This window comes from Moorella mulderi DSM 14980, assembly GCF_001594015.1.
GTDB lineage: Bacteria > Bacillota > DSM-521 > Neomoorellales > Neomoorellaceae > Neomoorella > Neomoorella mulderi.
In genome coordinates this window covers 1-57671 of sequence record NZ_LTBC01000004.1, presented here as the reverse complement: position 1 = coordinate 57671, position 57671 = coordinate 1, and the positions used below count along the sequence as shown (strand labels likewise).

The window sequence follows — 57671 nt, the reverse complement described above, 5'->3', positions numbered from 1 at the left end:
TAGCCAATTTTTAAAGGCGGTGAGGCCGTCCCCGCCAGCTACATAAATATCCTGGTAACCTAAGCGGCAGAGATCCAGGGTAAAGGACAGGCGGTAGTAGGAGTAGTGTTCTTCTTTTTGAAAGGGATTGGGATTGGCGTTGTCTCCCTGCGCATTTGCCCGCCGGACCAGGTCGTGATTGGCGTAGAAGGCCATGTCGGCCTGCCAGGGCTCGAGGGAGATCGCTTTGGTAATACCGAGGGGGGCTTTTCTTACAATACTACTTCCTTCTTTTTCTTTTCCCTCTTCATTGCTATTCTCTTTAGTATTTCTTTTATTTCTTTTATTAGATGACATGGTGTTCATAAAACCGAAAAAATCCATTTCCGCATAACTAATAATATTAGCATCTGGAAATTTAAACTGAAGTACTTCTTGTTTTCCTTGACTGTATGTTACAGGCGCTTCCTCCCAGCCATATAGCTTCATAAAGGTGGCAAACATGTGGTGGCGGATAAAAGCCCGGCTCATAAAGGAATAAGTGCCGTCATAACGCGATAACTTTTTTATAGAAGTGATATTGCCCCCCAATTTCTCGTCGCGGTTGACGGCCGAACTCTCAAAGATAACCGTCGCTGTTATTCCTTTAACCTCCATCACGTAAACAACCCCTTTCTTTAAGCCGTTTAATCGTTTTCTCCTTGTGGTTCGTCGTTTTCGTTTGCCTTCAACCCGGCGATAAAGGTATAAATACCGGTTTTAAACAGCTCGCTGTCGCTGGTGGCAAACAGGCTGGCCAGGGAGGCAGGAAATTGTTTATTGTCGCCGCTGGTAAGGTAAAGCCTTAAAAGCAGGTGATAAACTTCAGTCTTCTTGTTCAACCTGGTCAATTCCAGCAAACGGTAAACCAAATTCTTGTCAAGATTGCTGTTGAGGTCTACCGGCGCCTCAGCGGCTGCCGCCTGGATTGCTTTTAAGTTAAGATAACCCATGCTTGTCCCCCCTTCGTTCCTGGCTAATTGCTGCCGGATCGTATAATAAAGGTGGATAAGATTAATCACCGGCGCGACGTTAGTTACATCCTTGTAGACAACTTCCGGATCTTTCTCGTTGTTGCCCCCTTTGAGCAGAGCCCGCAGGGACTTGTAAATCACAGTGGGCAGGTAATCAAAACGCTCCCGGAGGATAATCTCCCATATCCTGTCATTAGCAATTTGCCCTATTAAGGAGGATACCCGGGGTATCAGGAGCAGGTGGGCCAGCTGGGCCGAAATAGGATAATATTCCACGCTGTCCTGCGTAAAGATCAGCAATTCCATGTTTTGCAGGCCCCAGCTGCCCACTGCCCGTCTTAATTGCCGGTCGTATTGCATGGCGCTTAAGAGGGTTTTATGGCCGATTCTCCCTGTTCTCCCGGTAAGGAGCCGGTTCAAGTGCCAGTTTACCAGGAGGGAATCGGAATTAATAAAAAATTTGTTCTTGCTTACTAGATGAAAACATAGGAAATAGGATCGACATTGCTTGCACATAATTAAATCAGGCCTGGTGTCCCAAAAAAGGTTGGGAAAAACGGCCGGGCTATTACCCAGATGGATTGAAAGGGAACGGGTAAAGGAGGTTTCGTAAACACTTCCATCCAAATCCGGGTTACATTGTCGACCACAAAAACTGCAGCTAAGGGAAGGATCTCTTGCTTCTTCAAGGGCAAACCAGTTATTAATAAAGCTCAGTTTCTTGGTTAAATCCCATGTTAGCTGGGCCAGGTTAGGGTAATTAGCGTTCTTATGGAAAAGGCTCCGGGCTACCGTCTCAATTTTTTCTACTTCATTTAAAGACTTACCCCTGTCTTCTTTGCGCATAAAACCCATATCATAGCTCTTCTCCACCCACCACCAGCCGATTCTTTTCAATGCCGGTAATTCCCCCGGTACTTCGCGAAAGACGTAGCCGTCGGGGAAAGGAGTACCCCGGGGCTTAAAGGCTGCATCCATGAGGTTGCCGGGGATAACAGCCCGGCCGTCCTCCCGGAGGATTTTGCCGGCTACAATTTCCTCTCCCTTTTCGCCAAGGCCGTAAGCCAGCACTTCGAGGAAACCTTGAACACAGGCATTGTAGTACCAGGAAGCCGGGTAAATCTCTATGTCCTGCATGGCTTAATCGCCCACCTCCAGAAGCCCGAAGCCCTGCCCCGTTCTAATCCCCAGACCGAAATCGTAGAGAAATTGCAGCGTTTCCGGGGTGCTCTTTAAATGGATACGGCCCTGAAGGGTTGTTAACTGCCCTCCGTAATGGAAGCATACTCCCTTGTGATAGCCTGGAGGGCCTAAGACTTTAACCGGGCTAACACGGGGGTGATAATCCAGGTGATATTGCTGAATTAAAAAACTATACCGCTTATAAAGGTGGGTGTTAATTGCTTCCTCCAATTCCCCCACATCAGAACCGTCGACATAATGCCGCACTCCTCTAAAGACAGCGTGGCCGGCAATCCGGAACTCCTGCTCGCCGGTTTGAATCTTCTTTAACGGCAGGAGATAGATGTCCTTGAGATACAACCCCAGCACCGTTTCCCGGCCTTTCATAGCAATGGCGCCGTTGCTAAATATGGTCATGACGTCAAAAAGGCCGGTAGAAATGGTCACGAGGATGGGCGGCCTGGCCGTTATTTCCCTTTGCCGGGTATCAATGTTGATAATTTTGCTGAATTCTACTGAAAAGACATACGGGCTGTACCCTGGTTTCTCGACGGTAAAACGTGCGGCCAGGGCAGAGGTACCGGCCAGGGTTTTAATTAATGAAATAAAGTAGCGACGAAAGTCGAGGGGAAGGACCATTGGTCGCCCCCTCCCCTCTTCGCCTGGTTGAAGGACGATGCGTAAACGCAGCCTGATCACCACCTGCAGGATGTTCTCTCTTCAGAGCCTCCCAAGCCATACGCAATTTTTTTATGAACCGGTTTCTATAAGGAATTCTGCAGAAAAAAGGAATTTCCTGCCGATATATAAAAATTATTCCTTGCAATGGCCATAGCAACCGGCACCCAAAGGCTGGGCCGTTTATCTCCACCCATGATAAAACCCCCTGCCCTGAAGGACGGGGGTTAAAGCGCCGGATGGGGGTAGCGGCACTAGAAATACAAATCCCTTTCGCCGCCGGCGATGCGCTCCAGGCGGCGTTCGGTTTCAGCCCGGATGGCCGGGCTGGGTATCTGGGCCAGGTGTTCCCTGATAGCAGCTTCCCCTGCTTCCCGGGTAGCCGGTCCGGCGTAGTCCAGCAGGTATTCTTTAAAGGTCAGGATGGCGTTGGGCTGGCATACATGCTGGATCTCGCCGGTTTTGGCCAGGGCCATGAAGCGGTCACCGGTACGCCCGCGGCGGTAACAGGCCGTGCAGTAGCTGGGGAGATACCCCCGCTGGCACAGATCACGGATTACTTCATCTGGGTGGCGGTGGTCGCCGATTTCAAACTGGGGCACGTCGTCGCTGTTTTCAGTATAATAGCGACCGTAACCGCCGACACCGGTGCAGGAGCCGGCGCTGAGCTGGGAAATCCCCAGGGCCAGGAGTTCAGCCCGGAGCTCCGGCGTCTCGCGCGTGGAAACGATCATGCCGGTATAGGGCACGGCCAGGCGGATGATGGCTACCAGCTTCTTGAAATCGTCGTCGTTAACTAGATATGGGAAATTCTCCAGGTTAATGCCATACGCCGGCCGCAGGCGTGGTACGGAGATGGTATGAGGCCCGACGCCGAAGGTTTGCTCCAGGTGGCGGGCATGGTAGAGCAGGCCCATCACCTCAAATTTATAATCGTAAAGGCCGAAGAGGACCCCCAGGCCAACGTCGTCGATGCCACCTTCCATGGCCCGGTCCATAGCCGTGGTGTGCCAGTCATAATCAGCTTTGGGACCGCTGGGATGCATGTAGGCGTAAGTCGGCCGGTGGTAGGTTTCCTGGAAAAGAATATAGGTGCCGATGCCGGCTTCTTTGAGCCGGCGGTAAGCATCCACAGTGGTGGCGGCAATGTTGACGTTCACCCGGCGGATATTACCATTGGCCTCGGTAATGTGATAGACGCGGTTGATAACATCCAGAACGTAGTCCAGGGGGCAATGGACCGGGTCTTCCCCGGCTTCCAGGGCCAGGCGTTTATGCCCCAGGGACTCTAAAATGCGTACCTCCCGCTCCAGTTCCGCCGGTTCCAGGCGGCGGCGTTCAAATTTGTTTTCCCGCCGGTAGCCGCAGTAGCGGCAGTTATTAACACAGTAGTCGCTGAAGTAGAGGGGGGCAAAGAGGACCATGCGCCGGCCGTAGATCTTTTCTTTTATTTCCCGGGCGGCGGCAAATATCTGCCGGCGCACGCCCGCGTCGTCATTCTGGAGCAAAACGGCCACCTCGTAGGGCTCCAGGCCCTTTGCTTCCCGGGCCTTTTCGACGATGCGGGCAGCCTCATCCCTGGTGGCCCGTTTGGCTTCTTCCAGGTAACCTTCTATCTCTTCATGCTTGATAAAATCGGCATGATAACCGTGCTGCATGGACATTTCCTCCATTCATATTTAATAATACTTAAGCCTTTATCCGGGTTCTCCCCCGCTTTCTCTCCGCTTTCACTCCGTTTTATGGGCTGGAAAGGAGAAACCGGTGGAAGAGCTCAGGGGGAAAGGTTAATAAAATAGCCCTGAGATGTTCATACCATTCACTGGACCGGTAACGGCTTCAACGTGTGTCCCGGTCCCCGCCCCAGCCGCCGCCCTAAAGCGCGTACCATGCCCTCCAGGCAGTGGCGGCAATCTTCCGGGCCTTCGTTGACGCAAATCTTATTGGGGTATATCTGGTAATCAGCCCGGTAGCGGGTCGGGGTCAGGTTAGGCATGATGACGTTCGCCCCCCGCTGCAGGGCCAGCTGGCGCCCGTTGGGGGCCAGGGTGCCCACCGCGGTGGTAGCCGGCAGGTGGGCATAGGGGATAACCAGCCGGGCGGTAGCCACCACCCGGTAGGTCAGGTCTAAGCTCCCCGCCGGTTCCCCGCCCAGGGGCGTTGCCGGGTGGGGGATAAAGGGGCCCAAACCTGCCATTTCCACGTCCAGCTGCCGCAGGAGAATTAAATCATCGGCCAGGTCGGCCAGGGTCTGGCCCGGCAGGCCGATGATGTTGCCGGAACCCACCTGGTAACCCAGTTCCCGCAGCCACTGGAGGCACCGGAGGCGTTCCTGCCAGCTCATACCGGGGTGGAGGCGGGCGTAGAGATCGGCGTTGGCCGTCTCATGCTTTAAAAGGTAGCGGTCGGCCCCGGCCTCCCGCCACATGGCGTATTCATCCCTGGTCCTCTCCCCGACGCATAAGGTTACGGCTACTCCCAGCTTTTTTATTTCCCTTATTATCTCAGCCAGCATCGGGCCTGTATACCAGGGGTCTTCCCCCGACTGGAGGACGATGGTGCCATAACCCAGTTCCGCCCCCCGCCTGGCCGCAGCGATGATTTCTTCCGGCATCAGGCGGTATCGCTGTAACTTCGCGTTATCAGCCCGCAGGCCGCAGTAATAACAGTGACGGCGGCAGTAATTGGAAAACTCAATGACGCCGCGCAGGTGGACCTCGTCCCCGGCCACCCGGGCGCGAACGCTATCAGCCAGCCGGTAGAGGGCCTCTTCTTCGGCGCCGGGAGCTGCGGCCAGCAAATTTATAATGTCTTCCCTGGTGAGTTCTTCCCCGGCAGCCGCTCTTTCTAAACTGGCGGCAAATTCCGTTCGCACAGCCTACCTCTCCTCCACCGTCATTGATACGGAACCCATTCTCAAAGCCGCAGGTCCGGCTAAAACCTGCTTGATAAACCCGGCGCGCCCCTTCCTCCTCTTTAACCGTCAGAGGCAGACAGCATGCCGCCTAAGCCGGATACCCGGGCGCACCCGTTACTTCTCTTTCCCCGTCAGGGCCGCCCGTACTTTAACCCCCGGAAGGCTGCCCAGCTTTCCCGTCAGGGCGCCGATGGTATCGGTGGTGCCGTCGACAATCAAAGCTATAACGGCCACGCCCCGCTCCCGGTAGGGAATACCCATGCGGCCGACGATACAGTGACCGTAATCGCTTAAAATAGCATTGACCCTGGCAGCAATATGTTCGCGATTTTCAATTACTATGCCCACAACTCCCAGGCGGTTTTCCACCGTCATACTCCTTCCCCAAACAAGGCTGCACCGGAAAGTTCCCAATGCATCTAAACCAAAAAACGCCTGCCAGCCTGAATAATCAGCCGGCAAGCGTTAAAAATTAACCCTCATGCCAATTCCCCCTCCCTTGAGGTTCAGGTTGCCCCTTGCCGCAGGATTAGCTTTTACACCCTCCCGCACCGGCGTTTTAAACCCGTACGGTCAGGTTTGTTCTAGATCTATTTTGCACGATTAGCAACAAAATTGCAAGTTAATTTTTCAGCCCGGACCTGGAAGGAATTTTTTACCCGGCGGAGAAATTATATCCTTTAAAAGATAACCCTGAGAAAGGAAAGTGAATTATATGGAAGAAATCTTAAAACAGCTCCTTCAGGGACAGGAAGAAATCAAAAAGACATTACAACAGCATACCGAAACTCTGCAGCAGCATACTGAAATTCTGCAGCAGCATACAGAAATTCTGCAGCAGCATACTGAAATTCTACAGCAGCATACCGAAACTCTGCAGCAGCACAGCAAACAGTTAGACTATCTGGAACAAAGAATGATTAAAATCGAAAACCGCCTGGATAACGAACTGCTGCCGAAAATCAACGTCCTGTTTGACGCTTTTGAGCTGCGGGGGGATGAGATTGCCAAACTCCAAAAACACCTGGATGAACGGCTCGATATAATCGCCCTGGATGTTAATTACCTGCTGGGCAAAACCGCCCGCCAGGAAACTGCTATCATGGAATTAAGACGGGCTAAGTAAAGGAAATAACCGGAACAGAAAAAAGAAGACCGGGTTGTCAACGAAAATGCCGCTAATCATCTCCAAAGCTGATTCCTATAGCCCGGGCGGTGGCCAGGAGCTCGTGATCTAAAGGTATGATCCGGGGTTTGCCGACAGCTTCTTCCAGGGTAACATAAGAAATGGTGTTGCCCTGCAGGCAGACCATGACCCCGTGGATACCTTTGACGGCCAGCTCTGCTGCCGCCACGCCGAAGCGGGTGGCCAGTACCCGGTCGTAGGACGACGGCGAACCGCCCCGCTGGATATGGCCCAGGACGGTCACCCGGGTTTCAATGCCGCTCTTTTCTTCGATTAACTTCCCTACCAGCTGGCCGATGCCGCCCAGGCGCACCCTCTCCACGCTGCCTTCCACCCGGCGCTGGACCACCAGTTCGCCCTCCGGCGACTTGACCCCCTCAGCGACAACGACGATGCTGAAAGGTTTACCTTCCGCCCGGCGGGCTTCTATTTTTTTCAGCACCCCTTCTATACGCCAGGGTATTTCCGGTATCAGGATAACATCGGCCCCGCCGGCCAGGCCGCTGTACAAGGCAATCCAGCCGGCATAGCGGCCCATAAGTTCCAGGACCATGACCCGGTGATGGGATTCGGCCGTGGTATGCAGCTTATCCAGGGCCTCGGTTGCCGTCCTGACCGCCGTGTCGAAGCCGAAGGTCTGATCGGTGGCCGCCAGGTCGTTGTCGATGGTTTTGGGAATGCCGATCACCCGCGCCCCCTTGGCCTTGAAATCCCTGGCCCCGGCCAGGGTGCCGTCGCCGCCCACTACCAGCAGCACTTCGATGCCCATTTGCTCCAGGCGCGCCACGGCCTTATCCGACATATCACGGTAAGTAACCTCACCGTTTTCTTTGACGGGAAAATAAAAGGGATTGCTGCGGTTATTGGTCCCCAGGATGGTGCCGCCCCGGTGGAGGAGACCCGAAATGACCGGCGGCTCCAGTTTGATATAACGCCCTTCTACCACCCCGGTATAGCCGTCCAGGAAACCAATCATTTCGTAACCATGGCTACAGGCAGTCTTCGTAGCCGCCCGGATGACGGCATTGAGGCCGGGGCAGTCGCCGCCCCCGGTAAGGATGCCTAAACGCTTGGGCAAGGTTATTGCTCCCTTCGTTTTTTTATCATGTTAGCAATTCAGCGGCCTGGATGCAAGGGACAGGTATAAGTCCTTAAAGAAACTGCAGGGATATGGCCGCATGTTTTATCTGTTTCGCTTCAGCCTGGCCAGCAACCGTTCCAGTTCCCAGGTGTTGACTACATTCTCCGGTTCCAGCCAGCCGCGCCGGGCGGTGAGGACGCCGTATTCCATGTCTGCCAGGCGGTTAGGGTCATGGGCGTCGGTATTAATGGCTATGGGCACGCCGTATTCTCTGGCCAGGCGAACGGCCGTATCATTTAAATCCAGCCGGTCGGGGCTGGCATTGATCTCCAGGATAGTACCCGTGGCAGCGGCCAGTTCAATAATCCTGCCCACATCTACCAGATAGGGCCGGCGCCGGCCCAGCATGCGCCCGGTGGGGTGCCCCAGGATGTCCACGTAGGGGTGGCGCAGGGCCGCCTCCAGCCTGGCCATCACCTGCTCTTCTTCCTGGCGGAAGCCGGAATGGATCGAGGCGATGACCAGGTCAAATTCCTTTAAAACGTCGTCTTCATAATCCAGGCGGCCGTCGGCCAGGATGTCGACTTCGATGCCGGCCAGGATGGTGATGCCTTCCAGTTCTTCATTCAGCCGGGCAATCTCCTCGCGCTGGGCCTTTAACTGCTCGACGCTCAGGCCCCTGGCCACCACCAGGGAGCGGGAGTGATCGGTAATGGCAATATACTGGTACCCCCTGGCCTGCGCCGCTGCGGCCATGGCAGCAATGGTTGCCACCCCGTCGCTGTAGCGGGTGTGCATATGGAGGTCGCCGCGAATGTCCGCCAGGGTAATTAACCGCGGCAGCTCACCCCTCAGGGCGGCTTCTATTTCCCCGCGGTCCTCGCGCAACTCCGGCACAATGTAAGGCAAGCCCAGGCGCCGGTAAAAAAAGGAATCCCCTGCTTCCCCACCGTTTGGAGCTATCTGATAGCTGTAATTCACAACGAAGCTGTCATCAATGACCCCTTCCTTCCAGGGCGCAAGCTTGCCGGAGGAGATGCCGTCCCCGGCGGAGATGGCAGGCTGGTCCTCCTGGCCTGCGGCCAGGACAGCCTTCTCTTCGGCTAACCAGCGCGGGGTAGCGAGGCCCAGATCAGCCACGCCCAGGCCCCGGCTGGCAGCCAGGCTTATTAGCCGCCGGCGGTGGGCCTTTGATCCCGTGGCATAAAACATGGTGACCGCAAAGTCCCCCGGTGGAACCAGGATGATTTCAATTTTCACGCCCAGGGTTGTCCGCAAGGAAAGGCGGTCCGGCTCGCTGGCCAGCACTTCCTTCACCTGGGGGTGCCGGGTCATGACGTCTGCTACCTGGTTACCGGGCTGCACGGCTACCACCAGGTCAACATCGCCCACCATCTCGCAACCGCGCCGGACGCTGCCGGCTATGGCCACTCTTTCAACTCCCGGTATGAGGAGAATCTGGTCCCGCAAGAGCATGGCCAGGGGCCGGGCTACCCCCAGGGGCACCTGTTCCCGTACTTCCTTTAACATTTCCACGCCCCGTAAGATGGCCAATTCCGTCTTGCTGCCCATGCCGGGCAGGGTCCTGATGCGCTTCTCCCGGGCCGCCGTCTCCAGCTCTTCCAGGGTGGTAATACCCAGGGCCTGGTGAATCTGGCGTATAGAGCGACTCCCCAGGCCGGGGATGGCCAGCATTTCCCTCAAGCCCGGCGGTACTTCCCGCCGCAAATTCTCAAGGAAGGTAGACCGGCCCGTAGTTAACAGTTCGGCGATTTTTTTGGCCAGGTTCTTGCCCACCCCGGGAATCTCTTCCAGGGCATCCCGGGCATAAAGGGCGGCCGCCTCTTCTTCCAGGTTTTCCAGGGCCCGGGCGGCGCGGTGATAGGCGCGCACTTTAAAGGGTTCTTCCCCCTTTAATTCCAGCAAGTCGCCCATTTCCGTCAAAGCCCAGGCAAGCTCCAGGTTGGTCAACCCCGTTTTTCCTCCTGTATCAATTTTACCAGGGTATCGTAATCCTGCTGGACTTTATAGAGTTCATCGGCAATATTCAGGGCCGCCAGCACGGCCACCTTTACCGGGGGATAATGGGGGAACTTCTGGCTGACCTGGCGCATCTTTTTGTCTACATAAGACGCCAGCATCTGGATATATTCCGGCGCTTCCCCCTTGACAATATAATCCTGCCCATTGATGTTGACAGTGGTCCGGTCCTGTGCCGGGATCTGCCGCTCGGCCTGGGGCAAGTTTAATCCCTCCTTCTTGCCAGGTAGTATTTTCTACCTTTTTCGCTTCCGGGCGGTAAAATCCTTCTGGCTGCAAAACAATATATTTTATTGCCGCAGGGTGGCGCCCAGGCGTTCCTCCAGGGCCTTTTGTATCCTTTCCTGGGCGGCATTGACCTCAGCATCCGTCAGGGTCCGGTCCGGCAGCTGGTAAACCAGGGTATAAGCCAGGCTTTTGTAACCTTCAGGGATGGGAGCCCCCTGGTAGACATCAAAGAGGGTACAACTTTTGAGCAGGTGGCCGCCTGCCTCCTTGATAACTTCTTCTACCGCTGCCGCCGGGAGATTATCCCCTACCACCACCGCCAGGTCCCTTTCCACGGCGGGGAAACGGGGTAAAGGCTCGTAACCTAATTGCCTCTGGTTCAGGGTACCGGCCTGGTCCCAGTCCAGTTCGAAGACACAGGCCCTGGATGGTAGATCAAAAGCCGCCAGGACGTCCGGGTGCAGTTCGCCTAAGAATCCCAGGCTTAACTCTCCGGCCTTGATAGTTGCCGCCCGGCCGGGATGGAGGAAGGGATAAGCAGTGGCTGCTTCCCAGGTGATGGCTTTGATTCTTAACCTGGCCAGGATATTTTCCACTATGCCTTTAAGATAAAAGAAATCCATCTCAACCGCCGGCCAGTTCCAGCCGCGGCCGGTAGTCCCCATGACCAGCCCGCCCAGGCGTAAGGGCTCTGCCGGTAACTGCCGCCCTGAGGGAATAAATACCCGGCCCAGTTCATAAATGGCCACCGGCAGCACCCGGCGGCTGGCATTGCGGCCGGCCACCTCCAGCAAACCGGGTAAGAGGGAGGGCCGCATGATACTCTGCTCATCCCTCAAGGGGTTCTGGATTTTTACCGCCTGCCGCCAGGGGTGACCGGGGGGTAGCAGCAACTGGTCCAGGACGCGGGGACCGATAAAGCTGTAGGTAACGACTTCCGCCAGCCCGGCCGTTGCCGCCGCCTCCCGGCCGGCTTCCTCCCAGCGCTGGGCCGGGGTCTGCTTTTCCCGGGCGGTGATATTCCCCGGCAGGGTCACCGGGATGTTATCATAGCCGTACAGCCGGGCAATTTCTTCCACCAGGTCGATTTCCCGGGTCAGGTCGCCCCGGTAGGCCGGAACAGTTACCTGGAAAGGCCCTTCCCCGCTGACTTCCAGGCGGAGGCGCTCCAGGAGTTCCTTCATGGCCGCCGGCGTAAGGGTAGTCCCCAGGAGGTAGTTTACCCGTTCCGGTCTTAAAAGTATAGTTACCGGCCGGCGCTTCCTTACATAGCAATCCAACCGGCCCCGGGCCACACTACCGCCGGCCAGTTCTGCCATGAGCTGGGCCGCCCGGTCGGCAGCTGCGGCTGCCCCTTCCAGGTTGACACCCCGTTCAAAGCGGGTCGAGGCTTCCGAGCGCAGGCTCAGCTTCCGGGAGGTACGGCGAATGGAAGCGCCGTCAAAATGAGCGGATTCTATCAGAATGTTGGTTGTCTCCGGGGTAACCTCCGTCTCCAGCCCGCCCATGACGCCGGCCACGGCCACAGGCCGGGCAGCGTCGGCAATGACCAGCATTTCCGGGTCCAGTTCCCGCTCCACATCATCCAGGGTTTTTATTTTCTCCCCTGCTTCGGCCCGGCGGACGATAATGCGGTGCTGCTGCAGGAGGTCGTAATCAAAGGCGTGTAAAGGCTGGCCCATTTCCAGCATGACAAAGTTGGTGATATCCACCACGTTATTAATCGGCCGCATGCCGGCGGCCCGCAGGCAGGCCTGGAGCCACCCGGGAGAGGGGCCGGTGCGCACCCCGCTCACCAGGCGGGCCACATAACGGGCGCACAGGTCGGGAGCTTCAATTTCCACGGCCGCGAGATCCTCAATGCGCCGCTCGTCTTCCCGGACGGCAATTTCCGGCAGGCGTAAAGGTGCACCGGTAAGGGCCGCTACTTCCCGCGCGACGCCCAGGATGCTCAGGCAGTCGGCCCTGTTGGGAGTAAGTTCCAGAACCAGGACGACATCATTGAGCCCCAGGACCTCAGCTGCATCAGCACCCAGGGGAGCATCCGGCGGCAGGGTAATGATCCCTTCCCGGTCGGCCGGGGAAATGAGGCTGACATCCAGACCCAGTTCCTGGGCCGAGCAGAGCATGCCTTCGGAGGCCACGCCGCGGAAGGTGGCCCGGCGTATCTCCTTCCCTGCCGGTAACCGCGCTCCCTCCAGGGCCACGGCCACCGTCTGGCCGGCGTACACATTGGGCGCCCCTGTTACCAGCTGGAGTTCCCGGCCGGCATCAACCCGGCAGATGACCAGGTGCTCAGCATTGGGGTGGGGGGCGATAGTCTTGATCCTCCCGGCCACCACCCCTTGAAAATCCGGGGCCAGGCTTTCTATGTTTTCCACCGCCAGGCCGGCCATGGTAAGTTTTTCCGCCAGCTCTTCCGGCGGCAGGTCAATGTCGACATACTGCTTCAGCCATTTATAGGGTACACGCATGTGAGGTCACTCCTTCAAAACTGCCTTAAAAAGCGCAGGTCGTTTTCATAGAAGAGGCGCAGGTCGTCAACGCCGTACTTCAGCATGGCCACCCGGTCTACCCCGAGGCCAAAGGCAAAGCCGCTCACCTCTTCCGGGTCGTAGCCGGACATGCTTAAAACCCGGGGGTGGACCATGCCGCAGCCCAGGATTTCCAGCCAGCCGGTGTGGCCACATACCCGGCAGCCGCTGCCGCCGCACATGACACAGGACATATCAACCTCGGCGCTGGGCTCGGTGAAGGGGAAGTAACTGGGCCGGAAACGCACGTGGACCTGGTCGCCAAACATCTGCTTGATAAAGGCCATCAAGGTTCCCTTCAGTTCGCCAAAGGTTACCCGCTTATCCACCAGCAGGCCTTCTACCTGGAAAAACATGGGCGAGTGGGTGGCGTCATCGTCACGCCGGTAAACCTTGCCCGGCGCGATAATGCGGATGGGAACCTGGGGACGCCGGGCTTCCATGACCCGCGCCTGGACAGGGGAGGTATGGGTGCGGAGCAGGACGTCCTCGGTGATATAAAAGGAATCCTGCATATCCCGGGCCGGGTGTTCTTTAGGAAGATTCAAGGCCTCAAAGTTGTAATAATCGCTCTCCACTTCCGGGCCTTCGGCCACGTCAAAACCCAGGCCCATAAAAATGGCTTTGATTTCATTCAAGGTCTGGTACAGGGGGTGGCGGTAACCCCGGGGAACCGGCCGACCCGGCAGGGTCACGTCGATGGCCTCCGCCCGGAGACGCGCGGCCTGTTCCCGGCGGGAAAGGCCCTCTTTAGCATCCTGGAGGGCTTTTTCCAGCTCCTCCCGGACCTGGTTGGCCAGCTGCCCAACCCGCGGGCGCTCTTCAGGCGGGAGTTTCCCCATGCCCCTTAATACCCCGGTCAATTCCCCTTTCTTCCCCAAGTACTGGATCCTGATAGCCTCCAGTTCTTCGCTGCTGGTAGCAGCCGCCACCCGGGCCAGGGCTGCCTCCCTAATAGCTGCAATAGTTTTTAGCATCTCCATCACCCCAAGTATGGCAAAATAAAAAGCCTTCGCCCCTTCGGGACGAAAGCTTAAAAAATATCCTCTTACCACCCCAAGTCTACCGGCACCATCATGCCGTTCCCCTCTAACGGCGGGAACACCGGCACAGCCTACTTTTTCATTTCAGCCTGCTGCTCCTGGGCGAACTTCACACGGCCTTTCCCCGGCAGCGCTTCCAGTCAACGACGCCGCCTCCCTGTGGGTTCCGTACCGGCTACTTTGCCCATTCATGGCATTTAGACGCTTATCATTTTTTACCTACTGCGTAACCAGCCTGCGGTAAATAATGTAGGCAGCAATGGAACCTGTTTTTTCAAATAGCCTCCAAAAGAACTCCGCCGACAGGAACACCCTATCACGACCTTTCCAGGAGCTTTTGGGGGTAACCTCAGGGTTAATTATAGCATAGCCCCACTGGCCGTGACAAGGCAAAATAAGGTTTTGAGCGCCCCAAGCCATGTCTCTCTTATTGACCATGAAGCCGGCTTTATGGCACCCAATAGTCCATCTTAGTATCTTAGCTACCAATCTTCACCTGGGCTCCTTCTTTTAAACGGAAAGCAGGAATGATTAAGCCTAAAACCACACCCGCCATTGCACCTATCCCAAGTGCCATAAAGGCGGCCGTCCAGCCAAGGGAAGAGCTGATTGAGGTAACCGCAAATGGAGCAATAACAGCACCGCTAATCCCAACCAAAATGATCAAACCGAAAAGTTTACCCGCGATTTCTGGATTTTTAAGCATATCTGTTGGCAAAGCTCCAATTGATGCATTGGTGAGGGGAACACCCCATCCGGCCAGTATCGCCATTAAAAGGAGGGGGGCGTAACCCATTTTAGCAACTGCTGGAAAGAGGACAGTTGATACACCTGCTATAAGAAAACCCGGTATAGCCATAATATAAGCGCTCTCCAATTCTCCGACGAATAACTAGTGCCGAAAATGTGCCGGATTTTTAATGTAGGTCTAAAAGGGCTAGGTGGGTTGTAACTATAAACTTGCAAAATAAAAAGGGGGCAGGTGAACTGCCGTCCCCTTCAAAGTTAAAACACTATCACCCTCATCACTTGTACAGCAAAGTTGCTATGGTCCCGATAAAACCTACAGCAATGGTAATTACGGCGCTGATAGCCCAGAATCTGAGGTTACCAAGCTTGTCATCCAATGTATCAATACGATTGCTTAATTTACCGTCAATAGCATCGATACGCTGGCCCAACTTATGTTCAACTTCTTCGATGCACCCGCTCAGCTTTTCCTCTACAGTGTCAATACGCTGGCTCAGCATTTGCTCGACCGCGTCAATACGCTGGCTCAGCTTTTGCTCCACCGCGTCAATACGCTGGCTCAGCATTTGCTCCACCGTGTCAATACGCTGGCTCAGCATTTGCTCCACCGTGTCAATACGCTGACTCAGTTTTTGCTCCACCGTGTCAATACGCTGGCTCAGCTTTTGCTCCACCGTGTCAATACGCTGATTCAGCTTTTGCTCCACCGCGTCAATACGCTGGCTCAGCTTTTGCTCCACCGCGCTGATGCGTTCCCCGGACTTTTGATCCCCATCCCGGATTTCTTTCGTCAATTTTTCATCGAGCCGGTCTAAACGCTGTAAAAGAAAGAAAAATTCCGGTGAAGCCAGGGTGCGTGGCGGTTCATTTGTAGCTGCTATTTCTCGCAAGCTCTCTTCCGGCATGGCGCTCACCCGCCTTCACCTCCATTCTAACCATAAGTTTTTCTTAAATCAACAGTATAAATTAAATCTTGTCGCTGCCGGAGAGCTTCATAAAGGAGGAGGGCCGCCGCTACGGCGGCGTTCAAGGACTCCACCGGGCCGACCAGGGGAATGCCCACGCGGGCCGTAGCTGCGGCCAGCAATTCCCTTCCCGGACCATGGTTCTCGCTGCCCACGGCCAGGGCCAGGGGGGGCCTTAAGTCCGCCTGCCAGAAAACTAAAGGCGCGCTGACGTCGGCCACTACCAGCTTTATCCCGCAAGCTTCCAATTCCCGCACCAGGGTAGCTGGCTCCACGCCGCTAACCACCGGCAGCTTAAAGGTGGCACCCATGGCCGCCCGGACTACCTTGGGGTTAAAGGGGTCAACGCTGCCGCGGGTTAAAATCAGTCCCGTAGCTCCCGCTCCAAGGGCAGTCCGCCAGATGGTCCCCAGATTCCCCGGATCCTGCAATCCGGCGGCCACCATTAGCAAAGGAGAAGGCCGGCTCAGGAGTCTTGTCAGGGAACTTGCCTGGAAGGGGGCTATAGCCACCACTCCCGGCGGCGTCACGGTCGTGCTGATGGCCTGCATCAATTCCTCCGTCACCGCCAGGCAGCGGTAGCCAGCCTCCTGTAGGGCGGCTACCAGCTGCTCCCCCCGCGGGGCAGCAAGAATTTGCGGGCTGTACAAAACAACTTCCAGGGGTATCCCGGCCTGCAGGGCTTCCTCCAGCAGGTGAATCCCTTCAATGAGGTAAAGACCTTTTTTCTCCCGGCCGGAGCGTTCCCGGAGGGATCGGGCCAGCTTAACGTAGCGGTTGGCTGGTGAAGTAATTAGTCCGGCCTGCTTCATTGCCGTTTCCACCTTCTACGAAATGCTACCTTAACTCCTCCGGCGGCAGAACTTCACCTCTAGCCCCTGATCCGTTAACCCAGGAGTTACCTAATTAAAGCGGAGCAAAGCAGCGGAAGGATGCCGCCGTCCAGGCGCCTAGCCTGTTTAACTCTCCTGCAGCCTTTCCAGGGCTTTGTTCCGGCCTACCAGTACCATGATATCGCCTTCTTCCACCACATCATCGGCGCCAGGTGCGGCTAGGATTTTATCGTTGCGTTTGATAGCCATAACGCTGACACCGTGCTGGGCGCGTAAATTCAGCTGTCCCAGGGTCTTACCCGCCACCCTGGCCGGGGCCACAATCTCCACAATGCTGTACTCCGGCGAAAGGTCGATATGCTCCAGGACGTTGCCGGAAACAAGGGTATGGGCGACCCTGATTCCCATATCCCGCTCCGGATAAACGACTTTATCGGCACCGATTTTCGCCAGGACTTTACCGTGCAGGTCGTTCAGGGCCTTGGCGACCACGCACTTGATGCCCATTTCCTTGACGATTAAAGTGACCAGGATATTAGCCTCGACATTTTCCCCAATGGCCACAATGGCCACGTCCACATTGCGAATGCCCGCCGCCTTCAGGGCTTCCTCATCGCGGGCATCAGCCTGGATGGCCGTAGTGACCTCGTTCATGAGGGCTTCCACCTTGGCCTCGTCGCTATCAATGGCAATTACCTGGTGGCCCATACGGGCCAGGGTGCGGGCCACGCTGGACCCGAAACGCCCCAGGCCAATGACGGCAAACTGTTTCACAGCCCTGCCTCCTTTAGCCAACAATAATCCTCTCCTCAGGATAATGTTTTATTCCCTGGCGGCCCAGGCGCTGGGCAATGGCAAAGGCCAGGGTCAAGGGCCCTACCCGGCCGGTAAACATGGTAGCGGTAATAAGCAATTTGCCAGTTGTTGTCAGTTTCGGCGTCAGCCCCATGGAAAGGCCGACGGTGCCAAAGGCTGAGGTTACTTCAAAGAGTACCATTTGCAAATCTGCCTGTTCGGTAATTAATAAAATGCCAGTTACGGTAACTACCAGGAGCAGGGAAACAGCAGCAATGGCCAGGGCCTTTAAGACTGTACCCCGGGGTAACCGCCGGCCAAATACCTCAATATCAACGTTACCCCGGATAATGGTCCAGACAGCCACGGCAATGGCCGCAAAGGTAGTTGTCTTGATACCGCCGCCGGTCGACCCCGGCGAAGCACCGATAAACATCAGGATGGTGATAAAGAGCAGGGTTACCGGCCTTAAGTCGCCGATTACGAGGGTATTAAACCCGGCCGTCCGCGGTGTCACGGCCTGGAAGTATGAGGCCAGGATCTTTTCTCCTAGAGGCAAAGGCGCCAGGCTTTTCGTGTTAGTATACTCCAGGAGAAAGATAATTACTGTAGCCGTAACGATTAGCAAAAGGGTGGTACGAATGACGATCTTGCTGTGCAGGGAGAGCCGCTTCCAGGAACGTTTGGTATAAATATCAGCTACGACGCTGAAACCCAGACCTCCAAAGATAATTAGCAAGGTAATAACCATGTTGACCAGTAAATCGCCCCGGTAATCAACCAGGCTCTTGGAAAAAAGATCAAAGCCAGCGTTGCAGAAAGCGGAGACGGCATGGAAGATACCAAAATAAATGGCCTGTCCCAGGGGCATCTGGCTGCTGAAACGGATACTTAAAAGCAACGCCCCCAGGCCTTCAGCAAACAGGGTAAAAATGAGGACATACTTGCTCAGGCGCACGACCCCTTCTACCGTCAGCTGGTTCATGGCTTCCTGCATGACCAGCCTTTCCTTCAGGGTGATACGCTTGCCCAGGAGCAGGGCGACCAGGGTAGATAGGGTCATAAAACCCAGGCCGCCGGTTTGAATTAAAGCAAGAATAACCAGTTCACCAAATAAAGAATAAGTGGTCTGGGTATCAACTGTTACCAGACCGGTCACGGCCGTGGCCGAGGTGGCCGTGAACAGGGCATCAATGACCGCCACTGGTTGCCCGCTCTGGCTGGCAATAGGGAGGCTTAAGAGGAGCGTGCCGGTGGCGATAACCACCCCGAAGCCAAGGGCCATAATCTGGGGTGGCCGCAGGCGAAAAGGCCATTCCCGAACGATACTCGTACTCTTTCACCTTCTATAATATAGTGTAGAAAAGCATCTTCCCCTATTATTATAGCCGGCCCGGCCCTTGTCAAGCAGGATATAAGTGAAAAAGGCCGGCCAGTTTTGCCAACTGGCTGGCCTACCACCCTGTTTCTTTAGGCGCCGAGGCCTAGCTTTTCTTTCGCCATATTCACCAGGCGGTTGAAACCTGCCACGTCATTCACCGCCATGTCGGCCAGCATCTTGCGGTTAACTTCCACGCCGGCCTTTTTCAAACCGTTAATCAAGCGGCTGTAAGTAAGGCCCTGCAGCCTGGCTGCGGCATTAATGCGGGCAATCCACAACTTGCGAAAGTCGCCTTTGCGCTGCCGCCGGTGGGCGTAAGCATAGGCGAGGGATTTCAATACCTGTTCGTTGGCCGGGCGGAATAATTTGGACTTGGCGCCAAAGTAGCCCTTAGCCAGCTTCAAGATCTTTTTATGGCGCTGGTGCTTGGTCACACCACGTTTCACACGGGCCATTTTCCCTACCTCCCTCTAAGCCTGATAAGGCAAGAGCCTGGCTATGCGCTTGCGATCGGTGATATCAATTAAGGCAGGCTGGCGCAAACGCCTCTTGCGCTTGGGTGCTTTCCCCGCCAGCAGATGGCTTTTATAAGCCCTAGCTCGTTTTACTTTTCCCGAGGCTGTGACGCGGAACCTCTTGGCCGCGCCGCGGTGGGTTTTCATTTTGGGCATAGTATCACCTCGAATAATTTTTCCCTTAAGCTTTAGGGGCCAGAATCATAACCATATTGCGCCCCTCTACTTTGGGCGGTTTTTCAATGGAGGCAAGGTCTGCCACCTGGTCGGCCAGGCGCTGGCACAGCTTCATCCCGAGGTCGGCATGGGCAATCTCCCGGCCGCGGAACATAATGGTCACCTTAACCTTATCGCCATCCTCCAGAAAGCGGATGGCATTGCGCGCTTTGACCTGGAAGTCATGCTCTTCTATGTTGGGCCGCAGCTTTACCTCTTTAATGTTTATTATGCGCTGCTTTTTCCTGGCCTCGCGCTCCCGCTTGCTCTGCTCATATTTATATTTGCCAAAATCCATAATGCGGCAAACCGGCGGGCGCGCTGTCGGCGCTACTTCTACCAGGTCCAGGCCCTGTTCCTGGGCGATGCGCAGGGCATCGCGCGTCGGCATAATCCCCAGTTGCTGCCCATCAACGCCAACCAGGCGCACTTCCCGGGTCCGGATTTCTCCATTGACCCTCAAATCCTTGCTGATAATGCGTCACCTCCAACTAGATTTACCGCCCAGTCAAAGACCTCCATGATTGAGAAGTGGGTACCCCAGTTTCTCAAAAATTTAAGCGGGTGGATTCCACCCGCCAAAAACAGACCTTTTCCTGGGCAAACCTTACTGGCCGCAGGCCGTAAGGTGAGAAGCGGATGGCTTCTACTTCCTGGGAAAGTATAACATAGAGGTGTGCTGGCGTCAATAAGTCTATAGAGATTGTCAAAGTAAAATTACTGTAGGATAGGTCTCAAGCAAGAAGGAAGAAAAGGCCAAAGTAACGAAATAAGACCTCACTGTCTAAAGACGGAGCCTTATGCCTATAAGGCATAACGACTCCAAAACCTGAACTCGGCCAATACCATCGAATCGGCCAATGTCCACATTCGCATTAACTGCCGCAACGTTAAGAGGGGGCAAAACGGCGAGCAGATACTTCCTGGATGGCAGCTTCTTATCTCTAGGCCGAAAAAGGTTTCCACCAAATTAACGGCTATCGTGACCTGCAAAAAGTTGTTGCAAAGAGCTTAAAAATCCTAAAATGGCCGTCCCGAATAGAAGGGAATATTGTTAGGATGGGTCCAAGCAGAAGCGGTTTTTCCCTTGTCTCTTCGCCTGATAACAGGCCTGATCCGCCCTTGCAAGCAGCGAGTCAACGGAATCATTTCTTTTGGCCCAGGCTACGCCAAGGCTAACGGTGACCTGGCGGTGCGGGAAAGGGTAAATCTCTATAGATTTCCGTATTCTTTCCGCTACTGCTACAGCACCTTCCTTTTTTGTTCCTGGAAGAATGATTACAAATTCCTCGCCCCCATAACGGCCTGCAATATCCACCAGCCTGATGGAGTTTTTTATTATCTCTGCCGTCTTCTGCAACACTATATCGCCGGCTAAGTGGCCAAAGGTATCATTGTAGGTCTTGAAGTCATCGATATCCAGGAAAATAACCGACAGGGGTGTGCCGTACCTTGTTACCCTCTCAAGTTCTTGAACCAGCATATTTCGCAGGGCACGCTTATTAAAGAAACCGGTCATGAAGTCGGTTTCAGCTTCTCTTTCCAGGCGGTATATAAGCTTCGCGTTAGCCAGGGCTACCGCGGCAAAGTTCGCATATATCTGCAGGTTTCTGCTACCGTTGTCATCCAGAGAAACAGGGAACACTATACCTAATAGCCCAACCGCACCCAAAGCAGTCCAGAGGGGATAAATCATGATTTCATTCCCGGGAGCAACCCCTAAACCGGTGAGACCTGGTAGGGTCATTAATTCCTCAATACTCAGAGATGACGGCTCAACTTTTGAAAAAACCTGCTCAATCAGCGGCTGGACCATCGGCCATTCCCTACCAATCAAAAGATGGCCGTATTCACCTTTAGCCTGGGCTATTCTAATTTTATCACCCTCGCGAAGGCCGACAAAACCAAGCTCGGCCTTGTAAATTATGATTAAAGAATTCGTTATGAGGTCCAGAACCTTGTCCAGTTCGACGGTCGACGTCAACAGGCGGCTGATTTCGTAGATGCTGTTCAGTTCAAGCCTCCGTAACCCTAACAGATTTTTTTCCAGGATGGCCTTAAGAACCTCATTGATTGTCTGGTAAATACTGTGCGCTTTGGTCACAAAAGTATTTTCTTCCTCGCCACTCACCTGGGTTCTGATCCTGGTAGAAGTAATGACAAGGAACCCTATATTTTGGGCGTAGGTGCCCAGGCGGTACGCATAAAGTCTTATCCCGTAAGGACAGGTGAGTATGCCTTTATCTTCTAACGAACGGAGAGCAGACTTGTAAAAACGAATGCACTTTTCGTTGCAGATCTTTCCGCCTTTGTTTACCTCCTGGCATAATTCAACGGGCCGGCTGAATTGGGAAAAAGAGCCCCCATTTATATCAAAGATGTAAATATTGGCATCCATTACCTTAGCCAGCGTATCCTGAAAATCCTGCCAGTATTTGACTGAAATGCTAAGAAGAAGGTTTGTTGGCATCTGCCGGCACCTCATCTCAACATATCTGCTTTATCTAATTTGCCGAGAATATTTATTCCGTTCTTGGTAATCTCATACTCCCTCAAGGCCTTGTCGTGGTCGCTTCCGCGGGCTTTAAGGATGCCAACAACCTTCCTGATGCTTGAATCGGCTTCCACGTACCGCAGAATGATTACATTATCGGCCATTAAGGAAATCTGAGCTTTCGTTACTATCATTGGTGAAAAAAGTTCTTCGTTAAGTACCGTGAAGATGGTGGTGATGTGCTGCCCTTTGAGCTGCTGTCCCATCGCCCAGAGATAATCTCTATACTTTTGTAGATCATAAACGCTCCTTTCAAAAGAAGAGATGCTGTCGATGACAAACCTCTTCACCTTCTTTTCCCTGACTATGTCCAGTATTTCAAAAGCGTGCTTATCTACGTCCAATTCTATGGGAGAAATAAACTTGATATCAAGTCGACCATCTGCCAGATATCTATCTATCTCCCATCCCAGGTGACGGGCAGTATTCTGAAGTTGAGCCACAGGCTCTTCAAAAGAAAGGAACAGTCCTTTTTCGCCTTTTTCCGCCCCCTCCAGTAAGAACTTAAGGGCAAATGCGGTTTTGCCCGTACCTGTACTACCTGAAATGAGCGTAATAGTCCCTTCGGTTAACCCTCCACATAGCATTTCGTCCAAGCCTGTGATCCCAAATCCTTTTTTCCCCAATCGGACCTCATACTGGAGTTCATTATCCTCCGGCTTCATTCTCGGGTACACTTCTATTCCAGCATGGCTAATTTTAAACAGGTGTTCCCCATGCTCAAAATTGGTCCCCCTCATCTTCAGGATACGCAAATACCTTTTTTGAAATCGCTTTTCTTCCTGCCCGTAAAGGTGAAAAATCCCATCGGCAACGGCAAATTCACTTAATAACGTTAGTTCTTTTTCTTCGTACTCGCCGATGAGAAATACAGTAACCTCCCATATCGATAGAGCGGCAGCCAGGTCAAAAACAAAAGCCTTAAAAGCCTTTTCGTCCGGGAAGATGTCTCTTATGGCCTTGAAGCTATCGATTACAACTATGTTTGGTAAATGTCTTTTAATCATTTCAGTCAGGTATCCCAGAACCTTGTCCGTGCCCTGTTCGCGCAGAACAGCTCCCAGATCCCCGTAAATAACCTTGTCACCCAAGAAATCGTCCGCGAAAAACTTAAACCCCTGCAGGTGCCTTACCATCTTGAACTGTGATTCCGATATAGTGGTCAGGTATAGACTTTTGAGGCCGTTCCTCGCGCTGTTAAATATAATGTTTTGGACAAATATCGTTTTTCCGCTACCCGGAGAGCCAGAAACGATGTTCAGTGAATATACGGGTATGCCGCCGCCAAGAATATAATCAAGATTCTTTATGCCCGTTTTCAATTTATCCATCTCTCATTCCCCCTTGCAGTCAAAAGGAATCCTGGGAATTCTTCGTCTAACTTCTTCGCTATTTTCTCCGTTTTTTCATGACCAAGGAGCCTGGCCAAAATTTCTAAATACCTGAGGATAAACTTCGCAAACATATCATTGGCCGGCAGGTCTGGGTTTTTCTTCAAACTAGCAGATATCCCTGCGCAAGAAATTCCCTCCTCGTTGTATTGCAACAACTCCATTTCTCTATACTCCTGAGAAACCTCCCACACAACCCTTTCCACCAAAAGGTTCGCAGAAAACGTCCCAAGGTACTTCGCTGACGCAGTCCACATCTCCCTCAGCAAAGTTTCATAGCGCTCAATCTGCTTCTCGATGAGTTCGCCCATAACAGTCCCTCCAAACCATACCTTCCTAGGAAAGCCGCGCCATGGTTTTGCCCTTAAATCCCCCCTGCAATCTACTTTTCGCACCCTGACCTTTAAGAATTGTGCAATCAGGTTGGGGGGGTAATCAGTCTCCGCCCGCCTAAGGTGTTGATAAATCGGAGGTGACTACTACTTCGACAACTAGCATAGGAATCCTTTAACATCTTTTACCACTTCCGCGTTTATACAGGCTATTCACATAGGCTGCTAGCTGAAAGAAAAGCCCACCTGGCAGCTTCCCCTGCGAGGTGGGCTCACTACACTATTATCTATGGGCTTATTCCCGCCGTCTAATCTCTCCGGTTACTTTGTCGATAAAGGCCTGAAGTGGCACACTGCCCGTATCCCCGGCGCGGCGTTCCCGGACGGCCACGGTACCTTCGGCTGCTTCCTTATCCCCCACCACCAGCATGTATGGGATTTGCTCCAGCTGGGCGGCGCGGATCTTGTAGCCGATTTTATCATTGCGGTCGTTGACTTCGGCGCGGATGCCTGCCCGCACCAGTTCTTCCTTGACCTTGAAGGCATACTCGTTGTGGCGGTCGGTAATGGGCAGCACCCGCACCTGCACCGGGGCCAGCCAGACGGGGAAGGCGCCGCCGTAATGCTCGATTAAGATGCCAATGAAACGTTCAATGCTGCCAAAGACCACCCGGTGAATCATCACCGGCCGGTGCCTCTGGCCGTCCTCCCCGATGTAGTGGAGGTCAAATTTCTCGGGCATGAGGAAATCCAGCTGGATGGTGCCGCACTGCCAGGTCCGGCCCAGGGAATCCTCCAGGTGGAAATCGATCTTGGGACCGTAGAAGGCGCCGTCGCCTTCATTAACCACATAAGGCATCCCCTTGGCCTCCAGGGCTTGGCGTAAGGCGCCTGTGGCCGTTTCCCAGATCTCATCCGAACCCATGGCGTTATCCGGCCGGGTGGAAAGCTCGACGTGGTATTTAAAGCCAAACAGGCTGTAGAAACGGTCTACCAGGTCGATAACGCCCTGGATCTCTGCTGTTATCTGGGACGGTAGCATAAAGATGTGGGCATCATCCTGGGTGAAGGCCCGCACCCGCATCAGGCCGTGGAGGACGCCGGATTTCTCGTGGCGGTGCACCAGGCCCAGTTCGGCCAGGCGCAAGGGCAGGTCGCGGTAGCTGTGCTGCTCTGTTTTATAGACCAGGATGGCCCCGGGGCAGTTCATGGGTTTGATGGCGTAGTCGGCCTCATCAATTCTGGTAAAGTACATGTTTTCCCGGTAGTGGTCCCAGTGGCCCGACTGCTCCCACAGGGAGCGGCTCAATATCACCGGCGTGCGGATCTCCAGGTAACCGGCCTTGCGGTGTTCTTCCCGCCAGAACTGCTCCAGCTCGTTGCGGATGATCATTCCTTTAGGATGGAAAAAGGGGAAACCCGGCCCTTCTTCCTGGAGGCTGAAAAGGCCCAGCTGCGCCCCCAGCCGCCGGTGATCCCGTTTTTTCGCCTCTTCTAGCCGGTGGAGGTAGTCTTCCAGGTCTTTAGCTTTAGGGAAGGCGGTACCGTAAATCCGCTGCAGCATGGGGTTGGCCTCGCTGCCGCGCCAGTAGGCCCCGGCCAGGCTGGTGAGCTTTATTGCCTTGAGGTAGCCGGTGCTGGGCAGGTGGGGCCCGGCGCAGAGGTCCAGGAAGTCGCCCTGGCGGTAGGTGCTGATGGGCACCCCTTCCGGCAGGTCGTTGATGAGCTCGATCTTATAGGGTTCATTGAGCTGGCGGAAAATTTCCAGGGCCTCGTCCCGGCTTATTTCCTGCCGTTCCAGGGGCAGGTCGGCTTTAATGATTCTTTGCATTTCCGCCTCAATGGCGTTTAAGTCCTCGGGGGTAAATTTATGCTCACTGTCGAAGTCGTAGTAAAAACCACCGGTTATAGCCGGGCCGATACCCAGCCTGGTCCCGGGGAACAGGTGCTTGACGGCCTGGGCCAGGACATGGGCCGCTGTATGGCGGTAGGCCAGGCGCCCCCCCTCATCGGCAAAGGTCAAAAGCTCGAGCCGGCACTGCTCCGGCAAAGGACGGTTAAGGTCCCAAACTTCGCCATTTACCCGCGCCGCCAGGGCCTCCCGGGCGAGTTTCGGCGAAATGTCCCTGGCCACCTCCAGGGCCGTAGTGCCTGCTGCATATTCCCTTACGCTGCCGTCCGGTAAAGTTACCTGCATAATAGTTCCCTCCTACGAGCATTTCTTAAATTCTCGCTCCATACCACAACCCTTACCTGGCCGGGCGCTACCGGCAGGCCGGGAAATCCCCTTCCCACAAAAAATAAAAACCCTCGTCCCTCAAAAGGGACGAGAGTTCTTCCCGTGGTTCCACCCTTCTTCAGGGGATATGCTCCCCCCTCCAGGGCTTATAACGGTGGCCAGCCGGCCGGGCTTACTCACTTTTCAGCCCGGCAGCTCCGGAGTGGTCCGGCTCCCTGCCATCGCCCGGGATGCTTCCAGCCAGGGCATCCCTCTCTGGAGGGCCGTTCAGGGGCCTCTTCTCCTTCTTCGCCGTTAGGTACATTATAGCTATATAAATTAACACGTGTCAAGATTAGGATAATATTGCCAGAGCTGCCTGGACCAGGCCAATAAGGAACCCCAGTAAGCCGCCCAGCCATTCTATGTAGCGCAGTTCCCGGCCGGCTACTTCGACGACTACCTCCTCAACCTGGTTTAAATTTAATTTTTTAAACTTTGCCGCTAGAATTTCACCTATAGAAAAGGCCTCCGGATTGCGGCCCAGTTCCTCTATCAATTCCTGCAGTGCCGGCGGCATTTCCCGGTGCAGGGTTTCTTCTACCGCCCTGCCGGCCGCTTCTTTTAAACCCTGGGGGATAAAGGAAGGCAGGCGCTCTACCAGGCGCCGCCGGGCCACTTCCGCCACTATGGCCGTGATCCTGCCGGCAACGGCGGGAGTATTAAGGTGGGCCAGCACTTCATTGAGGGGCAGTAAATTTTTATCAACGACGCCGGCGATATTGGCCGCTATCTCGGCCTGTCTTTTGGGAATAAGCCCCTGCAGGGTCCAGCAAAATATCTTTACCGGCCGGCGGGGGCGGAATAGCATCTTGATAGCCACAACGTTGGTCAGCCAGCCAATAAAGGCGCCGATAAGAGGGATCAAGATCCACCTGGCAAGCAACTTAATTCACCACCGCCTGCAATAATAACAAAAGACCGGCCAAAAGACAACCGGCCCGGCCAAAGAATAAATTTCCATATAGTAGGCCAAGGGACAACGCTACATTCAACGTTTTTGCAACGGCTGCAAGCAGCGGCTGCAGCCGTTGCAATGGATAAGCCGCTCACCAAAAACGCTCTTGATGGTGCTGATGGTGTTATGGTAACGTCCTTTATCAGCAGCGTGCAGGACTACCTGGCGGGGAGCAATGGTTATCAGGGCGCTGATTAATAAATCCTCATAGTTGAGATCACTATCAGCCATATCGACAACAAAGCCTTCCAGGTAGTCGCCACTGAGGTTCCGGTTTTCGCCGTCATAGAGCTGGAAGCCGCCACCTGGACTTAAAACTACGTGGACTTTTTCCACCCGGGGTTCCTGGGCTTCCACAAAGTAGCGTAAAAGGCGGATAAATTCATCATACTCCTTTTCCATCAGGTATTCATCAACGGCTTCTTCCAGGGCCTGGTCCAGTTCCATTAAATAATCCGGCAGGCGAAAGCGTACAAATCCGTCGATATTTAACCAGGTGTTTTCCTGGAAATACTCCAGTATACGGGCAGCAATGGGCTCCCCCCGCTGCTGGAGCTGGAGGTAACTGTTTTCACCCTGCTCCAGGATGGCCCGGGCCCGCCGGCAGATTTCTTCAATGGCCCCGGCATCCAGGCCTTCATACTGGCTTAAAAGCATACTTTCCAGTAAAGCCGCTTCCCACCGTTCGACAATAAAGGCGGCCACAACCTCGGCCACCTGCTCTTGAAAGCGTTTTATTTCCCTTTTTGAAGGACGCCCCGGTCCCGTTTCTAAAAAACAACGGCAGAAATTAAAGCCCCCTGCCTGCCACAGGTGGAGGCCCACGCTATAGCCAAATCTATGATTAAACTCGGCCTGCAAGAAGTCAATTGGCCTGGCGGTAATTAACGTTATATTCATGGGCGCTGAACCTCCTTGTGCTGCTATTATATGTGCCGCCCATGTTTTGTATACAGTTGAGCTGCCGCCAGGCTGTCTAAAAATAAAGCCATTGCAAGGCCTGGTGTACCGGCTGAAATTGGCATCGAGGTAATTTTTGTTAAAAAAGTGGCCCCTGCATTCTTGCAGAGGCCACCTTATTTTCTAACTGGTGGGTCCGGCAGGGATTGAACCTGCGACCCCCTCCGCGTCAAGGAGGTGCTCTCCCACTGAGCTACGAACCCGTTTGTTTTTATCGCCAGTGACGTTATATATTATGCCCGAAAAAGGCCAGCATGTCAAGAGCAGGAGGGCTTCACCCCGGCCACTTTCTCACTAAACTCGGCAGCATGGTAAGAACTGCGAACAAAAGGGGCAGAGGCCACATAGAGGAAGCCCATTTCCCGGCCTTTTTCAGCGTACCAGGCAAAGGTTTCCGGGGTGACAAATTCCTTAATCTCCAGGTGCCCGGCTGAAGGCCGCAGGTACTGGCCGATAGTCAGGATATCGCAGTCTACCGACCGGAGATCGGTCATTACCTGTAAAACTTCGTCTATGGTTTCTCCCAGGCCTACCATCAGGCCGGACTTGGTATAGATGGCCGGGTCAAGCTCCTTCATTTTTTTAAGAACCTGGAGGCTACGACGGTAGTCAGCTTGAGGCCGCACCGTGGGATATAGCCGCGGTACCGTCTCTACGTTGTGGTTAAAAATATCCGGCTTCGCCCGGGCCACTGTGGCCAGGGCCTCCTTGTCACCGCGAAAATCTGGCGTCAGGACCTCAATATAGGCCTGCGGCAGGGCGGCCCGCAGGGCGGCAATGGTGGCGGCAAAATGGCCGGCGCCGCCATCGGGCAGGTCGTCCCGGGTCACTGAAGTTACGACGACATGTTTTAGCCCCAGCCGCCGCGCCGCTTCGGCCACACGCCCGGGTTCATCCTGGTCGACTGCTTCGGGCCGGCCGTGCTCTACGGCACAAAAGCGGCAGTTACGGGTGCAGGTATTGCCCAGGATCATAAAGGTCGCCGTGCGCCTGGCAAAACATTCACCCTGGTTGGGGCAGAGGGCGCTCTGGCAAACAGTGTTGAGATGCAGGCCGGCCAGAAGCCGCCGGGTGGCTTCTATATCACCGGAAGAGGGGATACGCTTGTGCAGCCAGGAGGGCAGGCGCCTGTGCCCCGCCGCCGCTGATGATATAGCCATTTTTCCTCCCGCCTTGCTTTCCTACGAATGGATACTCATCCCGTGGACGGCCTCGGCAGCTTCCATGACGGCTTCGGCCAGGGTGGGATGGGCATGGATGGTGGCTGCCAGTTCGGTGGCCGTAATCCCCCGGTTCACAGCCAGGGTGCCCTCGGCAATGAGTTCCGTGGCATGGGGTCCCATGATAAAGACGCCTACGACCCGGTCGCTTTCTGCCTCGGCAATTATCTTGACCATGCCTTCTGTTTCCCCGCTGCAGAGGGCCTTGCCGCTCGCCAGGAAGGGGAATTTACCGACCTTTACCTTTAGCCCCCGTTCTTCGGCTGCTTCTCTGGTCAGGCCGACACCGGCAATCTCCGGCAGGGTATAGATGCAGCTGGGCACGGCGTCGTAGTTGACTTTCGTGGGGCGGCCCATGATAGTCTCCACTGCCGCCAGGCCCTGGGCCGAGGCTACATGGGCGAGTTGAATTTTATTGGTAACGTCGCCGATGGCGTAGATGCCCGGGACGCTGGTGCGCATATATTCATCGACAATTATTTCACCTTTTGGTCCCAGGGCTATCCCGGCTTCTTCCAGTCCTAAGTCCCGGGTGTTGAACTGGCGGCCGATGGAGATCAGAACTTTATCAGCCGCTATGGTCTGGCCGCCGGCCAGGGTAGCCTGTACCCGGCCGCCTTCTTCCTGGACCGCAGTTATCTGGGCCTTCGTCTTTATCTCCACCCCGGCCTTTTTCAGGATCATACTGAAGCGCCGGGAAATCTCGCTGTCAATCATGGGGAGGATGGTGGGCATCATTTCCACAATGGTGACCTTGCTCCCCATGGTAGCAAAAAGGGTGGCAAATTCGCAGCCAATGACCCCGCCGCCGATAATGAGAAGTTCTGCCGGTACTTCCGTCCAGGCCAGGGCCTCGGTGCTGGTAACGACGGTGCTGCCGTTATAGCCCAGGGCGGCAATCAGGGCCGGCTCCGACCCGGTGGCCAGGATAATGTTTTCGGCCTCGATATTCTCTACAGTACCTTCGGCGGTGGCCACTTCTACCTGGCCGGGACCTTTAAGAAAGCCCCGCCCTTTTATATGGTCAACTTTATTTTTCTTAAATAAGTAGGCAATACCCTGGGTCAACTGCTTGACCACGGCGTCTTTGCGCGCCGCCAGGCGGGCATAGTCCACCCGGTAATCCTTAACGTCAATACCAAAGGCCGCCGCTCCCTGGATGCCCTTCACCAGGGCCGCCCCGGCCAGCAACGCCTTGGTGGGGATGCAGCCGCGATTAAGACAGGTGCCGCCTAAAGCTTCCTGTTCGATTACTGCCACCTTTGCCCCCAGCTGGGCTGCCCGGATGGCCGCCACATAGCCGCCGGGCCCGCCGCCAATGATGGCTATCTGGTAACGCATTCTGTACTTCCCCCCTGTTCTGATGCGTTTGCGTTTCCTAAACTAAAACTTGGTCAGGTACTGGTCTATTTCCCACTGGTGCACCCGGATGCGGTATTCCTCGCACTCGATCCGTTTGGCTTCCAGGAAGCGCTGGTAGATATGGGGACCCAGGGCTTCCTGGATTACCGCGTCCTTTTCCAGTTCGTCCAGGGCTTCATCCAGGGTCCCCGGGAGGAGTGCAATGCCCCGCTGCTTCAGGGTATCCTTATCCATATCATAGATATTTTCGTTAACCGGTGCCGGGGGCTCAATCCGGTTTTTAATGCCGTCCAGGCCGGCCTTCAGCATGACGGCGATGGCCAGGTAGGGATTGGCGGACGGATCGGGGTGGCGTACCTCCAGCCGTGTGGACAGGCCCCGTTTGGCCGGGATGCGGATTAAGGGGCTGCGGTTTTGGGGTGACCAAGCAATATAGACCGGCGCCTCGTACCCCGATACCAGCCGTTTATAGGAGTTAACCGTGGGGTTAGTAATGGCCGTCATACCCCGGGCATGGGCCATCAGGCCACCGATAAAGTAGTAGGCAATTTCACTTAACTGGAGCTTATCTTCCGGGTCATAAAAGGCATTTTTCCCATCGCGGAAAAGGGAGATGTTGCAGTGCATGCCCGAACCGGCTATACCATAAATGGGCTTGGGCATAAAAGTGGCATGGAGGCCGTGGCGCTGGGCAATGGTCCGCACCACGAACTTGAAGGTGGCGATATTGTCGGCCGTCCGCAGGGCGTCGGCATACTTAAAGTCGATTTCATGCTGGCCCGGGGCCACTTCATGGTGAGAGGCCTCGATTTCAAAGCCCATCTGCTCCAGGGTCAGGACCATATCCCGCCGGGCGTCTTCACCAAGGTCAACCGGGGTCAGGTCAAAGTAACCGGCCCGGTCGTGGGTCTCCAGGGTTGGCCGGCCGCTGGCATCGGTATGGAAAAGGAAAAATTCTGCTTCCGGCCCGACGTTCATGGTAAAGCCCAGGGCTTCCGCTTCGGCGATAACCCGTTTCAGGGTTCCCCGCGGGCAGCCGATGAAGGGTGTGCCGTCAGCATTGTAAACATCGCAGATGAGCCGCGCCACAGCGTCGCCGTTGGGCCGCCAGGGAAAGATGGTAAAGGTGGAGGGGTCCGGTCGCAGGTACATGTCCGACTCTTCAATGCGGACAAAACCTTCAATGGATGAACCGTCAAACATGAGTTCATTGTTGAGGGCCTTGGGCAGCTGCTCGACTGTAATGGCTACATTTTTCAAAACACCAAAGATATCAGTAAACTGCAGGCGTATAAACTTGACTCCCAAATCAGCAGCCTGTTGTAAAATTAACTCCCGGCCACCGGCCATAAACTAGCTTCCCCTCTCTATAATGATGAAAGCGCCCCGGTAAAAGGACGCTCTTTACCTATTCAGATTGATTATAACATCCGCCCAGGCAGGATTCAACAATTTTTTCAGGGTTCCAGTTTTATATTTGGAAGCGGCTACCAAACCCTACCACCCGACTATACCTGACCCAGGACTTCGGCTGCATAACCCAGGATGCGCTGGAGGATTTCTTCCCGTTTGGCATTAATGGCTGCAAAATTCATGGCCGGGATATAATAACTTTCCATATGATCATGGGTAAGTTTCGCCTCACGAATATGGGCAATGGCCCGGTCCAGGGCCGCCTGGTAACGGACAATGGCGCTGGCAATTTCATTGCCATAAAGGCTTAAATGCTCCCGGTCGATAAACCGGTTTAAATCTACGGCCATAGCCACCTGGAGCCCGGGAATGGCCTGGACATCAATATCATGGGGCGGCTGCCAGTTCATCACCGCCACCTGGATTTCCGGGATAATGACCATATCAATGTTATTGGGGTCAAAGGGGCAGTGGTAAACTTCGGTATCAAGGCCCTTCTCGTGGGCCAGTCGCGCCACAGCGGCCAGGACCACCGGGACGCCGGTACCCGGGTCCCCAGCAATGGTAAAAAGCCGCCGGATGTCCTGGAGCAGGGTTTCCACGTTACCGGTGACCAGCCCCTGGGGCGTCAGGGCAGTGGCAAAGAGATGGCGTTCCCGGGCCGGCCGGTTATAACGGGGCCGTACCCCGGCAAAAATAGCTTCGAGGAGTTCCGCCTTGGCCTGGTAGACCCGGGGTAAGAGCATGCTCTCGGCTACATAGCTCTCCCACTCATCCCTGATCACCCTTGCCTCCTTTAAAGCGCTATAGGCAATGCGGTACAGGCGGCTGATGCGGGCGTTATCCTGGAGAACCTGCTCCTTGCTGGCCCGCATCTTATCCTCATCCCAGTAGTCGCCCAGGTGGATGATTTCATCCACCGCACCCGGGTTCTTGGGGTCAACGATGTGGGGGGCGGTGCCGTCGATAATGGCCACTTTGATTTTAGGGATGACCACCCCATCCAGGGAATTATTGTCCGAAGAGCAGCAGTGGAACTCCACGTCAAAACCCCGCTCCAGCATGGCTTCGCCAATCTTACGCATGAACGTCGACTTGCCCACCCCGGGACCACCCTTGACGACAAAGATGCGGGTGGCATCAGGTTCAATAATAAAATCGTAAAAGGAATAAAAACCCATGCAGGTATTGCCGCCGGGAAATACCTTCTTTAATTTGCCTTTAGGCATGCTTTCCCTCCTTTTCCAGCTGCCATTAATAGCGATCGCTCCAATACATGATATGCCGCCGGCGGCAGGAATTTCTGCTGCACTATGAGGAAATGAATGGAACAACACTTTAGCTAATACTTAACCACCCGGCAGAGTTATAACACCTCAACCTGCCCCAATTGAATTTTCAGGAGGCCGTAAAGTTTGGACGTCGGTGAAAGCCTGGTCGGTTCTTACTTTAAATACGTCCTGGGCTGCAAGATTGTCGTCTACAACTGCCACCTAGAGGCCGGCGGCGAGATAGACGTAATCGCCCTGGCGCCAGACGGCAGCAGGGTTTACCTGTGTGAAGTGGCCACCCACCTGCGGGGCCTCCTCTACGGTGACAGCAACGCCACCACGTGCACGCGGATAGCCCATAAAATCAAAAGGGCGGCCGCCTTCGCCGCCGCTAATTTCCCCGGCCGGGAGCCGGTTTTCATGCTCTGGGCCCCGGCCGTGTCCCGGGGTCTGGCCCGGGACCTGGCCGCATTAAAGGAAAGTTCACTCGACCAGGGGATAGCTGTGGAATTTATTCTCAACCGCGACTATACTGCCTGTATTCGCCGCTTGCAGGAAGCAGCCCGGCAAAATATCAAAACCACCGACGAACCCGCCTTCCGGCTGCTGCAGATCCTGGAACACCTGCGGTAAAATTTACCGGCACACATCCTGCCCACCAACGTAAGCCGCGCCCCGGACAAGGAGATAACCGGGCACCAGCGGCAGGAGTTCCTCCTGCACCAGCAAAAAACACGGAAAAGGAATCATGGGAATCATGGGGAAAAGCATGCCAAAAAATCAATACGGCAACATGGTAAATCCGGCTACCACAAAATGAGCATCAAAAGCAAAGGCTTCATTAACTTTTACCTTTTGCATAACTGCAAAGGAAACAGCATCGGTTAGGGAAAAGGCTTGATCATCAAACTTACGTAAAAATTTGACGGCTTCCCAGGTAATATCAGCGTCGGCATATATCATCTTGACCTTTAACGATGTTGTTATCCTTTCCCACCATCCCAGGGCCACATCCAGGCCGCAATCCAGACGTAATAAAATATAAGTTTCAGCCGCTACCAGGTTTGTGGTAATAAGTTGCCCATATTCCTGAAAAGCACTTTTATAAAACGTGCTGGCAATATTATGGTATTGATCGCGACGATTTACTACGGCTACCCAGGCAGAAGTATCTACGAATAGCTTCTTCACTTTTGCCAGTTCTCCTTCTCCTTCAACACCAGGTACTGGTCATGTTTATGCGCTAGATCAGTTGTTTTACCTGCACCCAAGCCAATGATTTCCAAAGCCGGATCATCCGGGCCAAGGTCTTTATCCAGGCCACGATAAAGATACTTTCTAACCAGTTCGGATTGGGTCACCCCTTGTCTTTGGGCCACTAGCCGGAGACGTTCATGAAGGGTTTTATCAATATATACCTGTAAGGGAACCTGTTTCATGAGAAAATCACCACCATATTATTTTTCATGTTAACATTATATATGGCAGCCAGGGAAAAAACAAGTATCTTCCACACCATCTAGGCCGGCACTCACATTTCCAGCTTAAAATATAAAAAGCTCCGGGATAACCCGGAGAGCGCTTCTATCATACCCGCACCAGTTCCCGCGGGTAATCCGTCAGTATTTCGTTCTTATCCTTGCTGATATAAATAACATCCGTCACCCGGGGACCGCCGGTACCGGGACGATAAATGGTCGGCAGGAGTAAATCCACTACCATGCCGGCCTCAATTATTTCCGCCCGGCCCTTGCCGATAATGGGGTAAAACTCCGACTGGCGCTGGCCCACGCCGTAGCCAACCATGTCCAGGTAATTGCTGCCGTAACCGGCCTTTTCCACAACCTCCCGGGCGGCTGCATCCACTTCCCCTGCCGTGGCAGGCGGCTGCCGCCGCCCGCCGCATAAATTCAATTTCCTGAGCTTCCTTCACTGACCGAATCCGGTAGAAAAGATCAGCAGCACCGATAAAATTTTTCTCTGGGAAAGCCTGGCGCAGGCCATCATAAAGGGCGAAGTCAACAAAGTAACGTTCAAAACCTATACGTGGTTCCTTAAAACCGTAGGCTTTGATGCGTTCCACAACCTTGCCGGCCAGAGTCTCCCGGGGAAAGACATAGCCATAGGTGGTAAGCCCCGACTCCCATTCTACGTAGCCTGCATCCAGCCACAGGGTCACAGCACAGGGTTCGCCCGCCTTCTTCGATCATCAAAAGCAGAAGAAACTTAAGAGGCGGATACAATTGTACGGTAATGTTCAACCTATAACCGGCAAGCAACACCGGCATCCAAGCTCAAAACCCTTGATACAAGTTACTTTCCTCAAAAAGAAAGCCGAAAATTTTTTACAGAAAAAGAAGGAAGACACCCTTTCCGAATCTAATTGGATACTTGACAAGAGTATCCAAAAGAAAGGATGTCTTCAAGATGATGGTACAACAAAAAAGCGGTCACCGTCAAGCACCTCCTTTATTGAGAAGTGAAAGAAGAAAGATTGAGCTTAAGAAACGCCGATTACAGAAGAAAATTAGCCGTTATAACCTACCAAAAACCTTTGATAACCATACAGTCACCAGATTTGCTAATTTTGGTCTGATAGAAGCCTTTAAGCAGGCTATAGGTTTTAGGTAGATAATCCGCAACACCTTAACGATGCGCAAAGGGCCTAACAGTAAATTTCAGCCCCCGGAAATGCTGGATTTCCTGATCGATGCCCAGATATTAGGGTTATCCCGCTTTGAACATACGCAGTGTATAAGGAATGAACAGGGTTACGCGAAAATCAAGGGTATTGACGATTTCCCTGAGGAAACGGGTTTTAGGCGTCTTCTTGCTGCCATGCAGAAAAATTCCCTGGAAGAGCTACGCTCTATTGATCAGCAGCTACGGGAAATGCGCTCTAAAACAGTACCACCTAGGGAGATATGGTTAGATATTGACGACACAGTTATCACCTTGCATGGTTCCCAGGAAGGCGGTGCGATAGGCTACAATCCCCGCTATCATGGCCGCCCTTCCCTGAAGGCTAAAGTCGCCTCTATAGCCGAAACCGCTGAAATGCTTAATCTCAAGGCATATAACGGTAAAATCCATAGCAACAGTGGTTTTCTAAACTTCTTTCAGGATACGGAGCAGAGATTGCCAAGGAATTACGTTTTAAAGGGGGTACGCCTGGATAAAGGTTTCTTTGACGAAAAAAACTTCGATTACTTCGAGGAACAAACTTACCTCTATGTCTGCAAGGCCCCTTTGCGTGGGGGACTGCAAAAAGTCATTGCTTACCTCAACCGTTTAGCTACTAACAGTAAGCACTACTTTCTTAAAAATCGCTGTCAAGTAGGGGTTGGATAATGCTACCCATTTTTCAGGCTACCGTTCTTCAAAGGAGTGATTGAAAAGGTGATTCTTATTAATTCCTGGTAATCAATGGTATCTTAACAGGGTCTTGGTACGTTTCTTCTTCATACAAATTTTTACTTGACGATTTCAGGATTAAATTCCCACCGCTTTCAACTTAAACACTCAATCTAAATAATCTTCCAGCCTAATTGCTTCTTCACCGGGAATACGAATTCGTTCAAAACGCCCGGGCTCTGCATCCAAAGGCACCGTGGCATCAATTCCCATTTTATCACTGAGACCATTATCACTGGATGGATCTAATTTGTTTCCCAGGGCTCGCTCTACGATAAAGACATCGCGGCCAGCCTGACAGCGGGTTGCTATAGCCCACTCCACATCTTCAGGATTAAAGATGTCAACGTCTTTATCTACTACAACTACATGCTTAATTTCCTGACTACTGCTGAAGGCAGCAAAGATGGCGTTTTTGGCCTCACCTTCATTTTGTTTATCAATGGCAATTACAGCATGGTAGCGGCAAGTACCACCCGGGGTGAGATGCACCCCCTTAACATTAGGTACAGCATTTTTTATTACCTGTAATAATCCCCCCTCTCTTGGAATGGCTCCCAGTAGTAGGTGCTCCATTGTTGCTGGAACAATCGTCTGGTAAATAGGATTTCGGCGTGAAGTTATGGCAGTTAACTCTATTACTGGCTTTGGTGACGCCGGACCGTAATATTTGGGATATTCTCCAAAAGGCCCTTCTATCTCCCTAACCCCGGGAAGCAACCGTCCTTCCAGCACAATTTCCGCCTGGGCTGGCACCTCTAGATCGACAGTTTCACATTTCACTAGTTCCAGGGGTTGGCCATATAGAGCTCCGGCAATGGTAAATTCATCGAACCCGGGTGGCGTCAGGGCCTGGGATGCTAGCAATAGTAGCGGGTCCAGGCCGATAGCTATGGCTACCTCCAGGGGCCTGCCGGCCTCTTCAGCCGCCCGGAAGAAATGGGACAGGTGGCGCGGTAAAATCAAAATCCCCAGGCGATTAGGACCTAAAACCTGCAACCGGTGAATGGATATATTGCGTATTCCGGTCCGGGGGTCCTTGGCTACCAGGACCCCTGCGGTTATATACGGCCCGCCGTCCTTTTCATGGTGAACAGGTATAGGTAGAGACCCTAAATCAACCTCATAGTTAACATTTTCCTTAACAGGGGATTTCCCGGATGCCACCAGGACACATTCTACCGGGTTAGCCTGGGCCTGGGCAAAGCGCTCTGCTACTTCTTTAATTGATACGCCCATCGCCGCGGCCATAATTTCGCGCGTTCCTGCGATGCCCGTTACTACAGGGATTGAGGAATTACGGACTTTATTAAATTGCAAAGCATATCGGCCATCAGCTTTCTTTCCTACAGCCGCCAGCTCATAATGTAGGTCTACTTCCTTATTGACCTGTTTCAGAAGGCCTTTACGGTCTAGTTCCGCCAGCCACTGGCGCAAAGAGTTTGCAACCATAATCTTCACCTCTTCTTTTCTCTTCTTCAGGGATGACTTATGCCCGGCTTTTAGTTAAAGCGCTGGGAAGCGGTACAGAAGGCCCTCATTTTAAGTCCTGAACACCTTCCTGCTCGCCACCATTTGAGGCACGATAACTGCCGCCAGGATGGCCAGCCCAATAATATCAGTTATGGTTTCCGGCACAATCAATAAAATGGCGGCGCAGATAAGCAATAATCTTTGACCTTTGTTCAATGGCGCCGAACTGTAACCGATTACCGCCATGGACATGGACCATGTCCCTACTAGGGTGGTAAAGGTAACCCACAGGATTTCCGGTAAATGCCCTATGCCGAGGAGGGCCGGGTTAAACACAAAGGCAAAGGGCAACAGGAAGATGACAAAGCTAAGCTTAAAGGCCTCTATGCCAACCTCCCACAGGTCGAGGTTTGCCAACCCGGCGGCAGCATAAGACGCCAGGGCCACCGGCGGGGTAATCATAGAGAGGTTAGCAAAGTAAAAGATGAAGAAATGGGCCACAATCGGCGCGACGCCCAGTTTTTCGATAGCCGGTGCTAGCAGCACGGCAGCCATAATATAAGCAGCGCTGGTAGGCATGCCCATGCCCAGAATTATGGCCATAATCATAGTTAAGAACAAAGCGATGAGTAGGTTCCCCTGCGAGAGCTGGGCAACCAGGCTGCTAAAGCGCAACCCCAGCCCTGAGGTTGTAATAACCCCCACGATTACGCCTGCGATGGCGCAGGGAACAGCTATAGTTATCGCCGTACGGGCCGTCACTTCTAAAGCCCTTATAATGTTATAGAGGCCTACACGGGTTTCCCGTCGCAGGAAGCATAGCAGCAAGAGTGAAACCGTGCCCCAAAAGGCAGAAAACATGAGGGAACGGCCCATTATGATCAGAGCTACCAAAACTACTATCGAACCTAATAGGTGTAACCGTTGGACTATACGCTTCTTGGCTTCGGATGCATCAACGCTGATGGTTTTAATGGCGGCTCTCAGGCTTTCGTAGTGGACTACGAAATAAAGAGCGGCTATATAGATAATAGAAGGGATAATGGCCGTTTTCATTATCTTGGCATAGGAGACCCCAATCATGTCGACCATGATAAAGGCAGCAGCCCCCATGATGGGAGGAATAAGCTGGCCTCCTGTACCGCCAATAGCCAGGACGCTGGCAGAGAATTTAGGGTGGAAGCCGTTTTTAACCATCATTGGATAAGTAAACGTGCCGACGGAAACGGTGTTGGCTGCGGCGCTACCGCTAATCATGCCGAAAAGTCCGCTGGCTATGATAGTAGCTTTGCCGGTGCCGCCCCGGGACTTGCGCGTGCTTATACTGGCCAAGTCAATAAAGAGTTCACCTGCCGGTGTCGCTTCCAGGAAAGCGCTGAAAAGCAGGAAGTAAAATACCATATTGACGGAGACTGCCACCGGCGAACCGAAAATACCTCCAGTAGAAAAGAACTGATTTTCAATAAAGTCCTGCAGGCTTAACCCCTGATGGCCAAATATTCCGGGAAGGTAGTGGCCGAAGAAACCATAAAGCACAAAGATTAAAGCTATAATGGGCAAGGCCAGATTAGTCGCCCGACGGGAGGCTTCGAACAGCAACACAATAAAGACTAGGCCCACAACAATATCCAGGGTATATAAGGGGTCGACCAGGGGGATGCGGGTAGTAATGCGCTCGTAGTTGACAATAAGGTAAAAAGCGCAGGCAAAGGTTATGATGGCACCAGCAACGTCGTACCACCTGTAACCTTTTTGGCCTTTAACCAAGGGTTTGGATAATAAAACTAAAGCTATAGCAAAGGCCACGTGGATTGGTCGCTGCACCTGGGCATGCAGGCTGCCAAAAATAACAATATAAAGTTGAAACAAACTCCATGCCAGGGCTATCAAGGCCGGTAAGGATAGGAAACGTTTATAGTTTGAGTTTGCTGCGGCCGTTTCCATAAAAACCACCTCTTTCAGATTAAGATATTCCGAATATGGTGGAACAATTTACAATTGTTCCACCATATTCCATTTTTCCATTTATTTCAAGTAACCGGCTTCCCGGTAGTACTTTTCAGCTCCCGAGTGGAGCGGTACTCCCAGCCCGTCCAGGCGCGGTGCCTTTGCAGGGTCAAATACTTCTAGGGCTTTATGTCCCTGGCGGATTCGGTCCTTGTTTTCGATAACGGCCTTGGTAATCTTATAAACAATTTCGTCGGGAACCTTGCTATGCGTGATCAGGGTGCTGGTAAGGCCCAGGGTGGGCACGTTTTCGTCCTGACCCTTGAAGCTGTTGGCCGGAATTTCGTCCCGCACAAAGCCGTAGTTGGAAGAAAGCTCTTGAATTTTATCTTCGCTAATTGGTATAAAGACAACTGGTGTTGTCGTTGCCAGTTCGGTAACAGCCGGGTGCCCCTTGGTAATCGTCTGCATGAACATATCAGCTTTGCCATCGCGGAAAGCGTCCACAATAGCATTAAAATCGCTGTGTTCCACGGTGCCGCCCCAGGACTTGATGTCATCGTAGGTTACTCCATATGCTTGCAGCACAAGCTTTGTAGTAACTTCACCCAGCCCGCCAACGGGGACAGTCATCAGGTGGATTTTAGGCTTCTTCTCTTTTAGCTGGGCCAGATCAGTTATGCCTAAGTCCTTACGGGCCACGATGCCAAAGTAGTATTCATCCAGGTAACCGGCGATCCCGCGAATATTCTCGCGCTTTTTATCGCTGTATATTTCTTTGCCGTCGTAGGCCCATTTGTCGGTAACGTTAAAACTGATAGCCAGTTGGACTTTTTCATCGCCGACTAGTTTGGGGTTGCCAACCCCGCCGGCCTGGTCAAGGATGTTTACTTGCGAACCTTCAGGTAAAGCCCCCCTGATTACTTCGGCGATGGTGGCGCCGTAGGTGTACCAGCTGCTGCCCATGTTAAAGGTAGCCATGTTAAGCTTCACGGGCCCGTTGGCATTGGACGGGGTCGTACCGCTATTGCCCGCAGGAACCTTTTCTTTTTGCCCGCCGCAAGCGGTGACAAGGATGGCTGTGGCTAAGGTCAGGGTCAAAACTAATGCAACTAGTAAATTACGTTTAATTTTCATCTAATTAGTACCTCCCTGTTGCTAAAAATCTGTACCTTCCAGTTTGCCCGCGAGAAAAAATCTCTTAACCCGCAGTATTTTTTAGAGACCCCTAGCGACGCCCCGCTGGCGCAGCCACTTGGGTAAGAGTTCATTCTCTACCCGCACACTGACGGCCGGTGCTTTCTTGAGCAGCAGCTCAGCCAGGGGTTCGCTGACGTTGATACCGCCCATGGCACCGTCAAATATGAGGACCTTCCGGGTACCGGTAGTCTTATAGGCAAACTCCATGGCTGCTTCCGTTGTTTCGGCCACCACCGCATGCTTCATATAGGTCAGGTTCTGGGGATCACGGTTGAAGAGGTCCGCCTGCTCCTGGCCTACTACCACCGTGGGGATGTGCTCGCTGAAGAAGGCGCTGGGATATCCCGTCCAGGCGTAGTTGTGCACGCACATCTTGATGGCCGGGTTAACCGGCGGTATATCTGTCAGGAGCGGCTTGCCTGCCTTGCCGTAGAAGGCTTCCGTGTACCAGGTATAGGCCGGCAAGGGCAGATCCAGGTCGTAGAGGTCAGTATTGGCCCCGGCGAAGTTGGCGTAAATGACCCCGGCCGAGAAGACATACACCACCGGGCAGGGGAAGTCCAGGGCGGCGATGCACTCGTCGATCTCGCCGAAGAGGGTCATCATCTTGCCGTAGTAACGGCAGCCGATTTGGGTCACCCGGTCGTTTAGAGCATAGAGATTGTTATCAGCATCGACGCCGATGATGCCGTTGGGTGCCACCGTGAGGAAGGAAGCAAAGGCGAACTTGCTCTGGACAAAGGGCGAGTCAAAGATGGCCCTGGCCGTAAAGTTGGCCGCCCGCGGCCCCAGGTTTTGGTGGTAGGTGGACCGTGTTTCAATGCGGGCGTAGGACATGCCAAAGGGCTTTACGGCCCGGTCTACCTGGCGGTGGAAGTGGACCTCGCGCACGTCGCTGTTATGGGCATGGACAATCCAGTCGGCGTCGTAAATCTTGCGGATGCCGTACAGCGTGCCGATTTCGGTTTCAATGGGTATCCCCTGGTCGATGGGGGCCACGCCGATGGCCTTGCCGCCAAAGTGCTTGTCCAGGCCGTAGCGCTTGATATACTCTTCCGTCTCCCGGAAGCGCAGGCCCACTCCGGCCCGCAGGCGGATATCCTTACACCCCGTCCGGGCTTCGATGACGTCTTTCAAGGTCTTCAGCATCTCGGCGTATGGTTCGCCGCCCAGGAGGGTAAAGCCGTGATGGGAGGCCAGGATATTGACCGAGTGCTCCGGCTTGATCTTACTCATGTCGATATTTTTGAGGGCTTCTTCTGTTGCTTTTCGGACGGCAGCGACTCCCCCTTCACCTGGATAAATTACTTCCGGCAGGTCGGGGAAAAGCTCTTTCAGCAATACTGAGGTCATGCCCGGCAACTCGCTGACGCGAGTTTTAACCAGGGAGGGGTCAATGCCATACTGGGATTTCCTTGGTGGTATGGGTGTGATGGGAGGACGCATCAGGAATCCCTCCTTCCCTGTACAGGTGCTGCCACTACCCGGTCCAAAAGTTTAATGTCCTCGTCAAAGTAAAAGCCGCGGGTAGCATACTTGTGCTTGACTTCCTCAGGTATCTCCCACACCGTTACCGTACGTCCGTACCACTGCCAGCCGCCCTGGGGCGGTTCGGGCTTAATGCCGGCCGCTTCCAGGAGGCGCAGGATAGGCTGGATGCACTCCACCTTGCAGCCGGTACGGGCCCCCGTCAGGAAAGAAACCTCTTCCGGGGACCTCGCCCCCTGCAAAATGGCGGCGGCAACTTCTTCTGCCCGCGTGGCCGTACAGTAGCAGATGATCTGCTCCGGGTTCAGCCTGGCGCGGCGGCAAAGGTCTTCCACCCTGGCATAGTCAACGGCGCTGACGTCGACTTTGACCACCACCGGCTGTTCCCGTTTCACCATGGTAATAGCGTAGTCCGGACAGCGCTGCTCGCAGGCAGCACAGCCGCGGCAGCGTTCTGCGTCGACAACGGCTTTCCGGTTCTCCACTTTGATCGCCAGTACCGGGCAGACCTTCTCGCAGGTTTTACAGCCCCGGCACTTTCCGGCATCGACTGCCGCCAGCAAATTGACTACCTTCAAAGCTTAAGCCCCTCCTCTCTTTTGCGCTAACTGGTAAGCCACATCAACAATCATGTCTTCCTGGCCGCCGACCATCCGCCTCCTTCCCAGTTCTACCAGGATGTCCCGGGGATCGAGGTTGAATTTCTCGGCCGCCCGGTAGGTGTGCAAGAGGAAACTGGAGTAAACACCGGCATAGCCCAGCATGAGCGGCGCATTGCGCACCACCTGGGGCCGGTGCATAATTGGTTCGACAATATCTTCGGCCACATCCATTATCTTGTAGAAATCGACACCCGTCTGGTAGCCAAGCTTCTCCAGCACGCCGACCAGGGCCTCGGTCTGGGCGTTTCCGGCCCCGGCCCCTAAGCCCCGGCAGGCACCGTCCAGGAAAGTCGCGCCGGCCTCTACCGCCGCCAGGGCGTTGGCCGTAGCCATGGTCAGGTTGTTGTGGGCATGGAACCCCACGGGTACTTTCACAGCTTCCACCACGGCCCCCACCCGGGCCTTGACGTCTTCCGGCAGCATGGCCCCGGCAGAATCGGCCACATAGATAAAGTCCGCCCCGTATGATTCAAAGAGTTTGGCCTGCTCGACCACCTTTTCCGGCGGTGCCATATGGCACATCATCAAGAAACCGAAGGCCTGCATCCCCAGCTTTTTGGCCATGCCGATGTGCTGCTCGCCAATGTCGGCTTCGGTAACGTGGGTGGCCACCCTTACGGCCTTTGCGCCACAATGAGCCGCCATTTCCAGGTCTTCCTGGGTACCGATGCCCGGCAGAAGCAGGACTGTCAGGTTGCTTTTTTTAATGGCCCCGGCCGCCGCTTTAAGCATTTCTTCATCGGTGAGCAACGCCCAGCCGTAGTTATAGGAGGAACCGGCCAGGCCATCGCCATGGGTAACTTCTATATATTCCACTCCGGCAGCGTCCAGGCCGCCGGCAATGGCGGCAATTTGCTCGGCCGTGAACTGGTGGCTTACGGCATGGCTGCCGTCGCGCAAGGTTGTATCTACCAGGTGGATAAACTTGGATTTTTTCATGCTGCCACTTCCCCTGCTAAAATCTTTTGGGCCAGTTTTTCCGCTACGGCCACGGCTGCGGAGGTGATGATATCGAGATTGCCGGAGTATTTTGGCAGGAAATCGCCGGCCCCTTCCACCTGGATAATAGTTGTTACTTTGTTCCCGTCCAGCAGGGGCGGTACCCGGAGCTGGTAACCCGGTACGTAACTCTGGATTTCCTTCACCATGGCCTCTACCGAAGCCCGGATGGCCTGCTCGTCCGGTCGCTCTACCTCTACGTAAACAGTATTGGTCATCATAATGGGCGGCTCGGCCGGGTTCAGGATAATAATGGCCTTGCCTTTTTGGGCCCCGCCCACAACGGTAAGGGCTTTAGCCGTGGTCTGGGTGAATTCATCGATGTTCTGGCGCGTGCCCGGCCCGGCGCTTTTCGAAGCAATGCAGGCTACAATCTCGGCATACCTGGCACCCGCCGCGCGGTTGATGGCGTAGACTATGGGCACCGTGGCCTGGCCGCCGCAGGTGACCATATTGAGATTGGGTTCAGCCTTGACCTGGTCCAGGTTGACACAGGGCACGACATATGGGCCGACGGCGGCCGGTGTCAAGTCGATGGCGATTTTACCGGCCTCTTTTAAAAGCGGGGCGTGCTGCAGGTGGGGTTTGGCCCCGGTGGCGTCGAAGACTATTTTTATGTCTTTATCCTCCAGGACAGCCCGGACGCCTGCGGTAGAGGTCTTAATACCTAGCCCGCGCGCTCGTTTGATGCCTTCGGATTCGATAATGCCGGTCATCAGGGCCATCTCCAGGTGCCGGCTGCGCAGGATCTTGTACATCAAGTCGGAACCGATATTCCCCGGGCCGATGACGGCCACTTTAATTTTATCCACTGTCACATCTCCTTTTGCCATTTATTCACGGCCGGGCTTTGCCGGCCGGCAGCAGCGCTCTTGCTATACAAATTTCAGGCTCAGGCTCCCCAGGCCGTAGAAGGATACGGTGAAGACATCGCCGGCGCTGGCGTTTTCAGCTGCCGTGACGGCACCGGAAAGGATGATTTCGCCGGCCTCCAGGGCGATATCAAAGGCAGCCAGCTTGTTGGCCAGCCAGGCCACTGCCGCCGCCGGGTGCCCCCAGACAGCAGCACCGGCGCCGCTACTGACCACTTCTCCATTCTTTTCCAGTACCATGCCGATGAGGCGCAGGTCCAGGTCTTTGATGGGAACCATGCGGCTACCCAGGACCAAGCGGGCGCTGGAGGCGTTGTCGGCAATGGTATCCGGGAGCTTGATCTTCCAGTCGCGGATGCGGCTGTCGACAATCTCAAAGGCAGGCATGATGCCTTCAGTGGCCCGGAAGACGTCGGCAATGGTTACCCCCGGGCCTTTGAGGGTGTCCTTTAAGATAAAGGCCAGTTCCCCCTCCACCCGCGGTAAAAGGAGTTCCTCCCGCCGGCAGGGCTCTCCCTCCAGGAGCAGCATGTTATCCAGCAGGTGGCCGTAGTCGGGTTCGTTTACCCCCAGGAGCTGCTGCATGGCCTTGCTGGTCAGGCCGATCTTTTTACCAATGACCTTGCTGCCCCGCGCTTTCTTTATCTCAATGCCGGCCAGCTGGATGCGGTAGGCATCCTCTACCGTTAAATCCGGATAAGTAGCGGTCAGCGGTTCAATGGGCCGGCAGCTGGCTTCTGCTGCCAGGAGTTCAGTGGCAATGCCCCGGTAATCCATGTTCATGTCCTCCTTCTTTCATTACGTTGCGCCAGCGTTCCCGTAGAGCGCCGGCTATATATTCTGCCAGGGTGCCTGTCTCCAGCCCTTGTTCCAGGCCTGCAAGCAGCCGGTCACAGCCCAGCCTGGCTTCTTCATGGGGACCGGGCAGGGCTACCAGGTAAGCTATACCTACCCTGCCCACAGCAATGCGTACCCCTTCTTTATGGTGACGGTTATAATCGGGTTTAAACTTCAAGATCCAGGGGGTACAGGCCTCCGGGTCCAGGCGTAAGATGGCTTCAATGCTGAAGTCCTTGTCCTCGGCCCCGACGCCCCCAGTGGTGATAATCAAACCATGACCTTCTTCCAGGGCCCCTTCCAGGCGGTTGGCCGCTGCTATGGCGTCATCCTCAAGGATACCGCCGAAACTCGCCTGGTAGCCTGCTTTTTCCAGGGCCGCTATAATATAAGGTGAATTGGTATCTTTGATTTTCCCGGCTATAACTTCGGCTCCGGAAGCAAAAACCATGGCTCGCCGGGCAACAGCCTGGCTGATACCCCGGGCCATGCGGGCTGATTCTGCCAGCACCCGGGCCGCTTCTCCCGGATCCAGGGCAATGAGCCCCAGGACCCCTTCGGAATGGACGGCAGCCCCCGGCCTTAAAGTTACCCCCGGCAGCTCCGCCAGGCGCCTTAAGATTTCCTTCTCCTTGCCGGCTACTGCTTCCGCCCGCACCCTGCGCCGCAGGATATCAAAGGCCACCAGGCCAGGCCGGACGTCCACCACCATTACTTCCTGAGCTGGTAGTTCCAGGGCGGCGGCTGCTGCCGCTGCCACCTGGCCCAGGTCGGCGGCGGTTAGTTCAATGTTATCGATCCAGAAGGTCGTTTTCTCCAGCAAGTCCCATTCCACGGGGTAATCCCCCCCTTCTCACAGTATTTGACCAGGCCTAGATTGCCATATGATGCCAACAGGCTGGTGTATAATTTGCTTGAGTTGGAATGTACAGGAAAATGTTATGCTTTCGTTTATAGCGAAATCCCTTCCACATCCAGGCTTAAATCTAGCAGGGGCGCGTCGATAATGGCCCGGCCGACATCGACGATGTCCGCTCCGGCAGCAATTACCTCCTCAAGGCCTGCCGGCGTAACGCCGCCGGCAAAGGCGAGTTTTACTTTTTCCCGCCAGCCGCCTTGCTGCGCTGCTGTCACCACTGTTGCCAGGTCTTCCAAATGGCCGGTGTCTACCATGATAATTCCTGCCCCGGCCCTTACTGCCGCCTCCGCTTCACCAGCAATGGGCCGGCCCTCCCCGCGGGTCTGCACAGCGATCACCCGCTCCGGGTCATAGGCTCGCGCCCGGCTCACCGCCGGCTCGACGCCTCCCAGGAGGCGGACGTAATTTTTATCCAGGTAAATAAAGGGGCGATCGGTAATGCGGATACCGGCACCACCGGTGGCGATGGCCTGGCGCAGCTCGCTCCTTATTTCCGGAGCTACCTTTTTCCAGGCGCCGCAGACGACTTTTATCCGCCCCCTGGCCTGCCGGACAAAATTAGCCGCCGCCGTGGCCACCCCGGAGGGCTTACCGATGACCCCCAGGAGCATTTCTTCAGCCCGGATAATGGCTGGGGCTGTACCCCTGGCCCGGAAAAGGCAACTGCCAGGCTCCAAAGCATACCCTTCGGGGGCTGACCAGGTTACTTCCAGCTCCAGCTCACCTGCCAGTTGTTTTAACCTGGCTTCCCCAGAGAATATCCCCCTTTCCCGGGCGGTGATGGCAAAGGCCAGGGTATGCCCCTCCAGGGGGGCAAAGAGATATTCCCTAAGCTCCACTGGCATCACTTCCCGCAGCAGGCCGGTATCCCAGCCCTGTCGAAATCTCCGCTGCCGTCCGGGTGACCAGTTCTACGGCCAGCCGGAACCTCTCCCCTTCCAGCCGCGCCACCGGGCCAGCGACGCTAATCGCAGCACATACTTTGCCGTTATGGTCCCTTATCGGAGCAGCAACGCAACGGAGACTGTCCATAATTTCCTCATTATCTACGGCATACCCTGCCGCCCGGATCTTTTCCAGTTCTGCCTCCAGCCGGCGCGGGTCGGTGATGGTATGACGGGTGTAGCGGGGTAGTCCTTTTGTGGCAATGATGCGCTTCACTTCGCTGGGGTGCAGGTAGGCCAGCAGCACTTTGCCCACGCCGGTACAGTGGGCCGGCAGGCGCATTCCCACCTGGGAAACAATCCGCAGGGACTGGTGGCTTTCCCGCTTATCAATATACAGTACTTCCCCCTTATCGAGGATCACCAGGTGGACCGTCTCTCCTAGTTCGTCTACCAGTTTCTGTATATAAGGGCCGGCTACTTTGCGGACGTCCCAGTTATTGGCCACAATATTGCCGATTTCAAAAAGGTGCACCCCCAGACGGTAGCGGCCGTCAAAGGGCGACTGTTCCAAATATCCAAAATCCCGCATGGTCGCTAACAAACCATGGAGGGTGCTTTTGGGCAGGTCCATTGCGCGGGCTATTTCTGCCAGGGACATATCTCGCTGGTTGGCGGCCAGCAGGTCAAGTATCATTAATGCCTTGGCTACCGAGCGAATCCGCGAGGCATTATTCTGGTCCTTTATTGCCATTATGCCAGCCTCCGTTCTATATAGCCGAACCTAATTCGATGTTTTAAGTATACAAATATCTCCCTCAACTGCTGCTCTCTCCCGGCTGGCCATATTCGACAATATCAAATACTGTTCTGTATTTGTATTAAAACAATTCGCCATTAATTTTGGTATTCCTGCTGTACCATAGCCTTATTTGTTCGGCATTATCGTAAATTTATTGACCATAGTGAACGGCGGAAATTCCGGTACCTCCATACCGGAGCTGGCATATCCTGATGGTAATAAGGGATAATATTACAGGTAAAGGAGGTACCCCGGCCGTGGATTTCCTGAGTATCATCTGGATCATCTTCCTGCTCTCGGCCTTTTTACCCATGTTGCACCAGCGGCGGATCGAAGCCGCCCGCCTGCACCTCATCCGGACCTTTGAAAGAAAGAAGAATTCGCGTCTTATTACCCTCATTCACCGCCAGGAAGCTCTGAGTTTCCTGGGCATTCCCCTTACTCGCTACATTAATATCGAAGATTCGGAGCAGCTCCTGCGGGCCATTCGTCTAACCCCCGAGGATATGCCCATTGACCTGGTCCTCCATACTCCCGGCGGCCTGGTCCTGGCAGCCGAGCAGATCGCCCACGCCATTTTGAAACACCCGGCCAGGGTAACCGTCTACATACCCCACTATGCCATGTCCGGCGGCACCCTCATCGCCCTGGCAGCAGATGAAATCGTCATGGACGAAAACGCTGTCCTGGGTCCCGTCGACCCCCAGCTGGGCGAGTACCCGGCGGCCTCGATCCTTAAGGTTATCGAAGAAAAGGATAAAAATGAGATTGACGACCGTACCCTTATCCTGGGCGATATCGCCCGCAAGGCCATGCGGCAGGTGCGGGAGAGCCTGATAGAACTCCTGGCTGAAAAAATGGAGCGCCAGAAGGCCGAAGAACTGGCCACCATTTTAAGCGAAGGCCGCTGGACCCATGACTATCCCATCGGCGTGGAGCAGTTAATAAAAATGGGGCTACCGGTGAAAACCGGTTTGCCCCGGGAAATATACCAGCTCATGGAACTCTATCCCCAGCCGGCCGGACGCCGGCCTTCAGTCCAGTACGTGCCCCTGCCCTACAGCCGCCGCGACGGGGGGCGGCGTTAATTTCCGGGAGCACCGGCGCCTAAAATGGCGGTACCAGTGGCAGCCGCCTTTTGTGGGCACTGCAGGCGGCCATGGCCTCTATTTTCTCTTTCGCCGCCGGCGGCGCTTCCCCCGTCAGGAGATAATGGTCCAGGACTTCATAGGTGAGGCCCATCTCGCCCTCATCAGTCTGGCCGGCCCATAGCCCTGCTGAAGGGGCTTTAGTAATAATCCTTTCCGGCAGTCTTAAGTAACGGGCCAGCTCCCTTACCTGGGACTTCACCAGGTTGGCCAGGGGCAGCAAGTCCACACCGCCGTCGCCATACTTGGTAAAGTACCCCACTGCCAGCTCACTTCTATTGCCGGTGCCAACGACCAGGTAATTGCGCTCGTTGGCATGGAAATAGAGGGTCACCATCCTTAGGCGCGGCTTTAAGTTGGCCAGGGCCAGGCTCCGCCGGCCGGCTGCGTAGGGTTTTCCCGTCAGGAGCAGTACCAGCTGGTCGTAGACGCCATCCAGTACCACCTCTGCCACCGGTAAATCCAGGTGCCGGGCCACCAGACGGGCGTCCTCCGCATCGGCCGGGTCGCTGTGGCAGGGCATGATCAACCCCAGGCAGTTATCAGGGAAAGCCCGCCGGCAGAGGGCCGCCACTACGGCGGAGTCAATACCGCCGCTTAAACCCACGACCGCACCCCGGGCACCGGCTCTATGCACCTCCTCCTGCAACCAGGCTACCAGTTCCGTTACCATTTTGGCCGCATCCATATTTTTTACCTCCTGGGCCGCTAAACCGGCTCCAACCACAGGCCGGTAGCAGCAGATTTTAGCCGCCGGCTGAGGGCCTCTCCCCGCTGCTACGCACCTTTGCCACTTGTGGCAGCACCCCCCTGCACTGCCGGGAACACCGGGTGACCACACCTGGCGACCCGCTTGAGCAAAAAGCCCAAGCTTTTTATCACCATTTTCGACGTCGAGACGCTAATTCCTGCCGCCAGTTCATGAGCACCGGAATGACCGGCTAGGGCCGGTATAAAGATAGCCTCCGGTAACTATCCCACCCGGAGGCATTTTTCGTCCTTTAATCCTGGTAAATTTTCATGTTTTGCCATAATTTTACCTTGACGACTATATTTCCCATCTGTTACTTACACCCGGTACTGGGGTATCCCGCCACCCACCTGTGGCGCCATTCCCATCTGGGCTCCCATCATGCCGCCCTGCTGGAGCTGCATTTGTTCCTGCTGCAAGAGCTGTTGCAGCTGGCTGATCTCCTGCTGGCTGGCCATGTTGAGCTGGTACCACCCTTTTGAATGCATAACATCCCACACAGCCTTCAGGCAGTTCTGCTCATCCTGGTAAACGGCCATAAAATCCCGTCGCAGCTGGTCGCTGGCACTTTCCGTAATTGCCGTATTATAGCAGCTGGTTAAAAGCTTCTCGCTGGCCAGGCAATCGCTGCACATGGTCTTGTCGTCAAAACGTTGTATAGGCATCACCTTTTCCCCCCTACATCATATGCTGCCCGCCCAGGTGGCGGATCAGGGTATTATAGTGGCGCTGGTGGGCCTGCTGCACAGAACTCAGAACCTGCTTCAACTGGGGGTCGCTGCACTGGGCCGCGTAAGCCCCGAATTTCCGGATCATCAATAATTCGTTACTTAAATTTTCCCGGAGCTGCATTAATTCAGCTTGGGTTAAACCTGCCATGGTATGGCCTCCTTCCGTATATTTATGTTACCAGGGATCATTTTTCCCCACCGTCTGGCGCCTATACATAAAAATGGCAACCAATAAAAACCAGGCCGGGGCACGTACCCCGGCTTCTCTAATGAAATATTTTATTTAAGCGGTTTTCATCAAAACCTACAATTACCTGGCCGTCAACGACCAGGGTGGGCACGGCCGCCAGGCCGCCATTACGCCGGCACAATTCCTCCCTGGCCCGGTCATCCACGCTGATATCCTTTTCTTCATAGTTAACACCTTGCTGGGAAAGATACTCTTTCACCGTCTTGCAGGTGGGTCAGGTTGGAGTGGTGTAGACGATGACATTATCTGGCATGAGGCTAACCTCCCGGGAGACTTTTTTCTTAGTCTGCCAGGAAGCCGCAAGCTTTATGCCTTTGCCTGTAGCAAACCCGGCCAGTCACGTACGGCTACAGCATCGCTCCTTCACCCTCTACTTGCGTTTTAACAGGGAACCCAGGGCCGTTTTGGCGCTGCTTAAAGTTACACCAATAAAGCCATACCCGTGCAAGATAGCTTCCAGGGCCGCTAGCACCTGTTCAATGTCCCCTTCGGTGACAATCAAAGGCGGTTCCAGGCGGATAACATTGGGATTATTCAATGTATAAGCCGTAATCACCTGGTGTTTATTCATCAATTCCCCGGCCACCAGGGACCCGAAATATTCCCCGGCCAGCTCATTCACCTTGCCCCGGGTAAGTTTGTCGAACCACCCTCCCACGGGCTGGTTAAACTCCAGGCCGATGAGGAGACCCCGGCCGCGGACTTCTTTAATTAGGCCATATTTCTCTTTAAGCTGCCGCAGCCGCTCCAGGAAGAAGCGCCCTCTGGCTGCCGCCTGACCTGCCAGGTCCTGGTCCAGGATGCTCTGCAGGGCCGCCAGGCCGGCAGCCGCCGCCAGGGTATTGCCGCCAAAGGTGGAAGTATGGAGCAAAGCCTTATCCATGCCGCCGTAGGCCTTATCCCAGACAGCCGGCCTGGCAATATAAGCGCCAACGGGCATGACACCGCCGCCCAGGGATTTGGCCAGGCACATGATATCCGGTACCACGCCCTCATGCTCGCAGGCAAAAAGATAGCCTGTCCGGCCAAAGCCCGTCTGGATCTCGTCGAGGATTAACAGGCTGCCGTAGCGGTCGCATAGGTCCCGCGCCCCCTTCAGGTAACCGTCATGGGGGACAATAACGCCGCCCTCACCCTGGATGGGCTCGACGATAAAGGCAGCCACATCGCCACCGGCCAGTTTGGCCTCCAGGGCCTCCAGGTCATCATAGGGTACCGCCTCGCAGCCTGGCAGTAAAGGAGCAAAGGGACGCTGGTATTTCTCCCGCCCGGTGACGGACAGGGAACCAAAACTTTTGCCGTGGAAGGAATTCCGGCAGTAAATGATCTTCTCCCGGCCGGTGGCGGCCCGGGCCAGCTTCAGGGCGCCCTCCACGGCCTCGGTGCCGCTGTTGCAGAAAAAGACCCGCTCCAGGTCCCCGGGCGTCACCCGGGCCAGGTTGTGGGCCAGGGCGGCGGCCAGGGGATTCAAAGAGGCCTGGAGGAGATTGGGCCGCCCCATGACCCTTTTAATGGCGGCCAGTACCTCCGGCGGGTTGTGGCCTAGATTGAGGGCGCCATAGCCACCCAGGAAGTCCAGGTAGCGTTTGCCCTCCCTGTCCCAGACGGCAACCCCCTCCGCCCGGACAAAGGCCTTGTCAAAATCCAGCAGGGCCAGCATGCCCGCCAGGCCGGGATTAGCATAGCGGCGGTATACTTCCCGCGTCTCCTGGCGGGAAAACTCCATGGCCTCTTCCAGGCTAAATAACTTTTCCTCAGCCAATCTCTTCACTTACCTTTCCAGAAAATAAAAATGACCTCAAGAGCCTTCTCTCAAGGCCATTTTACCATCTTTACCCGCTTTCTGTCTAATGGGTCTGGCAACAATTTTCCCCTTCCACCGCTACGGCCACAGCTTTTCCTTCTTCCGCCCAGATGCGGTCGGCCACCTCTCCCCAGGCCCGGGCATAGGGAGCCAGTTTGGCGGCAAACTCGGCTGCCGTCTCGTCATCATGCAACTGGGTTGAGCGGGCACCTGACTCGGCCACAATGTCCCGCAGCATTTCCGGGTTATCAATGAGGGGGCAGGGACGGCGCAGGTTCTGGTTAAAGGGCTGGCGCTTCTGGTAGGCCCGGAAAAGGGGGTTCTGCAGGGCTTCCACCAGGCTCACATCCTTAATATTGCAGGTACTGTAGTGGACAAAGGCGCAGGGCTCGACTTCACCGGCCGCGTTAATATGGAAATAACGCCGGCCACCGGCGATACAGCCGTTGCTGGCCTCGCCGTCGTTCCAGAAGTCCACCAGGAAGATGGGTTTGGTCCGGCGGAAATACTGGATACGCTCAAACATCCAGGCCCGCTGCGCTGGGGTGGCCATCATTTCCAGGTCCACGTCTTTGCCAATGGGGATATAGGTAAAATACCAGCCAAAGGCAACTCCTTTGTCCACCAGCATATCAACAAAGGCGTCGCTGCCAAGTTCCTCGGTATTATTGCGGCTGTAGGTTACCGATACTCCATAGACGGCCCCGGCGGCCCGCATGAGGTCCATGGCCTGCATAACCTTGGCGAAAACACCTTTGCCGCGGCGGCTATCAGTTCTTTCCTCAAAACCTTCCAGGCTTAAGGCTACCGTAATATTACCCAGGCGGACCATATCGTCGACAAATTTTTGATCAATTAAAGTACCATTGGTAAAGAGGTGGAAAACCTGGTCGGGATGCTTCTCTGCCAGCCGGACAATATCGTCGCGGCGCAGCATGGGTTCACCGCCGGAAAGAACAATAAAATTAATGCCCAGCTTCTCGCCTTCGGTAACAATGCGGTCCATGGTAGCAAAATCCAGTTCTTGCGCCCGCTGGTAATCCCCCGCCCAGCAGCCCAGACAGTGCAAATTACACTTTTCCGTTGGGTCCATTAGGATGGCCCACGGTACGGCGACACCGAGTTTTGCCGCCCATTCCTTCTGACGCGGCACACCGATAAAGGTTGAATTAACAAAGAAATCTATGGCCAGGCGCTGCCTGACATTGGGGTGGGTCTGAGTGAGTAGCCGCCGGGCAAACCGGTACCAGTTGCCATTTCTATCCGCTAAAACTCTCTTAACATTGGCCACCATCTCCCGGTGATAGGGATCCCGGGCCAGCTTTTCAGCTACGGCAATCAGGCGGGGAATGTTCTTTTCCGGGTTATTGAGGATTAATTTAACCCCCTGCTCCAGCAACTTTTCCCCTACATAAGTTGCCGCCAGGTTCACGCGCAAGACCTCCTTTCCAGCTTTATAAACACAAAATGGTAGCCCTTACGTCCTGTCAACGCCGGCTACCACCCCCCAAAACTCCCAAAAGACCAATTTTTGTTTTTATTATACGCTTCCGGCCATATCTGGTCAAGGGTTCCCTTCTGGGTAGAAACTGCTTCTTATATTATTCTCTTTAAGGGTCCAAACTAGCAATTGGACAGGGACCAATACTGCAAAGGAGGGCTTTTAAAAATGACTGTAGGCACCAAAATGCACCAGACCCTCACCAGCCTGGAAGGCGCCGCCGCCGATCTGAAAACCTATGCCCTGGAAACCCAGGATAAAAACGCCAAGAAGCAGTTTACCGATTACGCCAACCAGATCGAAAATATCGCCCAGGGCTTAAAGGGCCGGGTCAACTACCTGGAAAGCCAGGAACCTCAGTACAAGGTTTTCCAGCAGGCGCAGGGCAAGATGCAGTAGCGTCCCTTTAGCATAGCCCCCGTTAACACGGGGGCTTATATTTATAGCCTATGCTGGGATGGAAAAGAATACAACGCACTATGCGAAAAAAAGCTGGGGGAAAACGCTCTACAGGCCAAATAAAAAAGGCCCGCAGGCTTTGATTTATGGTGCGAGACTCTGCCTTTGGCTAGCAGGCTGATGCTGCCTTGCCTGCAATGGACTTTCACCACCTAGTTAATGCCTATACCGGGCGCACATAAAAACCCCTGCCCTAAAAAGGCAGGGGTTTTATTGCCGCTTTAAGCGGCAGGTATTGAGGAGGTCGTTGGAATTGGCGCTGGATTGGAAGGAAGAGTTGTCGTACCAGTACTATTTGTATTGTCAGCGGTGGGTACGGTTTCCGTAGAGGTCGATACTTCTGTTGTAGTCGAATTGGTACTCGATGATGTTTCCGGAGCCGTTGATGTCGGTGATTCCGTCGCCTCTCCTGAACCTTCTTCAACATCAATATCGCCAGTTTCTATGTCGCTATCGTTATTGTCGCCAACATCGATGTCGCCAGTGGCGTCATTATAATTTACTTTTTCTTTAAATACTTCACTTAAGAACCTCAAGGGCACAAAAGTGCGGTTGCTAATTAATAGAGCCGGAACATCTAAATTCATTTTTGCCCCATTAACAGTTACTTCCGTGCTGCCAAGGATAAGTACTACGGTAACTCCATTTTTGGTTATGGTCACGGCATTGGTTGCCTCATCCCAGTTAACAGTTGCTCCCAAACCTTCCGTAATCGCTCTGACAGGGATCAGGGTGCGGCCGGATTTAATTACTGGCGGTACATCAAATTTAATTTCTTTATTTTTTACCCGGATCCGGCCCCGGAATTTTTCCAAACCTTCATTCTGGACTTCTTCTCTTATCTGTTCCTTTTTCCTATTTTGATCTTTTAGCCCCTTACTACTTGTAATCCCGGACTCTTCTTGTATCTCTCTTTCTTGCTGTTTCACTTCAGTTTCTAATTTGCTATCGTCTTTTAAATTGCTATCTTCCCTTTCGACCCCGGCGTTAACATAAGACCGATAATCAGTCTTCCCTGCGGTGGTTGCCCCATAATGGCCAGCTTTATGACTACTGTTACCCTTGCCCGGAGAAGCGTAAGCTATACCGGCATATAAGAATAGGCTGGCCATGGCCACCACACCAATTAGTTTTTTGTACTTCATTCAACTTACCTCCTAATAAAAAATATAGACAACCCGCCTTAACCGGAGTTGCCCATAATCGCTAGCCAATTATGTACGATTTACCCGGCAACCCGGCTGCCATGACCTGTTAAGGTTTTAGGCCCGTGGCTTTGCGCCCCTGCCTTTCGGTCAGGTTCGCCTTTAGCGGTTTTCATAAATATTAATCGTCACTTTTAACTATTTTTTGACCGTCGTAAGTAACTAAACCCTGGTCGCTTAATTTTCTTAATTCCACTTTACCCTGTCCCTTAACCTCTATCTGAATGAAGTCCCCCCCTTCCCATTTAAGTTTATACAAAACTTTTCGTGGTAATTGAACCCTCCCGTCGGGCCCTATACAGGTCAACCATATTGTTCTCTCCACCAAAAAAGCCTCCCTGATATCCTCCCCTGAATAAATTCAGGGTTCCCCGGGAATTACGCGCCTTTCTGGTCGCGCCCGGGTCCGGCTTGGGACTCGCCTCTGTCCGTACATTTCTGCCACGCTTCATAGGCTCACCCTCTTGGCCGTGCCAGCCCGCCCCGCCAGGTTCAAAGGGCAACCTGATTCCCACCCTTACGGGCGGCAGCCCTGTCACCAGCCGTGCTAAGACTTTTTAAGCCGCAAGGCCGCTTATGGCCCTGGCTATGTTGCTAGCCGCGTTGGCGTCGATATGCATTACCCTAATGGGACCGACCATTACCTTGCGTGCAGCGCGGGCACCAGATAAAGTAAGGTTTTCCAGTATTTCTACTAGCCGGGCTATCCCGTTACCTTTTCTTATGCTTCAGCCTTTATCTCAGGTCAGCAAATCATACCTTTACACTTACTCAGAGCGCAAACCATGATCTGTCGGGTCACGTTATTAATAAGGGCCGACCTCAGCTGGCCTGTACCACTCCCACTCGGCCTTACAATAACCCCTAACCTTATACCTTAAAGCGTGCTACCTGTTCCTCCAGCCGCTTGGCCACCTCCAATACCTGCTGGGCGCTGGCGGCTATCTCCTGGGTGGAGGCCGACAGTTCCTCGGCTGAGGCAGAGATCTCTTCGGCTGATGCCGAAGTCTCCTCGGACACAGCGCTTATGCTCTGGACACGCTCCAGTACTACATCCTTGGCTTTCACCGTGCTGTCTACCTCGCGGTAAGTTGCTTCAATCATGGGTGTAATGGCAGCCACCGATTCGAGTATGTCGTCAAAGGCCTTGACCGTATTTTCTACATTCTCCAGCTGTGCGACTACCTGCTTGCTGACTTCCTCTGAAGTATGCACTACTTCATTGGTCTCCGAACCGATAGTGTTCAACA

The 57671-nt window shown here is 54.3% G+C and carries 57 protein-coding genes, 1 tRNA gene, 3 pseudogenes, 1 riboswitch and 1 other annotated feature (1 of these 63 running past the window's edge); of the genes and pseudogenes, 6 read left to right on the top strand and 55 right to left on the bottom strand.

Annotated elements, in window-relative coordinates; translation table 11 throughout:
- From cas7i to MOMUL_RS07335, 6 genes are all read right to left on the bottom strand, one after another.
- Positions 1-636, bottom strand: the 5' portion of a protein-coding gene (gene cas7i, locus MOMUL_RS07360; protein ID WP_062283509.1) for a type I-B CRISPR-associated protein Cas7/Cst2/DevR. The gene continues 501 nt to the left of window position 1, outside the view; only the first 636 of its 1137 coding nucleotides appear in the window; the start codon lies at positions 634-636; its stop codon lies off the left edge, out of view.
- Between the two features lie 29 nt (positions 637-665).
- Positions 666-2129, bottom strand: coding sequence for a type I-B CRISPR-associated protein Cas8b1/Cst1 (gene cas8a1 / locus MOMUL_RS07355; RefSeq protein WP_062283506.1), 1464 nt, complete (start codon positions 2127-2129; stop codon positions 666-668).
- 3 nt (positions 2130-2132) lie between these two features.
- Entirely contained in the window at positions 2133-2813 is a 681-nt protein-coding gene (locus MOMUL_RS07350; RefSeq protein WP_062283504.1) for a CRISPR-associated endoribonuclease Cas6, read from the bottom strand.
- 293 nt (positions 2814-3106) lie between these two features.
- A complete protein-coding gene (gene hydG, locus MOMUL_RS07345) occupies positions 3107-4510 on the bottom strand; it encodes a [FeFe] hydrogenase H-cluster radical SAM maturase HydG (protein ID WP_084785535.1) in 1404 nt (467 codons plus the stop codon).
- Positions 4511-4671: 161 nt separating this feature from the next.
- Positions 4672-5727, bottom strand: a complete 1056-nt coding sequence (gene hydE, locus MOMUL_RS07340; protein WP_062283502.1) for a [FeFe] hydrogenase H-cluster radical SAM maturase HydE — start codon at positions 5725-5727, stop codon at positions 4672-4674.
- A gap of 156 nt (positions 5728-5883) precedes the next feature.
- Positions 5884-6138, bottom strand: coding sequence for a TM1266 family iron-only hydrogenase system putative regulator (locus tag MOMUL_RS07335; RefSeq protein ID WP_062283797.1), 255 nt, complete (start codon positions 6136-6138; stop codon positions 5884-5886).
- Positions 6139-6484: 346 nt separating this feature from the next.
- Here MOMUL_RS07335 and MOMUL_RS07330 point away from each other — a divergent pair, with 346 nt between their 5' ends.
- Positions 6485-6895 carry a hypothetical protein gene (locus tag MOMUL_RS07330; RefSeq protein WP_062283499.1) on the top strand — a complete coding sequence of 137 codons (411 nt, stop codon included), beginning with the start codon at positions 6485-6487 and terminating at the stop codon, positions 6893-6895.
- A 52-nt stretch (positions 6896-6947) separates the two neighbouring features.
- Here MOMUL_RS07330 and MOMUL_RS07325 read toward each other — a convergent pair whose 3' ends face one another.
- The 24 genes from MOMUL_RS07325 to MOMUL_RS07205 all read right to left on the bottom strand — a co-directional run bounded on the left by MOMUL_RS07325 (position 6948) and on the right by MOMUL_RS07205 (position 33033).
- Positions 6948-8033 carry a 6-phosphofructokinase gene (locus MOMUL_RS07325; protein WP_062283497.1) on the bottom strand — a complete coding sequence of 362 codons (1086 nt, stop codon included), beginning with the start codon at positions 8031-8033 and terminating at the stop codon, positions 6948-6950.
- 105 nt (positions 8034-8138) lie between these two features.
- Complete coding sequence (locus tag MOMUL_RS07320) at positions 8139-10007, bottom strand: DNA polymerase/3'-5' exonuclease PolX (RefSeq protein WP_062283495.1); 1869 nt, start codon at positions 10005-10007, stop codon at positions 8139-8141.
- The gene (locus tag MOMUL_RS07315; RefSeq protein ID WP_062283493.1) at positions 10004-10279 is read right to left on the bottom strand and encodes a cell division protein ZapA; all 276 of its coding nucleotides are present in this window, start codon (positions 10277-10279) and stop codon (positions 10004-10006) included. Before MOMUL_RS07315 ends, MOMUL_RS07320 begins: the two co-directional genes overlap by 4 nt.
- An 87-nt stretch (positions 10280-10366) precedes the next feature.
- Complete coding sequence (gene pheT / locus MOMUL_RS07310; protein WP_062283490.1) at positions 10367-12778, bottom strand: phenylalanine--tRNA ligase subunit beta; 2412 nt, start codon at positions 12776-12778, stop codon at positions 10367-10369.
- Positions 12779-12792: 14 nt separating this feature from the next.
- Positions 12793-13815, bottom strand: a complete 1023-nt coding sequence (gene pheS / locus MOMUL_RS07305) for a phenylalanine--tRNA ligase subunit alpha (RefSeq protein WP_062283794.1) — start codon at positions 13813-13815, stop codon at positions 12793-12795.
- Between the two features lie 544 nt (positions 13816-14359).
- Positions 14360-14740 carry a hypothetical protein gene (locus tag MOMUL_RS07295; RefSeq protein WP_062283484.1) on the bottom strand — a complete coding sequence of 127 codons (381 nt, stop codon included), beginning with the start codon at positions 14738-14740 and terminating at the stop codon, positions 14360-14362.
- A 166-nt stretch (positions 14741-14906) separates the two neighbouring features.
- A complete protein-coding gene (locus tag MOMUL_RS07290; protein ID WP_169802180.1) occupies positions 14907-15521 on the bottom strand; it encodes an apolipoprotein A1/A4/E family protein in 615 nt (204 codons plus the stop codon).
- 41 nt (positions 15522-15562) lie between these two features.
- Entirely contained in the window at positions 15563-16408 is an 846-nt protein-coding gene (locus MOMUL_RS07285) for a TrmH family RNA methyltransferase (protein WP_062283479.1), read from the bottom strand.
- Positions 16409-16555: 147 nt separating this feature from the next.
- Positions 16556-17203 (bottom strand): potassium channel family protein, encoded by a 648-nt coding sequence (locus tag MOMUL_RS07280; protein ID WP_062283791.1) that lies wholly within the window; start codon positions 17201-17203, stop codon positions 16556-16558.
- Positions 17204-17216: 13 nt separating this feature from the next.
- On the bottom strand, positions 17217-18509 hold the full coding sequence (locus tag MOMUL_RS07275) for a TrkH family potassium uptake protein (protein WP_062283476.1): 1293 nt from the start codon (positions 18507-18509) through the stop codon (positions 17217-17219).
- Between the two features lie 185 nt (positions 18510-18694).
- Entirely contained in the window at positions 18695-19060 is a 366-nt protein-coding gene (rplT, locus tag MOMUL_RS07270; RefSeq protein WP_054937732.1) for a 50S ribosomal protein L20, read from the bottom strand.
- Positions 19061-19075: 15 nt separating this feature from the next.
- Entirely contained in the window at positions 19076-19276 is a 201-nt protein-coding gene (rpmI, locus tag MOMUL_RS07265) for a 50S ribosomal protein L35 (protein WP_054937731.1), read from the bottom strand.
- A 25-nt stretch (positions 19277-19301) separates the two neighbouring features.
- The gene (gene infC, locus MOMUL_RS07260; protein WP_236713033.1) at positions 19302-19799 is read right to left on the bottom strand and encodes a translation initiation factor IF-3; all 498 of its coding nucleotides are present in this window, start codon (positions 19797-19799) and stop codon (positions 19302-19304) included.
- 591 nt (positions 19800-20390) lie between these two features.
- Positions 20391-21806, bottom strand: coding sequence for a GGDEF domain-containing protein (locus tag MOMUL_RS07255; RefSeq protein ID WP_062283787.1), 1416 nt, complete (start codon positions 21804-21806; stop codon positions 20391-20393).
- Between the two features lie 11 nt (positions 21807-21817).
- Positions 21818-23221, bottom strand: coding sequence for an ATPase domain-containing protein (locus MOMUL_RS07250; RefSeq protein ID WP_062283470.1), 1404 nt, complete (start codon positions 23219-23221; stop codon positions 21818-21820).
- Positions 23209-23592, bottom strand: a complete 384-nt coding sequence (locus tag MOMUL_RS07245) for a protein kinase family protein (RefSeq protein ID WP_062283467.1) — start codon at positions 23590-23592, stop codon at positions 23209-23211. The genes MOMUL_RS07250 and MOMUL_RS07245 overlap by 13 nt, the downstream gene beginning before the upstream one ends.
- A gap of 316 nt (positions 23593-23908) precedes the next feature.
- A complete protein-coding gene (thrS, locus tag MOMUL_RS07240; protein ID WP_084785533.1) occupies positions 23909-25810 on the bottom strand; it encodes a threonine--tRNA ligase in 1902 nt (633 codons plus the stop codon).
- Positions 25811-25932: 122 nt separating this feature from the next.
- Positions 25933-26150, bottom strand: a binding site (T-box leader).
- 36 nt (positions 26151-26186) lie between these two features.
- A complete protein-coding gene (locus MOMUL_RS07235; RefSeq protein ID WP_062283462.1) occupies positions 26187-26777 on the bottom strand; it encodes a DUF445 domain-containing protein in 591 nt (196 codons plus the stop codon).
- 105 nt (positions 26778-26882) lie between these two features.
- Positions 26883-27749: a putative sporulation protein YtxC gene (gene ytxC, locus MOMUL_RS07230; protein WP_062283460.1), complete on the bottom strand. Its 867-nt coding sequence runs from the start codon at positions 27747-27749 to the stop codon at positions 26883-26885.
- Positions 27750-27937: 188 nt separating this feature from the next.
- A tRNA-Val gene (locus MOMUL_RS07225) sits at positions 27938-28012 on the bottom strand.
- A 54-nt stretch (positions 28013-28066) separates the two neighbouring features.
- A complete protein-coding gene (gene lipA / locus MOMUL_RS07220; RefSeq protein ID WP_062283458.1) occupies positions 28067-28969 on the bottom strand; it encodes a lipoyl synthase in 903 nt (300 codons plus the stop codon).
- A gap of 21 nt (positions 28970-28990) precedes the next feature.
- Entirely contained in the window at positions 28991-30370 is a 1380-nt protein-coding gene (gene lpdA, locus MOMUL_RS07215) for a dihydrolipoyl dehydrogenase (RefSeq protein ID WP_062283455.1), read from the bottom strand.
- A 42-nt stretch (positions 30371-30412) separates the two neighbouring features.
- Positions 30413-31741 (bottom strand): type I glutamate--ammonia ligase, encoded by a 1329-nt coding sequence (gene glnA / locus MOMUL_RS07210; protein ID WP_062283452.1) that lies wholly within the window; start codon positions 31739-31741, stop codon positions 30413-30415.
- A gap of 158 nt (positions 31742-31899) precedes the next feature.
- On the bottom strand, positions 31900-33033 hold the full coding sequence (locus tag MOMUL_RS07205) for a PRK06851 family protein (protein WP_062283449.1): 1134 nt from the start codon (positions 33031-33033) through the stop codon (positions 31900-31902).
- 186 nt (positions 33034-33219) lie between these two features.
- Between MOMUL_RS07205 and MOMUL_RS07200 the strand changes: the two genes are divergently transcribed.
- Positions 33220-33708: an NERD domain-containing protein gene (locus MOMUL_RS07200; RefSeq protein WP_062283447.1), complete on the top strand. Its 489-nt coding sequence runs from the start codon at positions 33220-33222 to the stop codon at positions 33706-33708.
- Positions 33709-33711: 3 nt separating this feature from the next.
- Here MOMUL_RS07200 and MOMUL_RS17530 read toward each other — a convergent pair whose 3' ends face one another.
- The 5 genes and pseudogenes from MOMUL_RS17530 to MOMUL_RS17850 form a co-directional block, all read right to left on the bottom strand.
- Positions 33712-33846, bottom strand: a complete 135-nt coding sequence (locus MOMUL_RS17530) for a hypothetical protein (RefSeq protein WP_269085198.1) — start codon at positions 33844-33846, stop codon at positions 33712-33714.
- A 9-nt stretch (positions 33847-33855) separates the two neighbouring features.
- On the bottom strand, positions 33856-34266 hold the full coding sequence (locus MOMUL_RS07195) for a type II toxin-antitoxin system VapC family toxin (RefSeq protein WP_062283445.1): 411 nt from the start codon (positions 34264-34266) through the stop codon (positions 33856-33858).
- Positions 34263-34514 carry a CopG family transcriptional regulator gene (locus MOMUL_RS07190; protein WP_062283442.1) on the bottom strand — a complete coding sequence of 84 codons (252 nt, stop codon included), beginning with the start codon at positions 34512-34514 and terminating at the stop codon, positions 34263-34265. Before MOMUL_RS07190 ends, MOMUL_RS07195 begins: the two co-directional genes overlap by 4 nt.
- Before the next feature lie 148 nt (positions 34515-34662).
- Positions 34663-34989 (bottom strand): M24 family metallopeptidase, encoded by a 327-nt coding sequence (locus MOMUL_RS17300; RefSeq protein WP_062283441.1) that lies wholly within the window; start codon positions 34987-34989, stop codon positions 34663-34665.
- A 76-nt stretch (positions 34990-35065) separates the two neighbouring features.
- A pseudogene (locus MOMUL_RS17850) lies at positions 35066-35158 on the bottom strand (hypothetical protein); the annotation flags it as partial.
- A 344-nt stretch (positions 35159-35502) separates the two neighbouring features.
- Here MOMUL_RS17850 and MOMUL_RS16210 point away from each other — a divergent pair.
- Both MOMUL_RS16210 and MOMUL_RS07175 read left to right on the top strand, forming a co-directional pair.
- Positions 35503-35706, top strand: a complete 204-nt coding sequence (locus MOMUL_RS16210; protein WP_153018302.1) for a hypothetical protein — start codon at positions 35503-35505, stop codon at positions 35704-35706.
- Positions 35707-35727: 21 nt separating this feature from the next.
- The gene (locus MOMUL_RS07175; RefSeq protein ID WP_062283434.1) at positions 35728-36426 is read left to right on the top strand and encodes a transposase; all 699 of its coding nucleotides are present in this window, start codon (positions 35728-35730) and stop codon (positions 36424-36426) included.
- Positions 36427-36597: 171 nt separating this feature from the next.
- Here MOMUL_RS07175 and MOMUL_RS07170 read toward each other — a convergent pair whose 3' ends face one another.
- The 11 genes from MOMUL_RS07170 to MOMUL_RS07120 form a co-directional block, all read right to left on the bottom strand.
- On the bottom strand, positions 36598-37941 hold the full coding sequence (locus MOMUL_RS07170; RefSeq protein WP_062283431.1) for a UbiD family decarboxylase: 1344 nt from the start codon (positions 37939-37941) through the stop codon (positions 36598-36600).
- A 90-nt stretch (positions 37942-38031) separates the two neighbouring features.
- Positions 38032-39906: a TRAP transporter permease gene (locus MOMUL_RS07165; RefSeq protein WP_153018301.1), complete on the bottom strand. Its 1875-nt coding sequence runs from the start codon at positions 39904-39906 to the stop codon at positions 38032-38034.
- Between the two features lie 81 nt (positions 39907-39987).
- Positions 39988-41046, bottom strand: a complete 1059-nt coding sequence (locus MOMUL_RS07160; RefSeq protein ID WP_062283428.1) for a TAXI family TRAP transporter solute-binding subunit — start codon at positions 41044-41046, stop codon at positions 39988-39990.
- An 81-nt stretch (positions 41047-41127) separates the two neighbouring features.
- Complete coding sequence (locus tag MOMUL_RS07155) at positions 41128-42555, bottom strand: hypothetical protein (RefSeq protein ID WP_062283425.1); 1428 nt, start codon at positions 42553-42555, stop codon at positions 41128-41130.
- Positions 42555-43175, bottom strand: a complete 621-nt coding sequence (locus MOMUL_RS07150) for a 4Fe-4S binding protein (RefSeq protein WP_062283422.1) — start codon at positions 43173-43175, stop codon at positions 42555-42557. Before MOMUL_RS07150 ends, MOMUL_RS07155 begins: the two co-directional genes overlap by 1 nt.
- Before the next feature lie 3 nt (positions 43176-43178).
- A complete protein-coding gene (gene dmpG, locus MOMUL_RS07145) occupies positions 43179-44198 on the bottom strand; it encodes a 4-hydroxy-2-oxovalerate aldolase (protein WP_062283420.1) in 1020 nt (339 codons plus the stop codon).
- Positions 44195-45070 (bottom strand): acetaldehyde dehydrogenase (acetylating), encoded by an 876-nt coding sequence (locus MOMUL_RS07140; protein ID WP_062283417.1) that lies wholly within the window; start codon positions 45068-45070, stop codon positions 44195-44197. The genes dmpG and MOMUL_RS07140 overlap by 4 nt, the downstream gene beginning before the upstream one ends.
- Before the next feature lie 63 nt (positions 45071-45133).
- Positions 45134-45907, bottom strand: a complete 774-nt coding sequence (locus MOMUL_RS07135; protein ID WP_062283415.1) for a 2-keto-4-pentenoate hydratase — start codon at positions 45905-45907, stop codon at positions 45134-45136.
- Positions 45882-46802: a molybdopterin-binding protein gene (locus MOMUL_RS07130; RefSeq protein WP_062283412.1), complete on the bottom strand. Its 921-nt coding sequence runs from the start codon at positions 46800-46802 to the stop codon at positions 45882-45884. Before MOMUL_RS07130 ends, MOMUL_RS07135 begins: the two co-directional genes overlap by 26 nt.
- A 116-nt stretch (positions 46803-46918) precedes the next feature.
- Complete coding sequence (locus MOMUL_RS07125) at positions 46919-47731, bottom strand: nicotinate-nucleotide diphosphorylase (protein WP_153018300.1); 813 nt, start codon at positions 47729-47731, stop codon at positions 46919-46921.
- A complete protein-coding gene (locus MOMUL_RS07120; RefSeq protein WP_062283406.1) occupies positions 47715-48524 on the bottom strand; it encodes an IclR family transcriptional regulator in 810 nt (269 codons plus the stop codon). The genes MOMUL_RS07125 and MOMUL_RS07120 overlap by 17 nt, the downstream gene beginning before the upstream one ends.
- A gap of 260 nt (positions 48525-48784) precedes the next feature.
- Here MOMUL_RS07120 and MOMUL_RS07115 point away from each other — a divergent pair, with 260 nt between their 5' ends.
- The gene (locus MOMUL_RS07115; protein WP_169802179.1) at positions 48785-49660 is read left to right on the top strand and encodes an SDH family Clp fold serine proteinase; all 876 of its coding nucleotides are present in this window, start codon (positions 48785-48787) and stop codon (positions 49658-49660) included.
- A gap of 19 nt (positions 49661-49679) precedes the next feature.
- Here MOMUL_RS07115 and nadE read toward each other — a convergent pair whose 3' ends face one another.
- The 6 genes and pseudogenes from nadE to MOMUL_RS07085 form a co-directional block, all read right to left on the bottom strand.
- The gene (gene nadE, locus MOMUL_RS07110; RefSeq protein WP_062283403.1) at positions 49680-50408 is read right to left on the bottom strand and encodes an NAD(+) synthase; all 729 of its coding nucleotides are present in this window, start codon (positions 50406-50408) and stop codon (positions 49680-49682) included.
- 380 nt (positions 50409-50788) lie between these two features.
- The gene (locus MOMUL_RS07105) at positions 50789-51136 is read right to left on the bottom strand and encodes a spore coat protein (RefSeq protein WP_062283401.1); all 348 of its coding nucleotides are present in this window, start codon (positions 51134-51136) and stop codon (positions 50789-50791) included.
- Between the two features lie 13 nt (positions 51137-51149).
- Positions 51150-51350, bottom strand: a complete 201-nt coding sequence (locus MOMUL_RS07100; protein WP_054935738.1) for a hypothetical protein — start codon at positions 51348-51350, stop codon at positions 51150-51152.
- Positions 51351-51468: 118 nt separating this feature from the next.
- A pseudogene (locus MOMUL_RS07095) lies at positions 51469-51654 on the bottom strand (glutaredoxin family protein); the annotation flags it as partial.
- A 168-nt stretch (positions 51655-51822) separates the two neighbouring features.
- Positions 51823-53178, bottom strand: coding sequence for an aspartate aminotransferase family protein (locus MOMUL_RS07090; protein ID WP_084785545.1), 1356 nt, complete (start codon positions 53176-53178; stop codon positions 51823-51825).
- 121 nt (positions 53179-53299) lie between these two features.
- The gene (locus MOMUL_RS07085) at positions 53300-54688 is read right to left on the bottom strand and encodes a radical SAM/SPASM domain-containing protein (protein WP_062283396.1); all 1389 of its coding nucleotides are present in this window, start codon (positions 54686-54688) and stop codon (positions 53300-53302) included.
- 237 nt (positions 54689-54925) lie between these two features.
- Between MOMUL_RS07085 and MOMUL_RS07080 the strand changes: the two genes are divergently transcribed.
- Entirely contained in the window at positions 54926-55156 is a 231-nt protein-coding gene (locus tag MOMUL_RS07080) for a DUF1657 domain-containing protein (protein WP_054935734.1), read from the top strand.
- Between the two features lie 281 nt (positions 55157-55437).
- Here MOMUL_RS07080 and MOMUL_RS07075 read toward each other — a convergent pair whose 3' ends face one another.
- From MOMUL_RS07075 to MOMUL_RS07065, 3 genes and pseudogenes are all read right to left on the bottom strand, one after another.
- Positions 55438-56361 carry a copper amine oxidase N-terminal domain-containing protein gene (locus MOMUL_RS07075; protein ID WP_062283394.1) on the bottom strand — a complete coding sequence of 308 codons (924 nt, stop codon included), beginning with the start codon at positions 56359-56361 and terminating at the stop codon, positions 55438-55440.
- Positions 56362-56444: 83 nt separating this feature from the next.
- A riboswitch (cyclic di-GMP riboswitch) is annotated at positions 56445-56532 on the bottom strand.
- Positions 56533-56542: 10 nt separating this feature from the next.
- Positions 56543-56746 carry a hypothetical protein gene (locus tag MOMUL_RS16205; RefSeq protein ID WP_153018298.1) on the bottom strand — a complete coding sequence of 68 codons (204 nt, stop codon included), beginning with the start codon at positions 56744-56746 and terminating at the stop codon, positions 56543-56545.
- A 545-nt stretch (positions 56747-57291) separates the two neighbouring features.
- Positions 57292-57671: pseudogene (locus tag MOMUL_RS07065) on the bottom strand (methyl-accepting chemotaxis protein); the annotation flags it as partial.

Coding starts and splice junctions, on each gene's coding strand:
- nadE (WP_062283403.1), bottom strand. CDS start 50,408: ATGGATGCGGCCAAAATGGTAACGGAACTGGTAGCCTGGTTGCAGGAG.
- MOMUL_RS07125 (WP_153018300.1), bottom strand. CDS start 47,731: ATGCCAGTGGAGCTTAGGGAATATCTCTTTGCCCCCCTGGAGGGGCAT.
- MOMUL_RS07190 (WP_062283442.1), bottom strand. CDS start 34,514: ATGAAACAGGTTCCCTTACAGGTATATATTGATAAAACCCTTCATGAA.
- MOMUL_RS07205 (WP_062283449.1), bottom strand. CDS start 33,033: ATGCCTAAAGGCAAATTAAAGAAGGTATTTCCCGGCGGCAATACCTGC.
- MOMUL_RS07330 (WP_062283499.1), top strand. CDS start 6,485: ATGGAAGAAATCTTAAAACAGCTCCTTCAGGGACAGGAAGAAATCAAA.
- MOMUL_RS07165 (WP_153018301.1), bottom strand. CDS start 39,906: ATGGAAACGGCCGCAGCAAACTCAAACTATAAACGTTTCCTATCCTTA.
- MOMUL_RS07245 (WP_062283467.1), bottom strand. CDS start 23,592: ATGGGCGAACTCATCGAGAAGCAGATTGAGCGCTATGAAACTTTGCTG.
- thrS (WP_084785533.1), bottom strand. CDS start 25,810: ATGCAGGTAACTTTACCGGACGGCAGCGTAAGGGAATATGCAGCAGGC.
- MOMUL_RS07160 (WP_062283428.1), bottom strand. CDS start 41,046: ATGAAAATTAAACGTAATTTACTAGTTGCATTAGTTTTGACCCTGACC.
- glnA (WP_062283452.1), bottom strand. CDS start 31,741: ATGGCCGGTGGCCGGGAGTTAATTTTACAACAGGCTGCTGATTTGGGA.
- MOMUL_RS07275 (WP_062283476.1), bottom strand. CDS start 18,509: ATGGCCCTTGGCTTCGGGGTGGTTATCGCCACCGGCACGCTCCTCTTA.
- MOMUL_RS07155 (WP_062283425.1), bottom strand. CDS start 42,555: ATGCGTCCTCCCATCACACCCATACCACCAAGGAAATCCCAGTATGGC.
- MOMUL_RS16210 (WP_153018302.1), top strand. CDS start 35,503: ATGATGGTACAACAAAAAAGCGGTCACCGTCAAGCACCTCCTTTATTG.
- MOMUL_RS07135 (WP_062283415.1), bottom strand. CDS start 45,907: ATGGATTACCGGGGCATTGCCACTGAACTCCTGGCAGCAGAAGCCAGC.
- dmpG (WP_062283420.1), bottom strand. CDS start 44,198: ATGAAAAAATCCAAGTTTATCCACCTGGTAGATACAACCTTGCGCGAC.
- MOMUL_RS07295 (WP_062283484.1), bottom strand. CDS start 14,740: ATGGCTATACCGGGTTTTCTTATAGCAGGTGTATCAACTGTCCTCTTT.
- cas8a1 (WP_062283506.1), bottom strand. CDS start 2,129: ATGCAGGACATAGAGATTTACCCGGCTTCCTGGTACTACAATGCCTGT.
- MOMUL_RS07250 (WP_062283470.1), bottom strand. CDS start 23,221: ATGGATAAATTGAAAACGGGCATAAAGAATCTTGATTATATTCTTGGC.
- hydG (WP_084785535.1), bottom strand. CDS start 4,510: ATGCAGCACGGTTATCATGCCGATTTTATCAAGCATGAAGAGATAGAA.
- MOMUL_RS07115 (WP_169802179.1), top strand. CDS start 48,785: ATGGTAATAAGGGATAATATTACAGGTAAAGGAGGTACCCCGGCCGTG.
- pheS (WP_062283794.1), bottom strand. CDS start 13,815: ATGCTAAAAACTATTGCAGCTATTAGGGAGGCAGCCCTGGCCCGGGTG.
- MOMUL_RS17530 (WP_269085198.1), bottom strand. CDS start 33,846: ATGCTTTTCCCCATGATTCCCATGATTCCTTTTCCGTGTTTTTTGCTG.
- MOMUL_RS07105 (WP_062283401.1), bottom strand. CDS start 51,136: ATGCCTATACAACGTTTTGACGACAAGACCATGTGCAGCGATTGCCTG.
- MOMUL_RS07120 (WP_062283406.1), bottom strand. CDS start 48,524: ATGGCAATAAAGGACCAGAATAATGCCTCGCGGATTCGCTCGGTAGCC.
- MOMUL_RS07090 (WP_084785545.1), bottom strand. CDS start 53,178: ATGGAGTTTTCCCGCCAGGAGACGCGGGAAGTATACCGCCGCTATGCT.
- lpdA (WP_062283455.1), bottom strand. CDS start 30,370: ATGCGTTACCAGATAGCCATCATTGGCGGCGGGCCCGGCGGCTATGTG.
- lipA (WP_062283458.1), bottom strand. CDS start 28,969: ATGGCTATATCATCAGCGGCGGCGGGGCACAGGCGCCTGCCCTCCTGG.
- MOMUL_RS07255 (WP_062283787.1), bottom strand. CDS start 21,806: ATGCCAACAAACCTTCTTCTTAGCATTTCAGTCAAATACTGGCAGGAT.
- MOMUL_RS07175 (WP_062283434.1), top strand. CDS start 35,728: ATGCGCAAAGGGCCTAACAGTAAATTTCAGCCCCCGGAAATGCTGGAT.
- MOMUL_RS07075 (WP_062283394.1), bottom strand. CDS start 56,361: ATGAAGTACAAAAAACTAATTGGTGTGGTGGCCATGGCCAGCCTATTC.
- MOMUL_RS07170 (WP_062283431.1), bottom strand. CDS start 37,941: ATGGTTGCAAACTCTTTGCGCCAGTGGCTGGCGGAACTAGACCGTAAA.
- pheT (WP_062283490.1), bottom strand. CDS start 12,778: ATGCGTGTACCCTATAAATGGCTGAAGCAGTATGTCGACATTGACCTG.
- ytxC (WP_062283460.1), bottom strand. CDS start 27,749: ATGAATATAACGTTAATTACCGCCAGGCCAATTGACTTCTTGCAGGCC.
- MOMUL_RS07080 (WP_054935734.1), top strand. CDS start 54,926: ATGACTGTAGGCACCAAAATGCACCAGACCCTCACCAGCCTGGAAGGC.
- rplT (WP_054937732.1), bottom strand. CDS start 19,060: ATGGCCCGTGTGAAACGTGGTGTGACCAAGCACCAGCGCCATAAAAAG.
- rpmI (WP_054937731.1), bottom strand. CDS start 19,276: ATGCCCAAAATGAAAACCCACCGCGGCGCGGCCAAGAGGTTCCGCGTC.
- MOMUL_RS07100 (WP_054935738.1), bottom strand. CDS start 51,350: ATGGCAGGTTTAACCCAAGCTGAATTAATGCAGCTCCGGGAAAATTTA.
- MOMUL_RS07285 (WP_062283479.1), bottom strand. CDS start 16,408: ATGAAGCAGGCCGGACTAATTACTTCACCAGCCAACCGCTACGTTAAG.
- MOMUL_RS07350 (WP_062283504.1), bottom strand. CDS start 2,813: ATGGTCCTTCCCCTCGACTTTCGTCGCTACTTTATTTCATTAATTAAA.